Genomic DNA, 55492 nt, shown 5'->3' on the forward strand with positions numbered 1-55492 from the left:
ACTGGCGACCTGTCCCCTGTAGAGTTTGAACGGCGCTACGCGCAACGAGGGTCTTGAGTGTCTACGGAACCCTGGGCGTATCACACAACATCCACGACTTCAGCCAAAAAGGGGCTGATACGCGTAGCCCTCATTCCGATTTGGCTCCGCTCTTTGATGGTGTGAGATCGCGATACGAAACCAACCTTAGTGCGCTGCTCGGCGAGTTCGCGAGCGACCTGATCGAAGAGACCAGATTCGAGCGTGAATACAACCAAGATCCCAGACAGCTTTCGGAGCTTCTTGAGGCGGAGAGCAAGCTGACAACGCAGGTTTGGTACAACAGGAAATGGAACATCATTGATCGCGTCGAAAACGGTAAAGAAAAGTTGGTGCCTAAAGAGGTTTGGGACCAAGCTTCCCCGGAAGAACGGCGAAACCTAATGGTAGATACGATTTGGGAAGGGATGCTCGCCGCAATGAAGAGGGCCGAAGAAGAGCTCGGCACTGAAGAGCTGGGGCCTTGGACCGACTTCGAGTGGGGGATGATCAATGGCAAGCTGTCTGCAATACGCTGGGTGCTCGGCGATGAATGGGACATGCTCGACACATGAGTCCCGAGACAGTCATGCCTTTTAACCGGTAGGCGCAGCGGATGGACGATATAACAGTAAAGAATATTGCCAGCGCTCTTGGGTGTTTTGCTAACGCCATGAGGCTCTACGGCGAGGCCTTCATCAGGTATCGAGACTTGGTCGCAATCGATCAAGAGGAGGCTATCCACAATCTCGACCGAGCATTCGAGCATAACCTTGAGGGCTTCCATACCTTGTATGACGTGTCGCAGGGTTTATTCGATTTTCATGGCTGTCCTGATAGCAGTTTACTAATTGCTCTACGCAATGCCCTCCATCATCGTGATCATCCTTTGTTCCAAAGCTTGCATCAAACGATTTGGTTAGATGGCAAGCCAGAACGCCTGCATGGGGCGGAGTACCTAATAGCCAGGCATCGAACAACAGGTGGCGACCCTCCGCCGATGATGCACTTGATCAAGTTAGAAGATATTTATGAGCGCCTCGATCCGCGTCGTGAATCTGTCTATCTTAATCAGATGGGTAAAGCCAACGCCTTGCCTAGGTTCGTTACTCTTGAAAATGGTCTTGCCTTCGAGAGAGTGTGGGAAAAAGCAAGAAAAGATCGCTATCCGACTAAGCAGGTATATTTGGACTTGTTGCCGATATTTAATTCTGCTGTTTCGAGAATTTTTATTGCATTGGATATGGCTGACGTGCCGTTTCAAGGGTTTGATGCAAATGCCTACAAATCTACTTTTATTGAAGAATTAAAGACAGACCTTCAACATTTCGATTTCTTTGGTCTGCGTATGCATGCGCTACAGATCGAGTTAGGACCGAAGTTCACAATCCAAGAGGCCTCTATCAGGCGGGGCTGTACCTATGAAAGGGTGATGGAGGACGAATAGATGTCTATCATCGGGGTAATGGTGCAGACACCATGATGTTGCTAGGAGAATGGCATCAAATGAAAGACTACCCTTGCTCCCTCACGCCAGCGGAGATCCAGGTGCTACGCCAGGACATGTGCCGTTCCATCGAATGGGCACAAGGCGAGCTGGAACGCCGGCGAGTCGTGGAACTATCCCGAGACGAGTTGGCCGAGTTACGCCGGGACATGGCGGAGTCATCCGCATGCATGCGCGCCGAGCTGGTCGCGCGAAAATCGAAGAAGTAGGGGTGTGGTATTTTTCATGGCATTGGAATGCTTGGCGCATTATAAACCGCGCTACAAGGGGATGTGAATCTCCTATTGATGATAGAGTGGGGTGATTTAAACGACAAAGGCGCCGCAAGGCGCCTTTGTCGTTATGGCAATCCGGTCGGGCAATGGAATGGTCTTGTCGGTGCACCGCATCGAGGCATGGGTCAACTGCTGGCTTGATAGCCGGCGTGCGTGTCGCAAACATCACCACTGCGCGCGACCCAATCCAACTCGATCAAGTCTTCCAGTGTGCCGGCAAGTCGAACGGGAATTATCGGTACTTGCTAAAGAGAAAGCCGCGCAATGCGCGGCTTGATCCTGGATCTATTAAAAGTATCCGTCAGCGCAGCTTGGCCAGCGCCACGCGCGCGTCTGCCATGAACTTCTGCGTTTCCTGCGGCGTGGAGAGGTTGGCGCCAAGCTGATTGAGCACTTGCTCGATGTCGCTCGATGCCTCCCAGGCTTCGTCGCAGAGCATGCCGGCGATCGGGCCGAGGTAGTTCAGCGCGACTTTTTCCAATGCATCGCGGACGCGCTCGTCGGGTGCAGATCCACCGCCGACGGATGCAGGCGCTGCGCTCGGTGCCGCGATAGGCGTTGCTGCGGCCGTCACGACTGCCGGTGCAACTGTCGCACGCGGCGCAGCCGGCGCGCCACCCAGATCCTGCTCGAAACCACCCATCAACCACTGGCGCGAGTCATCGCTGAGCAGCGAGGGCTTGCCCATGCCGGCGCCGGGGTCGGTCTGAAAACGGGCCTTTGCCGCGTTGACCATGGTGAGGCGTTGCACCGCCTCGTCGTTGCGCAGCATGCGGAACACCACTTCTTCGATCTGCCCGGCATTGAGGCGGACGATGCAGGAGTGGTTTTCCTCGGTGACGATGAACAGAAAGCCGGACGCCTTCTTCAATGCCAGCGCCTTGAGCTCGCGCAGGATCTCGATCAGCTGACGGAATTCAGTGGACATGGCGTCTTCCTTGCATCATCTGGTACGGAGTGGGTGCGAGCGGCTCAGCGTTTGCTGAGGCGCTCCATGGCCAGCCGAACACTGTTGGACAGGCGCGAGATGGCGCGCGCCAGGGTACCGATTTCATCTTTGAGATTGACCTCGTCGATGGTGTGGTTCCACTTGCCCAGGCTCAGTTCTTCGGCCACGGTGGTCAAATGCTGGATGGGGCGCAACACGCGGCTCCAGATCAATGCCCATTGCAGGCCGAGCAGCAACGCGCAGACCAGCAGGCCGATGCCGGCGATCCACAGCGATTGGCGCACGATCACGCCATTGACGTCGCTCTTGGGGTAGGCCGAGACCAGGGTGAAGCCCCAATCGGGCACTTCCTGCTTGGTCACGACCCAGTCGCCGGGGCTGTCCTTGACGATGCGTTCGATGGTGGCAGTGTCGGTGGTGGCACCGGTGGTGGACTGGAAGCGCAGTTTGTTCTTGCTGTCGAACACGGCGATGAAGCCGGAGTCGAGCACGCGACGGCTGCTGACCACGTTTTCCAGTGCCTGCGTGTCGGCCTTATAGCCGACGTACCAGGCACCGATGACGCGCTTGTCGTTGCCGGCGAAGATCGGCTCGTAGCCGGTGACGTACGGGTTGCCGAGGATGTCGACCACGCCGTAGAAACTTTCGCCGTTACGCAGCTTGGCGGCGGCCTGGCCGTTGGGATCGAGCACGGTGCCGATGGCGCGGCTGCCGTCGTCCTTCTTGACGTTGGTGGAGATGCGCACGAAGTCATCGCCGGTGCGCGAGAACAGCGTGGCGGTGCCTTCGTGGATCGCGGTCACATCGTCGAGCATGCCGAACTCATTGGCCTGCGACTTCTGGCCCAGCAGCAGATCGTTAGCAGTGCGATCGGCAACGCTGACCTCCGCGCCGACGCTTGCAGCGCCATGTGCGTTGGCTTCCTTGCGCAGCTGGCGCATGGAGGAATTGACGCGATCGAGCATCATCGCGCGGGTGACCGAGAACAGGGTCTGCAAGGACACCGACTGGCGCTCAATGGCGTCGCCGGTCTCGAACTTGACCCGGTTCGCTTCGGTAATGGCCAGAATGACCGTCAGTGCCACCACCACGACCAGCACCAAGGCCAGCACCGGCAACAGCAGGCGCACCCGCAAAGAGTGACGAAGCATCGCAATTCCCCTGAACGCGTTTAGTGATTGGATCGAGTGCCGCCGCTGCGCTTTGCTGCGTCCGGACGTAGCCGTTATCGGCTGTCGCACACGATGCTGAAGCGGCCCCCTTGCCGCTCGGCGGTGCATACCATAGCGCAAGCCGGTCGATTTGACAGGGCGGCGGTCACGCTGCCTGGCGCTGCGTTCAAGAATGGGCGACCTCGTTGTAAAGTCGAGGGCAGGGTTGGGCAGACAGGCGGCGCGTATTAGCGGAGGACGACGCTATGGGTGTTGGCCGACGGCCGGTGACCGGCCTGTGCCGCGTCTGCACGCAGCGTATCGACACAAACAAAAGGCCGACTCGCACGAGCCGGCCTTTTGTTTGTTGCAGCGTGAAACCGCTCAGGCTTTGGCAAACGCCAGCAGATCCTTGTTGAACTGGTCGGCATGGGTGACCGGTAGACCATGCGGCGCACCGGCATAGATCTTCAGTTCGGCGTGCTTGATGATCTTGGCCGACAACTTGCCCGACGCATCGATCGGCACGATCTGGTCGTCGTCGCCATGTACCACCAGCGCCGGCACATCGATCTTCTTCAGGTCGGCGGTGTAGTCGACCTCCGAGAATTCCTTGATGCAGTCGTACTGGCCCTTGTGGCCGCCCAGCATGCCCTGCAGCCAGAACGAGTCGCGCATTCCCTGGGTGACGGTGTTGCCGTCACGGTTGGCGCCGAAGAACGGCGTGGTCAGATCCTGATAGAACTGCGAACGGTCCTTGGCCACGCCGTCGCGAATGCCGTCGAACACGCTGATCGGCAGGCCGCCCGGATTGGTCGGGCTCTTGACCATCTGCGGCGGGACCGCGCCGACCAGCACGACCTTGGCCACACGCTTGCTGCCATGGCGGCCCACGTAATGCGCCACTTCGCCACCGCCGGTGGAATGCCCGACCAGGATCGCGTCTTTCAGATCCAGTTTTTCGATCACCGCAGCCAGATCGTCGGCGTAGGTGTCCATGTCGTTGCCGTCCCAGGTCTGGGTCGAACGACCGTGGCTGCGACGATCGTGCGCAATCACACGGAAGCCGTGTTGGCCCATGAACAGCATCTGCGCATCCCAGGCATCGGCGCTGAGCGGCCAGCCGTGCGAGAACACGACCGGTTGGCCCTTGCCCCAATCCTTGTAGAAAATGTTAGCGCCGTCGGGGCGGGTGACGAAAGTGGACATCGGGTTGACTCCGTTGTTGGTCGGGTGGGGCAGTGTGGAGGGAGGTGAGCGCACGGCTGCGGCGGCACTGGCTAGAGCGGGCAGGGACAACGCTGCCACGGCGGCCGTGCTGGAGATGAGAAAGCTGCGGCGTCCGGCGTCGGCCGGAGTGGGCTCGAACGGATGCATAAACACTCCTGTGGGCGAGGGCATGCATCCCGGTCGTCGCTTGACAGCGTGAAGCGTCATGGCTGTCTCTGCGAAGCGCGGCGCGAATGCAGCGCAGGCCGTGGACACACCGGTGCATCCACTCAGTAGACCCGCGCAAGCAGCAAGCAGATTGCACACGTGTGCGCACTGTCGCCGTGGTGCAGGCTGACTGTGATCTGGTCGATCAAAGCAAGTGGCGGCTGCGAAACGCGTTGGTCAAGCAGACTCGGTCGTGCGGCAACAGCGTGCATCGTGCAGGCGATCGCACACGCGCTTCGAATGGATGGCGAGTCGATGAGGCTCGCTCAGCCTCAACCGACATCGCCGGTCACTGCAGCGCGGTATCCCACAACAGCTTGATGTTCAAACAGACGATCACCGCAGCGATCACCCAGGCGATGCGCACTAGCCACGCCGGTGCCACCAGCGTGCCCATCAATTGACGATCCGACACGAAGCGCACCAGCGGAATCACCGCAAACGGCAGCTGCATCGATAACACCACCTGGCTGAGCACCAGCAGCCGCGCAGTGCCGGCTTCGCCGTACAGCCAGGTCACGATCACCACCGGCACGATGGCGATGCCGCGGGTCAGCAGGCGGCGTATCCACGGGGGTAGCCGCAGTTGCAAAAATCCTTCCATCACGATCTGACCGGCCAATGTTGCAGTCACCGTAGAGTTCACGCCTGAAGCAAGCAACGCAATCGCAAACAAAGTCGAGGCCAGGCCCACGCCCAGCATCGGCGCCAGCAGCGCATGTGCCTGTTCGATTTCCTGCACATCGGTGCGGCCCTGTGCATGAAACACCGCCGCTGCCAGAATCAGGATCGAGGCATTGATGAACAACGCGAACATCAAGGCCACGGTGCTGTCGGTCACCGCCCAGCGCAACGCCGACTTGCGCCCCACATCGGTGCGCGGATACGCACGCGTCTGCACGATCGACGAATGCAGATACAGGTTATGCGGCATCACCGTCGCACCGATGATGCCGATTGCCAGATACAAGGCCTGCGGATCGGTGATCACTTGCGCACGCGGAATGAAGCCGCCCAACACCGCCGCGATCGGCGGTGCGGCCAGCGCGATCTGGATGCCGAAGCACACGAAGATGATCAGCAGCAATGCCATCACGAACGCTTCCAGCGCGCGGAAACCGCGGTTCATCAGCAGCAACACCAACACCACATCGACCGCGGTGATGATCGCGCCCATGGTCAGCGGAATGCCGAACAACAGCTTCAACGCGATGGCGGTGCCGATCACTTCGGCCAGGTCGCAGGCGATGATCGCCAGCTCGCACAATCCCCACAGCGCCAGGTTGACCCCGCGCGGGTAACGCGCCCGGCAGGCCTGGGCCAGATCCAGGCCTGTCGCGATGCCCAGCCGTGCCGACAAACTCTGCAACACGATCGCCATCACGTTGGACAGCAGGATCACCGACAGCAGCAGGTAGCCGAACTGCGAGCCGCCGGCCAGATCGGTGGCCCAGTTGCCCGGGTCCATGTAGCCCACCGACACCATGTAGCCCGGCCCCAGGAATGCCAGCAAGCGGAACCACCAGTGGCCGCCCTTGGGCACGGCGACGCTGGCGTGGTGCTCGCCCAGACCGCCGTTGGCGGAATGCGCTGCGGGGGTGGGCGGATGAGTGTGCGAGAGGGTGTCGGCTGACATGCGAGACGGCATCGGCGAGGGATCGGAGCGATGATATAGCAACTGCTATGCTGTTGAGCATTGGCAATCTCAATCGTAATGATCGGCGGCGTGCTTCACACTACGCACACCGGCACTGGCGCCGGACGCGATGATGAGGAAGAGGGTGGGCAAGAGCGAAAAGCAGGAAGCCGCCGCGCCGGTGCTGATCGATGCGCAGGTGCATATGGAAAGCTTCCGTCAGGTGCGCGAAGCGCGTCGCGCCGAGTTGGTCGAGGACTATGTGGAACTGATCTCCGATCTGCTGGTCGACGGTGGCGAAGCGCGTCAGGTCGATATCGCCGCGCGCCTGGGCGTGGCCCAGCCGACCGTGGCCAAGATGCTCAAGCGGCTGGTGCGCGATGGCTGGGTGGTGCAGCGCCCGTACCGCGGCGTGTTCCTGACCCCGGCCGGCGAGGCGCTGGCCGCGTCCAGCCGGCAGCGCCACCAGATCGTCGAGCGCTTCCTGCTGGCCCTGGGCATCGACGAGGCTACCGCGCGCCGCGATGCCGAGGGCATTGAGCACCATGTCAGCGAGGCCACTGTCGCTGCATTCGCCGCCTTCCTGGATCGCCAGGGCGGCAGCGCCGCGTGAGCACATCGGTGGAGATGCCCCTCGACGCGGCGCAGTCGCCGATCGACCAGCAATGGATGCAGCGCGCCCTGCAACTGGCCGAGCGTGCCGAGCGCGACTATGACGAGATCCCCGTGGGTGCGTTGCTGGTCGATGCCGATGGCAACGTGCTGGGCGAAGGCTGGAACTTCAATATCGCCAGCCACGACCCTACTGCGCATGCCGAAATCATGGCCATGCGCGAGGCCGGCCGCCGGCTGGCCAATCACCGGCTGATCGGCTGCACCTTGTACGTCACCCTGGAGCCCTGCGCGATGTGTGCGATGGCGATGATCCATGCGCGTATCGCGCGGGTGGTGTTCGCCGCCAGCGACCCCAAGACCGGCGCCTGCGGCAGCGTGTTCGACCTGTTGGCCGACCCGCGTCACAATCATCGCGTGCAGGTCAGCGGCGGGGTGCTTGCAGCAGAAGCGAGCCTGCGGCTGACCAATTACTTCAGGGCCAAGCGTGGCAAGCCGCCCCTCGCGCCCTGAGCGGCGCGGCCGCGGTATGATGCGCGCCCTTCAGCATCTGGCCGGCGACGGCCCTCCACAGGACGGCGATATGGCAGACAACCTTGCGAGCAACGACCGACTGATCTGGATCGATCTGGAAATGACCGGGCTGGATACCGATCGCGATTCCATCATCGAGATTGCCACCATCGTGACCGATGCGCAGTTGAACGTGCTTGCCGAGGGGCCGGAACTGGCCATTGCCCATCCGCTGGAAAAACTCGAAGCGATGGACGAATGGAACCGCAATCAGCACCGCCGTTCGGGCCTGTGGCAGCGCGTGCTCGATAGCCAGGTCACCCATGCGCAGGCCGAAGCGCAGACCGTGGCGTTCCTGAGCGAATGGATCCGCGCCGGCGCCTCGCCGATGTGCGGCAACTCGATCTGCCAGGATCGCCGCTTCCTGCACCGGCAGATGTCGCGCCTGGAGCGCTACTTTCACTACCGCAATCTCGATGTGTCCACCATCAAGGAGCTGGCACGGCGCTGGGCGCCGACGGTGGCCAATGGGTTTGCCAAGAGCTCGGCACATACCGCGCTGAGCGACGTGCGCGATTCGATCGACGAGCTACGCCACTATCGCCAGTTCATGGGCGCGTTGGGTGGTGCCAACCAGGGTGGCGCGCAGGGATAAGGGCGGCACTGGTTCGCAGCACGCCGACGGCGTGCTGCGACTGGTGTGCAGCGAACGTTGCAAGTCGGAAGTTGCGTATCTTCAGGCTCATCCGTTCGATGCAGCAGGCGCCAGAGACGCCACACAACAAAAAGGCCGCATCACTGGATGCGGCCTTTTGCATGACGGATTGCTTTAAACACCAACGCGCCATCAACGCGCCATCAACGCGCCAGCGACGGCCCCTTGCTCAAATCGCCATCGTCGGCAATGCCTTTCAGCAGCAGATCCGAGATCGGCTTGCCGTCGGCATCATGGTGATACACATGCAGGTCGCGCTGCGGGTACGGGATATTGAGCCCGTTTTCCAGCAGCTGGTTGCGGATCTGCTCCAGCGTGGTGCTCTTGGCAGCGCCGAAGTTGCCGTTGGTCGCGTACGCAAACAACATCAGATCCACCGTGCTTTCGCCCAGGTTGGTGACCTGCACGAATGGTGCGGGCGAATCCAGCAGGTTCGGATTCTCCTTGGCGATCTGCAGCAACAACTGCTGGGCTTTTTTCAGATCGTCTCCATAGCCCACGCCCACGGTCACTTCCAGGCGACGGTTGGGCAGGGTGCTGTAATTGACGATCGGCGAGGTGGTGATCGTGCTGTTGGGCAGGGTGATCATGCGTTCGTCGAACGAGCGCAGCCGGGTCTGAAAGATCCGGATCTCGTCCACGATGCCTTCCTGGCCTGCGATCACGACATGGTCGCCATCGCGCATCGGTCGCAGCACGATCAGCATCACGCCTGCGGCGATGTTGGACAGCGAGTCCTTCAACGCCAGACCGACCGCCAGACCGGCCGCACCCAGCACCGCAATCAGCGAGGTCGGCGGCACGCCGATCTTGCTCAACGCGCTGACGAAGACCAGCACCAGCAACAACGCATACAGCACGTTGCGCAGGAAGTTGGTCAGCGTGATCTCGATACGCGCGCGGGTCAGCGCACGATGCAGCCACTGGCTGAGCTGTTTGGCCAGCCACATGCCGACAACCACGATCAGCAGCGCCAACCCCCAATTGAGCGCGTACTGCGCCCACGGGATGTTGGCCCAATTGAACGCCGGCTCCGCCACCTTGGTGGCCGCCGCTGCCGGCTTTGCGGCGACTGCTCCCGCAGCCGCCGCCCACACCACACCCAACAGTCCCATCAGCTCTCGCTCTTCAACTTGGCCAGACGCAACCAGGTGTCGACCACGGTGTCAGGATTCAGCGACACCGACTCGATGCCTTCCTGCATCAACCACTCGGCCAGTTCCGGGTGATCCGACGGCCCCTGGCCGCAGATACCGACGTACTTGCCCTTGGCGCGCGCGGACTTGATCGCCATCGACAGCAGCTTCTTGACTGCCGGATTTCGCTCATCGAACAGATGCGCCACGATCGACGAGTCGCGGTCCAGGCCCAGGGTCAGCTGGGTCAGGTCGTTGGAGCCGATCGAGAAGCCATCGAAGATCTCCAGGAACTCGTCGGCCAGCAGCGCGTTGGACGGCAGCTCGCACATCATGATGATCTTCAGGCCCGGCTTTCCATCGGCACCGTCGCCCTGCTTGAGGCCGTTCTGCTCCAGCACCTCGATCACCTTGCGGCCTTCTTCCAGCGTACGCACGAACGGGATCATCACCCAGAGGTTGTCCAGGCCCATCTCGTTGCGCACCTTCAACACCGCCTTGCACTCCAGCGCAAAAGCCTTGGTGAAGGACGGATCGACGTAACGGCTGGCGCCGCGGAAGCCGATCATCGGGTTCTCTTCATGCGGCTCGTAGCGCGAACCGCCGATCAGGTTGGCGTACTCGTTGGACTTGAAGTCCGACAAACGCACGATCACCGTGTGCGGCGCCACCGAGGCGGTCAACGTGGCAATGCCTTCGGCCAGACGGTTGACGTAGAAGCTCACCGGATCGCCGTAACCGGCGGTCTTGGCGTCGATCTTCTTGCGGACGTCGGCGTCCTGCTTGTCGTATTCCAGCAGCGCATTGGGATGGATGCCGATATGCGCGGCGATGATCATTTCAAGACGCGCCAAACCAATGCCGGCATTGGGCAGCTGACCGAAGTCGAAGGCGCGCTCCGGGTTGGCCACATTCATCATGATCTTGAGCGGGGCAGGCGGCATGTTGCCCAGATCGGTGGTGGTGCGCTCGAACGGCAGCAGGCCGTCGTAGATGAAGCCGGTATCGCCTTCGGCGCAGCTGACCGTCACTTCCTGACCATCGCTGATGATGTCGGTGGCATTGCCCGAGCCGACCACGGCCGGCACGCCGAGCTCGCGCGCGATGATCGCCGCATGGCAGGTGCGGCCGCCGCGGTTGGTGACGATCGCCGAGGCGCGCTTCATCACCGGCTCCCAATCGGGATCGGTCATGTCGGCGATCAACACGTCGCCGGCCTGCACACGGTTCATGTCCTCCAGCGAGCGCACCACGCGTGCGACGCCGCTGCCGATCTTGGCGCCCACCGCGCGGCCTTCGGCCAGGATCTTGGCGTCCTTGGCATCCAGCGAAAAACGCTCGATCTGGGTGGCATGGCTGCGCGACTTCACCGTCTCAGGGCGCGCCTGCACGATAAACAGCTTGCCGCTGACACCATCCTTGGCCCACTCGATATCCATCGGGCGGCCGTAATGCTTTTCGATCACCAGCGCCTGCTTGGAGAGCTCCTGCACGTCTTCGTCGCTGATCGAGAAGGTGTTGCGCAGTTCCACCGGCGTGTCCTCGGTGCGCACACGCTCGCCGGGCACATCCGAATACACCATGCGGATCGCCTTGCTGCCGAGCGAGCGACGCAGGATCGCCGGCTTGCCTGCGTTGAGCGTGGGCTTGTAGACATAGAACTCGTCTGGGTTGACCGCGCCTTGCACGACCATCTCGCCCAGGCCGAAGCTGGAGGTGACGAACACCACATCGCGAAAGCCCGATTCGGTGTCCAGCGTGAACAGCACGCCGGCTGCACCCACGCCCGAGCGCACCATCAACTGCACGCCGGCCGAGAGGAACACGTCTTCGTGCTTGAAGCCGTGATGCACGCGATAGGCAATCGCGCGATCGTTGTAGAGGCTGGCGAACACTTCCTTGACCTTGTGCACCACATCGTCGGCGCCGGTCACGTTGAGGAAGGTTTCCTGCTGACCGGCGAACGAGGCATCCGGCAGATCTTCGGCCGTTGCCGACGAACGCACTGCCACCGCCACTTCGCCGCCGCCGTTTTCGGCGCACAGCTGTTCGTAGGCGGTGCGGATGTCGCGGTCCAGTTCGGGTTGCAGCGGCGCATCGATCACCCAGCCGCGGATTTCCTTGCCGGCGATGGTGAGCGCAGTGACATCTTCCACGTCCAGCGTGGCCAGCTTGTCGAAGATGCGCTTGGACAGATCGTTGTGGGCGATGAAGTCCTTGAAAGCTTCCGCAGTGGTCGCATATCCACCGGGAACCGAAACGCCAAGCCCGGCCAGGTTGCCAATCATCTCGCCAAGCGAGGAATTTTTACCGCCTACGCGGGCCAGATCGACCAGGCGTAGCTCATGCAACCACAGGATATTCTCGTTCAAGCGCGATGCTCCGTAAGGCCATCGCCCGAGCGGGCTGGATGGCCGCGACCGTAGGAAGAAGCCGCTATGATGCAGTGCACAGCGGAATCTGCACAAGCATGAACCCGTAAGTTTTGAACACCAGTTCAAAGAGGTGGCCTTGATGTCAACAATTCGACCGGTGTTCTACGTCTCCGATGGAACCGGTATCACCGCTGAAACGATTGGGCATAGCCTGCTCACCCAGTTCAGTGGATTCAACTTCGTCACCGACCGCATGTCGTTCATTGACGATGCAGAAAAAGCGCGCGATGCCGCGCTGCGCATTCGTGCGGCAGGCGAGCGGTACCAGGTGCGCCCGGTGGTGGTCAATTCGTGCGTCGACCCACAATTGAGCATGATCCTGGCCGAAAGCGGCGCGTTGATGCTGGATGTGTTCGCGCCCTTTATCGAGCCACTGGAGCGCGAGCTCAACGCGCCGCGGCACTCGCTGGTGGGCCGCGCACACGGCATGGTGGACTTCGAGACCTATCACCGCCGCATCAATGCGATGAACTTCGCGCTGAGCCACGACGACGGCATCGCGCTCAATTACGACGAGGCCGATGTGATCCTGGTCGCAGTGTCGCGCGCGGGCAAGACGCCCACCTGCATCTATCTGGCATTGCATTACGGCATCCGCGCCGCCAACTATCCGTTGACCGAAGAAGATCTGGAAAACGAACGTTTGCCGCCACGCTTGCGCAACTACCGCAGCAAGCTGTTCGGTCTGACCATCGACCCGGAGCGGCTGCAGCAGATCCGTCAGGAGCGGCGCGCCAATTCGCGCTATAGCGCGGCGGAGACCTGCCGGCGTGAAGTCGCCACCGCCGAGCGCATGTTCCAGATGGAGCGGATTCCCACCTTGAGCACCACCAATACCTCGATCGAGGAAATCTCCAGCAAGGTGTTGTCCACGCTGGGGCTGCAGCGCGAGATGTTTTGAGGCCGGGATTGGTGGGCGGGATTCGGGATTGGGCAAGCAGGCAGCGCGTTCACGCACAATCCGGGTGCTGCCGCGACGCGGCTGACGGCTTGCTGACAACCCAAGCGAAATCAAGCGGGCGGGACAATGCTCGAATAAAGTAGGCCTGCCGATGGGCAGTCGTAAATGCTGCCCGTGCGGCAGCGCAGCGTGTAGGATCGGTTTATGGCGCAAGCACTGAGCAAACTCGAACGCATCCCCAAGTTGAGCCGGTTCGGCTGGCTGATGGGCTTGTATGCAGAGAACTTCCAGCACCTGACCCGGCTGTTCGCGCCGGCCGACCTCGCTCCCGGCTCCTATGTATCGTCGATCGGCGATGGGCTGAATCTGCGTCTGGACGTGATCGAGTGCCACCGCTACACGGTGGAGCTGCGGCTGACCTACGACCTGTGCGACCCCGTGACCGGGGAGCCCGATCCTTCCGCGTACGTGCGGCTGTACCGCGACGCGCGCCAGGCCGAGACCACGCATTGCTATGTCGGCCGCCGCTGGCAGGACGTGATGGGTATGTTCCCGCCGCCGGCCGAGCTGATCAGCCATCGCATGCGCATGAATACGTTCCTCGGCAAATGGCTGGACTATCTGGCCGAGCGCGGTCACGGTGTCGCCACGCTGCGCCGGGATCACGATCACGTTGCACCGCCGCGCGCCAATTCGCAGATCGGCTGAGCGAGCGCGTCGCTGCCGTGCCCACTCGTTGTTGACGACGCGTCCGCTGTTGATGGCGCATCGGTCATACTGATGTGCTTCGTGTCAGATCGCGTGCCATGCCCTATACCCCTATCGTCGCCACACTTGGCTACCTGTTGTCGCCGGACGGCAGCCAGGTTTTGATGATCCACCGCAATGCCCGCCCCGGCGATCAGCACCTGGGCAAGTACAACGGGCTCGGCGGCAAGGTGGAACCGCATGAAGACGTGCTGGCCGGCATGCGCCGCGAAATTCGCGAAGAAGCGGGCGTGGAATGCGGCCAGATGCAATTGCGCGGCACCATCAGTTGGCCCGGCTTCGGCAAACACGGCGAAGACTGGCTGGGCTTCGTCTTCCTGATCCACAGCTTCGAAGGCGAGCCGCAGGCCTCGAACCCGGAGGGCACGCTGGAATGGGTAGCGCTCGATCGCATGGAGCAGCTGCCGATGTGGGAAGGCGACCGCAATTTCCTGCCGCTGGTGTTCGATGGCGACCCGCGTCCGTTCCATGGCGTGATGCCGTATCGCGACGGGCGCATGCAATCGTGGACGTACTCGCGCATCTGAGTGCGTGGTTCCGCTAGCGAGCCCAACAGTATGGCTTCAGCGTAGACCTGCGGTTACGTGACCTCATGTCGCCACACTGCGCACTTCTCCACATCTGCTGTGGATGAAACCTGCGCAAGTCTGTGGACAACTCTGCACCCGCCTTGCGGCGCAAGGCTGTCAAGTCGACTGGTGAAATTTTCGCCAGTCGCGATTACTGCGCCGTCCAGCCGCCATCGATGGCGATCGACTGCCCGGTGATGTTGCGCGCGGCATGCGACATCAGGAACGCGACCGTGCCGGCCAGTTCGTCGTACGCGATAAAGGCGCCTTTGGGCATCGGCTTGAGCATCACATCGCGGATCACGGCGTCTTCGGCAATGCCGCGCGTGCGTGCCTGGTCGGCGATCTGGCGCTCCACCAACGGCGTGCGCACATAGCTGGGGCACAACGTGTTGACGGTGATGTCGCAGTCTGCGGTTTCCAGCGCGATGACTTTCGCAAGACCGACCAGACCGTGCTTGGCCGCGACATACGCACTCTTGTACGGGCTGGCCACCAACGAATGGATGCTGCCGATATTGACGATGCGCCCGTAGCCGGCTTCACGCATACCGGGCAGGACAGCGCGGCTGAGCCGTGCGGCGCCGGTCAACATCACCTCCACCAGCAACGCCCAGCGCTGCATCGGGAAGTCTTCCAGCGCGGACACGTGCTGCAGGCCGGCGTTGTTGATCAGCACCTGCGGCGCGCGCGATGCGCTGGCCAGCGCACGCACAACGCTATCTTCATCAGTCACGTCCAGCGCCAGCGCCAGCGCTTCGGCCGAACCGCCGGCGTCGCGCAGAGTGCGCGCAGTGCGCTCGGCGGCCGCCAGGTCCATATCGCTGACGATCAGATGGTGGCCAGCGGCGGCCAGCTCGGTGGCGATGCCGGCGCCAATGCCGCTGCCTGCACCGGTGATCAGGATGCTGCGCATCGGGTGTCCTTCTCGGGAATCGTGCGCGGCCAGGGCGGCAACGCTGGCCGTCAGACTAGCCGAGTCCCGCGAAACGGTCGCCTGCATGGCGCGCGCGCGTTACCCTTTGCGCCTCGATCACCTCAGGCTGCGCATGAAACGCCATTTCTCGATGCTGCGCGATTTCCAACTCGCGGACTGGTTCACCCTGGCCAATGCCTTCTGCGGCACCGGTGCGGTGTTTGCCTCGATGCGCTTTCTGCAGGAAGGCCATCGCGGCGACCTGCTGCTGGGCATGGCGCTGATTCCGCTGGCGTTCGTCTTCGATGCGCTGGACGGGCACGTGGCGCGCTGGCGCAAGGCATCCTCGACGCTGGGGCGCGAGCTGGATTCGCTGGCCGATGTGATCTCCTTCGGCGTGGCGCCGGCGGCGCTGGGCTATGCCTGCGGCATGCGCGGCGGCTGGGACTGGTTGGTGCTGAGCTATTTCGTCTGCTGCGGCGTGAGCCGGTTGGCGCGTTACAACGTGACCGCCGAAGAGATCGCAGGCGAGGCCGACAAGGTGCCGTATTTCGAAGGCACGCCGATTCCCAGCAGCCTGCTGCTGGTGATCCTGCTCGCCATCGCCGCCAGTAGTGGGCATATCGGTCAAAGCCTGTGGTGGGGCCAGTGGCAGCTCGGGCCGTGGCAGCTGCATCCGTTGGTGCTGCTGTTTGCGGTCTCCGGCTCGCTGATGATCAGCAAGACGCTGCGTATTCCCAAACCCTGACCGGCACGCCGGGACACACGCGGTAGGATGGCTCGGTGAACAGGCACAGGAAGGGATGATGGCAAGCAGCGGTTCGGACAATGGCAACGAAGACAAGGCGCGCCAGTACTGGAACGCCTGGGGAGATGCCATGCGCCACGGCCAGTCCGGCTCCGCTGCGCCGCCGGGTGCGGTTCCAGGCATGGAGCCGGGCACGGACGCACCGCAGGACTGGCGCAAGGCGATGGACTGGTGGTCGCAGTTGTTGCCCACCCAGGCCGCACCGCAGGCGCAGGAGGCGATCGACCGTTTCCGCAATCAGGCCGGCGACTGGTTCGGCACCATGCAACAGGTGGCTGCGCAATTTGCCGGGCGCGATACCTCGGCCAACGAAGTCTCCGATGCCTGGCGACAGGCCGTGCAAGGGCAGGGCGAGCAACTGATGCAGTGGACGCTGGGCTCGTTGCGCGGCGGCAGCCCGGGCGGGTTCGACCCGTGGCTGCAGCAGGCAGCGCAAAGTCTGGAAAAGTGGCAGCAGGAAAACGCGCCCTGGCTGCAGATGCCGGCATTCGGCTTGAACCGCAATCATCAGGCGCGGCTGCAGACGCTGGCACGCGCGCAGCAGGACTATCAGGCGCAATCGCAGGCTTATGGCGAACAACTCAAGTCGGCCATCGAGCAGGCGTTCGGGCGGTTTACCTCCAAGCTGGGCGAGCATGAAAGCAGCGGCAGCCAGCTGACCAGTGCGCGCGCCTTGTTCGATCTGTGGATCGAAGCGGCTGAAGAGTCTTACGCAGATATTGCGTTGTCCGACCGGTTCCGCGAGGTGTACGGCGGCTTTGCCAACGCGCATATGCGCCTGCGCGCCGCGCTGCAGGAAGAAGTGGAGCAACTGAGCGAGCGCTTCGGCATGCCGACCCGGTCGGAGATGGATGCTGCGCATCGCCGCATTGCCGAACTGGAGCGCGCGGTGCGGCGGATGCTGCGCACTGCAGCGAGCCCGGCGAGCAAACCTACGGCAGCGCCGGCAGCAGATCCGGTGGCATCGGCCACGGCCAAGCGTGCGTCGTCGTCCAAGGCGAGCGCAGTGTCCGAAGCAGCGCATGCAGCGAGCGCCGTCAAAAAGACTGCAGCGAAAAAGACTGAAGCTAAAAAGTCTCCGGCCAAGCAAGCAACCGCTTCGAAACCGGTCTCCAGGCCAGCCACTGGCAAACCCGCCAGCAAGGCGGCCGCACGCAAGCCACGTGGAGCGCAGGCATGAAAGGCCCGTTGGGATTCAGCGCCGAAGACCTGATGCAGGAAACCCTGTCGATGCAGCGCAAGCTGCGCGAGGGGCTCAAGCTGCTGCCCGGGGTGGAAGACGTGGATTACGGCGTCACCGAGCGCGAAGAAATCTGGCGCGACGGCAAGGTGGTGCTGTATCGCTTCGTCGGCGAACAGGCGCCGGTGGCCAAGACGCCGCTGCTGATCGTCTACGCGCTGGTCAATCGCCCGTACATGGTCGACCTGCAGGCCGACCGCTCGCTGGTCAAGGGCCTGTTGAGTCATGGCCAGGATGTCTATGTGCTGGACTGGGGCTACCCGGACCGCTCCGAGCGTTACCTCACGCTCGAGGATTATCTGCTGCGCTATATCGACGGCGCGGTTAACCATTTGCGTGCGCAATCAGGTCTGGAAGCGGTCGATGTGCTCGGCATCTGCCAGGGCGGCACGTTCTCGCTGTGCTACGCCGCCTTGCAACGGCCCAAGGTACGCAACCTGATCACCATGGTCACGCCGGTGGATTTCCACACCCCCGACAACATGCTCTCAAACTGGGCGCGCATGGTCGATGTGGACCTGTTCGTCGATACGATGGGCAACGTGCCGGCGGATCTGATGAACGCCAGTTACCTGATGCTCAAGCCGTTCCGGCTGAATCTGCAGAAGTACGTCGGCTTGCTCGACATCCTCGACGACAAGCAGGCGCTGGAAGATTTCCTGCGCATGGAAAAGTGGATCTTCGATTCGCCCGACCTGGCCGGCGAAGCCTTCCGCGAGTTCGTCAAGCTGTTCTATCAGCGCAATGGGCTGGTGACGGGGCAGGTGAGCATCGGCGGGCAGGCGGTCGATCTGCAGGCCGTCGACATGCCCGTGCTGAACATCTACGCCGAACACGATCACCTGGTGCCGCCCGATGCCTCGCGCGCGCTGCGTGGCCTGGTCGGCAGCGGCGATTACAGCGAGCTGAGTTTTCGCGGCGGGCATATCGGTATCTACGTCTCCGGGCGTGCGCAGCGCGAAGTGCCGGTGGCGATCCATCGCTGGCTGCAGGAGCGTGGCGGCAACGCCTGATGCGGCGCGACGGCGTGATCCAGCCTCTGCCATCAAGCACGCCACCGTCGCCATCACCACACGCTGTCGCCGGTCTTTTTAGACTACGCGCAACGTTTGCAGGAGCCTTGCCATGTCCACCAGCACCACGCTGTCCCGTTCTCTCAACGATCGCATGATCGCCGGCGTTGTCGGCGGCATCGCGCGCCGGCTCGGCTGGAGCTCCACGTTACTGCGCGTCTTGTTCGTGATCGTGTCGATCGCTTCTGCCGCATTCCCGGGCATCCTGGTCTATCTGATCCTGTGGCTGCTGATCCCCAATCAGGCCGATTGACGCCCGCCCCGCGCGGGTGGCCCGCAGTGCAGGTGTTGGGCGCGTTGTGGACGCTGCCCAACACCGTGCTCGGCATCGTGATCGGTGCGGTGGGCAGCTGTTTCGGCGCACGCCCGCGCTGGTCCAGCCAGGAGCTGGCACTGGTCTTCCACGCCTGGCCATGGGGGCCGGGCGGGGCGATGACGCTCGGCAACGTGATCCTGTTGAAAGGTGCCTCGCTCGATCTGCAGTGCAGCACCTATGCGCATGCCGCCGGCCGCTGCCAGCATCCGCCGGTGCGTTTGGGCGATCACGAACGTGCACACGTCTATCAATACATGCTGCTCGGGCCGCTGTTCTTGCCGGTCTATGTCCTGTGCGGCGGCATCCATGTGCGCAATCCGCTGGAGCGGGCTGCCGATCACTATGCGATGCACGGCCACGGGTGGTGGCCGTGGTGGGTTCAGCCCAGTCGCGAGAACCCGAACAACTCGGACAAGGGATGAGGTCTACCTTCCAGTTGCGCGCGCAGTAGCTCGGCGCCGATCGCGCTATAGGTGATGCCGTTGCCGCCGTAGGCCATTGCGAACGACACGCGCGGCCCGTATTGAGGGTGAGTGCCGAAGAACGGCAACCCGTCCGCGGTTTCGGCGAAGGTGCCGCCCCAGGCAAACACCGGGCGCAAGCTTACATCCGGCATCGTCTGCTGGATCTTCTTCAGCAGGGTCTTCAGCTTGCGCATGACGCGCGCATCGCGACGTGCCGGGAGATCGACGTTGTCGTCTTCGCCACCGGCCACCACGCGCCCATCCGGCGTGCTGCGCAGGTACAGATACGGACGCGCGGTTTCCCACATCATGGTGTGCTTGAGCGCACCCATCTCGCTGTCATGCAAGGGATCGGTCACGAATGCGTAGCTGCTGCGATTGCGCGCCACGCGTTGCGATAGCCACTGCTGATTGCCATAACCGGCAGCCAGGATCACGTGGCGCGCGCGCAGGCTGACACCGTCCTGGGTGCGCAATGCCACGTGCTGGTCGTGAGGTTCGAGCGTGGCAATCGTGCTGCGGTCGTAGATGCGCGCACCGTACTGCTCGCACTCGGCGAACAGGCGATAGCACAGCCGGTACGGGTCGACGCTGGCGGCCAGGCGGCTGAGGATCGCGCCCTCCGAGCGTACGCCGTAGTTGTGCCACAGCGGCGCACGCTCGATCCACTCCACCGGCAAGGCATGCGCCTGGCGTGCCTCCAGCTCGCTGCGTAAATCCTTCAGGTCGCGTGCCCGGCTCGCGTAATACAGGCTGTCCTGGCGGGTGAAGTCGCAGCCGCCCAGCGTATTGCACAGGCCTTGCAAGTCGAGGATGGCCTGCGCACAGGCGCCGTAAGCGAGCGCGGCTGCTGGCATGCCGTGTTGCCTGGCCAACTCGATCATCGGTGTATCGATTTCGTATTGCAGCAAGGCGGTGCTGGCCGAGGTACTGCCCCAGCCGATCTCGCGTTGTTCGACCACCACCACGTCGTGCCCGTGCTTGAGCAGTTCGTGCGCGATCAGGGCTGCGGTGACGCCGCCACCGACGATGGCGACCTCGCAGTGGGCGTCTTGCTCCAGGCGCGGATAGGCGCGCATCAATCCGTTGCGGATCGACCAGAACGGGTAGCCACTTTTGAGGTCCATGCGGTGTCGTCAGAGAGCGGGCGGTCTGCAATTTGACGGCCAAGCGGGGTGAAGCGGTCGTGCAGATCGAGCAGACGCGGGGCCGTCACCAAACCGCAAACAGCCGGCGTTAACGTGCGTGGAAAGCTCCTCACGGCACGGTCGTTATGCTCGCGCCACTAACGTAGTCACAGTTGTTAACGAGGGTGTGGGTATGTCGATCGTTTTGTACGTCGGTGGCAGCAAAGATGGCGACAAAGGCGTTGTGCCTTATGGCTTCAGCAAGTCGCGTGCGATGACCGATGCCGGCCCGGAGGTCTATGTGGAGCGCATGGTGCCGCTGAAAGACGTCGGCAAGATCCGTGTGATGGCGCTCGAATCGCTGCACGAAAGCATTCTGGTCGAGCGCGCAGCCACCCATTACGCGCGCCGCGTCAGCTGAGCGCGTCGGCATAGGTTTACGGGTGCCCTGTCAACGGGTTCCCGCGGCGGGCCAGCACTGCGAAAATGCTTTTTTCAGTGAAGCGGTTCTTACCGCGCCGTCATGATCGATAGTCAGCTTGCCCAGCAGATCGCTCGCACCATCGCCGACGAGATCGGTGCCCAACCCGCTCAGGCGCGCGCCGCCATCGCCCTTCTCGACGAAGGCGCCAGCGTTCCGTTCATCGCCCGCTACCGCAAGGAAGTCACCGGCGGTCTGGACGACACCCAACTACGTAATCTGGAAACGCGCCTGACCTATCTGCGCGAGCTGGAAGAGCGCCGCGCAGCGATCCTGTCCAGCATCGGCGAGCAGGGCAAGCTCAGCGACGAATTGCGCGGCGAGATCGGCGCGGCCGATACCAAGTCGCGACTGGAAGATCTGTATCTGCCGTACAAGCCCAAGCGCCGTACCCGCGCGCAGATCGCGCGCGAAGCCGGCCTGGAGCCGCTGGCCGATGGGTTGCTGGCAGATCCGAGACAGGCGCCGGAAGTGGCCGCCGCGCCGTTCATCGATGCAGACAAGGGCGTTGCCGACATCAAGGCAGCGCTGGAAGGCGCGCGCGCCATCCTGATGGAGCGCTGGGGCGAAGATGCCGCCCTGGTCGGCGAGCTGCGCAGCTGGTTGAACGACAACGGCGTGATTCGCGCGCGCGTGGCCGAGGGCAAGGAAGAGGCCGGTGCCAAATACCGCGATTACTTCGATCACGTCGAATCGTTGGCAAAGATTCCTTCGCACCGCTTGCTGGCGTTGTTCCGCGCGCGTCGCGAGGAATTTCTGTATCTGGACCTGGACCCGGGCAGCGACGCCGAGGCCGGCCACCAGTATGCCGAAGGCCGGGTGGCACTCAGCGCCGGCGTGTCCAACCAGGGCCGCCCTGCCGACCGCTGGCTGCTGGACGCCTGCCGGCTGACCTGGCGCGCCAAGCTGCACATGCATCTGCTGCTGGACCTGTTCAACCAGGCGCGCGAAAAGGCCGAGGCCGAGGCGATCGCGGTGTTCGGCGACAACCTCAAGGACCTGATGCTGGCCGCGCCGGCCGGCGCACGCGTGGTGCTCGGGCTCGATCCGGGCATCCGCACTGGTTGCAAGATCGCCGTGGTCGATGCCACCGGCAAGCTGGTGGCCACCGAGACGATCTATCCGCATGAGCCCAAGCGGCAGTGGGATCAGTCGCTGCAAATCATCAAAAAGCTGTGCCTGCAGCACAACGTGGAACTGATCGCGATCGGCAACGGCACCGCCAGCCGCGAGACCGACAAGCTGGCCGGTGAAGCGATCGCGCTGTGCGGCGCGGCCAAGCTGCAGAAGGTCGTGGTCAGCGAAGCCGGTGCGTCGGTGTATTCGGCGTCCGAATTTGCGGCCAAGGAATTCCCCAACCTGGATGTCTCGCTGCGCGGCGCGGTGTCGATCGCGCGGCGTCTGCAGGATCCGTTGGCCGAGTTGGTCAAGATCGAACCCAAGGCGATCGGCGTGGGCCAGTACCAGCACGACGTGGATCAATATCGTCTGGCCAAGGCGTTGGAAGCGCGCGTGGAAGACTGCGTCAACGCGGTCGGGGTGTACGTCAACACGGCTTCGGCGGCGCTGCTGTCGCGGGTGTCGGGGCTATCGAGCACGGTGGCGGAAAACATCGTGCGCCATCGCGACGACAACGGTCCGTTCAAGCGCCGCAAGGACTTGCTCAAAGTGCCGCGCCTGGGCGACAAGACCTTCGAGCAGTGCGCCGGTTTCCTGCGCATCGCCGATGGCGACGAGCCGCTGGACGTGTCGGCGGTGCATCCGGAAGCCTATCCGGTAGTGGAGCGCATCGTCGGCAGCACCGGCAAGCCGATCAAGGCCTTGCTGGGCGATGGCAGCTTTCTGCGCGGCTTGAAGCCGGAGTTGTTCACCGACGAACAGTTCGGTGTGCCGACCGTGCGCGACATCCTCAAGGAGCTGGAAAAACCCGGCCGCGATCCGCGCCCCGAGTTCAAGGCGGCGCAGTTTGCCGAAGGCATCGAGGACATCAAGCATCTCAAGCCCGGCATGGTGCTCGAAGGGGTGGTCAGCAACGTGGCCGCGTTCGGCGCCTTCGTCGATATCGGCGTACACCAGGATGGGTTGGTACATATCTCTGCGCTGTCGGACACCTTCGTCAAGGATCCGCGCGATGTGGTCAAGGCCGGCGACATCGTCAAGGTCAAGGTGCTGGAGGTGGACGTGGCGCGCAAGCGCATCGCGCTGACCTGCCGCCTGTCCGACACGCCGCCGCCGACCGATGCAGCAGCCCAATCGCGCGATCAGCGCGGCAATGGCGGCCCAGGGCAGGGGCGGCGCGATGGTGGTGGTGGGCGAGGCCCAGGGCAGGGCAACAACAAACCGCGCACCACTGCACCGCCGGCCGACAACGCGCTGGCAGCCGCGTTTGCACGCGCCAAGCGCACTTGAGGGATGTTGGCAGGTTGCTGTCTTGGGGGCGTTGTACCTTGCGGATGGATCAACTGTGCGGATAGATCAGTTGTAGAGCCGCTGATCTGCAGCTTGGCTGCAGGGCCCTTGCCCGCCCACCATTGCGGGACACGCCGCAAGTACGTCCATGTAGGCTCTTCTGCGGCATCCATGCCGCATAAGGTCCCGCAACGGTGGGCGGGCAAGGACCAGTCGGGATGGTCGGTGTTTCCGGTTGCGAGCAAGGGCATGACGGTTTAACTCGCTAGCTTTCATCTAGTTCTGCGAACTGCACAAGCAAGCCAACGCAACCCGCGAGATGGCGCGATTTTTAAACCAGCTACCGACTAACTTTCTGGTGCGGTGTCCTTACCGCTTGCGGGACCATTTGGCGGCATGGATGCCGCTACTGAGCCTACATGGACGTACTTGCGGCGTGTCCCGCGAGCGGTAAGGGCACCGCGCACTCGACTCACTGGCTTCTGATTTACTAGCTTTTGACCTATCTCAGTAACGCACTAGCCGAGCAGCGCACGAAGCGGTTGAGCATCGTCAATGTCGGTCTAAAGTGTGCGCCCGATGGTAAACAAGGTCGTTTTAGTCAGCCGCTCCCAGTGATATCAAACCTCGTCCAGTAGCGCGCGCTTCGGCATTATCAAACGTTCGATCAGATCGACCAGACCGGGCGGCTCCACCGGCTTGCCCATATGCGCGTCGAACCCGGCGATGACGGCGCGGTCGCGATCTTCTTCGCGCACATAGGCAGTCAGCGCGATCGCGGGAATATGCTGCGGCAGGTCGGCGCAGCCGGAGCGCACCGTGCGAATGAGATCGTAGCCATCGCGTCCCGGCATCGCGATGTCGCTGACCAGTATGTCGAATTGCCCTTGTGCCAGGCACTGTTCGGCGGCGTCCACCGAGCCGGCCGCATGCACCTGCGCGCCCGCGTGCATCAGGAACTGCATCACCGCCTCGCGTGAATCCTGGTCGTCGTCGACCAGTAGCAAGCGCACGCCCTCCAATCGTCCATGACAATCGGCCGGCAACGGGCCGACCTGCTTGGTTTCTGTCGAGGCCGGACGTAGATCGCTGACGCCGTGCTGGAATGGCAGCACGATGGTGAACATCGATCCCTTGCCTTCGCCTTCGCTGGACGCGCCCAGACTGCCGCCATGCAGATCCACCAGCTGGCGCGAGATCGACAAGCCCAAGCCCAACCCACCGACACGACGCGTGGTGCCTGCATCGGCCTGCCGAAAACGGTCGAACACGTGCGGCAGGAAGTCGGCCGCAATGCCCATGACGCTGTCCTGCACGCATAGCCGCAGTCGCTCGTCTTCGATGTCCAATGCCACCCGCACCGTGCCGCCGGGGGCGGTGAACTTGAGCGCGTTGCTGAGCAGGTTGGTGAGCACCTGCTGCAGGCGTCCGGCATCGCCGAAGAACCACAATTCGCCCTGCGTGGGCGCATCCAGCTCCAAGCTGATCTCGCGTGCGAATGCGGCCGGCTGCATCAATTCCACCGTGCTGCGCGCCAGCCCGGCGATGTCGAAATGCTCCGGTTGCAGGCGGATCTTGCCGGACAGGATCGCGCTCATGTCCAGCAGGTCGTCGATGATCTGCGTTTGCGCGCGCGCGCTGCGCTCGATGATGACCATGCCCTTGCCCAGATTGGCCGGCTCGAAGATGTCCGACTGCATCAGCCGCGACCAGCCCAGGATGGCGTTGAGCGGCGTGCGCAATTCGTGGCTGAGCGTGGCCAGGAACTCGTCCTTGACCCGGCTGGCATGTTCGGCCTGGCCGCGCGCGCTGGTTTCTGCTTGCAGCGACAGCTTGAGCTTGGCATCCACGCGCGTACGTTCGATGACGATGCCGGCCAGATGCGATGCAGAGCGCGCCATCGCCTGTTCGCGCAGCGAGGGCAGGTGAGTGCGGTCGTAATAGATGTTGAGCGTGCCCAGCACCTGACCATTGCTGTCCAGGATCGGCGTCACGCAACAAGCCACGATGCCCAGTGCCGACGAGACGGCGTGATGGTCGCTGAAGCTGGGGTCTGCCTGGATGTCCTCGCAGATCACTTGCCGGCCAAGATAGGCCGAGCGCGCGCAGGGCGGCCCGCTCAGCCCGATCGGCGATGCCTCGAACGGCCCGCGGTACTCGATTGGAAAATGCGGCGCCGAACCGAAGCTCAGTGTCTTTCGTACTTCATCCAGCACCATCACCGCGCAATACAAGGGGATTTCGCCACGCGCTTCCACGCTCAAGGCGATGGCGTCCAGCACCACCTGCAGTGGCGCGCCGGTGGTGATCAGACTCAGGATGGCGCGGTCCGAGGCAGTGGCATCTTCGATGTGCTTGCGTTCGGAGATGTCGGTGAGCGAGCCGATGTGGCCCAGAAAACGTCCATCGCTGGCGAAGTGCGGCGAGGCGTTATCGATGCACCAGCGGTATTGTCCGTCATGGCGACGCACGCGGTATTCGGCCAGAAATTCACCGCGCTGCTGCAGCGATTGTTCGAACGCATCCCGCACGCGCGTGGCATCGTCCGGATGCATCACATCCCACCAGCCCTGATCCATGGCCTGGTCTTCGGCCTGCCCGGTGAAGTCGTACCAGCGCGGATTCCAGTACACGCAGTCGCCTTGCGCGTCGGACATCCAGATCATTGCCGGCACGGTCTCGCACAAGGCGCGGAAGCGCGTCTCGCTTTCGCGCAATTGCTGCTCGAACGCGCGCCGGTCGTGGATGTCGGTATAGGTACCGATCCATTCGCTGATGCTGCCATCGTCGCCGCGCACCGGCAGCGCACGCGCTAGATGCCAGCGCGTCTGGCCGTCGTGCAGCCGCAGTTCGCATTCGACCTCGTAAGCGCGCTCGCCACGCAATGCCTGCGTCCACGCCTGTGCGGACAGTTGCAGGCCGTCGGCGGTATGCGCTTGTTGCCAGGCAGCCGCGTCGCTGTCTGCGGGATTCAGCCCGGTGTACTCGTACCAACGTTGGTTGAAGTAGTGCGGATGCCCATCCGCTGCGGCAATGAAAATGATCTGCGGCAGCGTGTCTGCCAGGCGCCGCAGACGTGCTTCGCTGGCAGCCAGTTGCTGCTGCGTCTTGGCCCGTTGCATGGATTCCCAGCAGCGTGCCGCGACCAGGCGGACCAGTTCGATCTCGGTCGACAACCAGCGTCGCGGTGCGCGCTGATGCACGCCGATCGCCGCGACCAGGCGGCCGTGTTTGTGCAACGGAATGGCCAGCGATGCGCGCAGGCCGGAGCGGCGATATTGCTCTGCCACATAGTCAGGTGCACCGGGCGCGGTGGCATCGGTGGTGAACCACGGGCGATTTTCCAGCAAGGCATCGCGCAGTCCTTGCGCCACTTCCAATGGGAAATCGCCTTGCAGGCTCGGCATGTCCTGCACGTGGTCGCTGATCACGTGCATGGTCTTGCCGTCCGCACCCGCCAGACCGAACGCACAGCGATTGGCCTGCAGATGTTCGCCGAGCAAACGCACGCTGGTGTCGATGATCTGACGTGGATCTGAGACGTGCTGCAGCGCGTCCTCGAGCATCAACAGAAAGCTGTCGCGACTCTCGCCGCGGCGTTGTTGGGTGACGTCGAATCCGTGCACCAGAATCGCATCGATACAGCCTTCGCTATCGCGCATCGGATGATAGAGAAAATCCACAAAGGTTTCATCCAGCGCACTGCCGGGCGTGCGCTGCAGGTAGGCGGTCATCGATTCGCCAATGAAGGGCTGGCCACTGCGACGCACTTCATCGAGCAGACCCAGATAACCCTGGTCGACGATTTCCGGCATCGCTTCGACCAACGGACGACCAATCAGCAGCCGCTCGCCAACCAGTTCGTGGAAGCGTTGATTGACGCTTTCGATGATGTAGTCGGGTCCGCGCAGCACTGCCATGAAGGCGGGCGATTGATCGAGTGCCGTGGACACGGCAAGCGGCTCGGGGTCGCTGCCGGCAGCGCGGATGTTGGCGGCTGGTGTGCCGGCAACATATAACGTACCCACGCGTTCGCCGGCATCCAATACCGGGCTGCACGACCATGCCGCCAGATGAAATGCAGGCGTCGCTTCGACATGCGCGCCGTTGGAAGCGCGCGCGCTGGTCGGTGTTGCAAGCGTCAGTGTTGCAAGCGGTTGTCCGAATGCCGCCGGATGCCGCTCACCCAGTAACGCAATGCAGGCATCGTTGTAGATGCAGTGCGATGCGTCGCCCCAGACCAGCAGCATCGGAAGCTGCGCGTGCAGACACACCGACAAGGTGGTGCGCAATGCCGCACTGTTGCGCAACAACGTGTCGGTAGCGCACGTGGAGGCATGCAACAACACGGCAGTTTCGCTCGTCTCCGGCAGCAGGCCGGCAAACGGCAACACGGCGCTATCCATCCGGCGGCCCGCCTGTAAACCTTCAATCCACGATTCTAGTGGCAACCAGGGTGGTAGCGACTGCTTTGGACCAGTGGACAAGCGCAGCAGGTGTCCACCATTTAGATGCGGGCACGCAGAAACTGCGACATAGGTGGAAAACCTGCGAATTTCGAACGGCGGCCGCGCTCGCTTTGCGCTGTGGTGGTGCTGTTCGCTGCGTTAGCTGTTTGCGTCGCTCAGCTGCCGCGCCCTGGACAGTGCACCGACCAGTTCTTCGGACAAATAGGGCTTGGTCAAGATCACGCCGCGTTCGAAGCCGCTCGGGATGCTGCCGCTGGCAACCCCAGTGGCCAGCACGAACGGAATTCCGAGCTCCGACAACAGCCGAGCGACCGGCTCGCTGGTCTGACCATTGCCGAGACGGTAATCCAGCACCGCGATATCGGGCGCGTCGGCATTGATCAGCTGCAACGCTTCGGCGACTTCTCCAACAGGGCCCAGCACGGCGGCGCCAGCCTGGACGAGCTGCAACTCGAGCAGCATGGCATTCATGTCATCGTTTTCGACCACGAGTACCCGAACTCCACGCAACACCGACATTGACCACTCCTCCACGTAAGTCGGCCAGTATATCGACACCGGTTCGCCCACGGGTTGCAGACCCCGCTTGCAGCTGAATTCGTCAGGCACGTGCTGACACTGTTCGTTTCGCTCGCGACTCGCTATACTGCGCGGCCACGCCGAAGTGGCGGAATCGGTAGACGCAGCGGATTCAAAATCCGCCGCCCTTAAAAGCGTGTGGGTTCGAGTCCCACCTTCGGCACCAGGTTACTGCAGTACAAGCGAAAGCCCTTCCGGCGAAATCTGGAGGGGCTTTTTGCTTTGCGTGGTTCGGTGGTGATGGAGAGGGCGCGACTGGGTTGCTGATGTGCTTCATGACGCACGCTGAGGTTGTCGCGTGCGGGGGGGGGGGGGGGGGGGGNTGGCGTATGTCTGTGTTGTGGCGCAGTGCGTTCTGTTCGCACGGGCAGGCACATGATCGGTATGGCATGGCATGGCATGGCAGTGCGCGCGCATACACGCGAGATGATCTCGATGCGTGTCGAGCGATGTGCAGGCACGCAACCATCACGCCCGGTCCGTACCGTGGAAGACTCTTTACAAGCAGGTGGCCTCCATGGATTTTGACTCTTCGCAGCAACTGCGCATTCTTCGCGACATCCACGACACCACGCCGGTCGCCGACGAAGAAGCCAATTGGGCAGTGCGCGCCGGCTACGCGACACAGGCCGAAGACGGCGATATCGATCTGACTCACGAAGGTCGCAAGGCATTGGATGACGGGCAGACCTGACGCAGCTTTTTGCGTAGACGTTCGCACACGTAAACGTCAGGCAAAAAAAGCCCCGGCAGTGCCGGGGCTTCTGGATGATTGGCGTCCCCACGGGGATTCGAACCCCGGTGTCCACCGTGAAAGGGTGGTGTCCTAGGCCTCTAGACGATGGGGACGCGTATCAAAACCTGGTTGTAGATTCCAGACGGCCTATGTCTAGAATTTGGTGGAGCCAGGCGGGATCGAACCGCCGACCTCCTGCATGCCATGCAGGCGCTCTCCCAGCTGAGCTATGGCCCCGCAGTGTTGCGAGCCGGCAATCATAGCGACATCGAGAGCGCTTGGGAAGTAATTCGTAGAAAAATTTGCTGGATGCATCTGCCGCTGGGTGCATCGACTAAATGCATCTGCTCGCCCGCAGTGCTCGCAACAAAAAGCACGCAAAAAAAAGCCCCGACAGTGCCGAGGCTTTCAGATGATTGGCGTCCCCACGGGGATTCGAACCCCGGTGTCCACCGTGAAAGGGTGGTGTCCTAGGCCTCTAGACGATGGGGACGCGTATCAAAACCTGAGTTGTCATCCTGACGGCCTAATGCCAGGAGTGGTGGAGCCAGGCGGGATCGAACCGCCGACCTCCTGCATGCCATGCAGGCGCTCTCCCAGCTGAGCTATGGCCCCACGAAACTGAGAACGAAATGATAGCGGCCGGTTAAGGTTCGCGCAAGTGGTTTTTCATTCGGAATGAGACGGAGCGTGCGCCCGATACGGCACGCACGCTACGACTCAATTGACGCCATGCAGATCGCGCAACTGCGTCTGCCGTGCACCGAAATAAGCGGCCAGATCGGCGATGTCCTGGTCGCTCAACGCGGTGGCCTGCGCGGTCATCAACACGTGTTGGCGATCACCGCTGCGGTAGGCCTGCAAGGCATGCGCAAGATAGTCGCCGTACTGGCCGCCGAGCTTAGGATAGCTCGGGTCGATTGGCGCATTGCCATCGGCACCGTGACAATCCACGCAGCTCTGGCCGGTGGCCTTGCCTTTCGCGTGAGCCAGCTTGTCGCCGGCGGCAGCGCGGCCGGTCGGCAGGCCGGCCGACGAGCCGGAGCCGTGCTCGCCGCTGGCGTGGCCGGCATCGCCAGCAGAATGATCGGTGGATTCCACCTGGGATTGGGAGCAGGCCGCCAGCATCAGGGCAGCGACCAGGGCGATGGCTAGACGCGGAGCGTACAGGGCGTTCGTCATGTGGGCGCTTATTTGAGGGTGGACAGGTAGGCGGAGATATCGGCGATATCCTGCTCGGAAAAGCTTTGCGCCTGTGCCTGCATGGTCGGGTGTTTACGCTTGCCCTGGCGATATTCGGTCAGCGCCTGCGTGAGGTATTGGCTGGACTGGCCGCCGATCTTGGGCACGCGATAACTGGGGTAGGCGTTCTTGTAGCCGGTCACGCCATGGCAGCCCTGGCAGGTATAAGCCAGTAGCCGGCCATTCGACGGATTGCCGGTGGGCGCTGCAGGTGCTGCCACTGCCACTGCCGCGGCGGGCGCAGGCGTGGACGGAACTGCAGACGGGATTGACGGTGTCGCTGATGCGCCCCCAAACGGCAGGAAGACGACCAGAGCGAGACAAGCGGCGAGCGGCTGCGGGCGCATGGTTTCGTATCCGGAAGACTGATTGAGCGTCCGCACGTGGGGGCGTGACGAACCGGTCTGAGTATGCCTGCGATTTGGCGCGGCGCAAACCAGGGGTGAATAGGCAAACTTGAACAGACCATGACCTTTGGCGCATTGGCGACATGATCGTTCGGGTGGTCTACTTGCCTACAACACCTGTTCACGCATCCACTAGGACACGACGATGTCGCCACTCTCTTTCTTGCCCGGCCGCAGCGGAACCTGCGCCGCCGCGTTGTTGATCACCACTAGCCTGCTGCTGGGCGGTTGCAAGACCGGAGACGGCGAGGCCAAGGCCGCCGAGGAAAAGAAAGCCGTCGATGCGGTGCCGGTGGAAATCGCCAAGGCCGCGCGCCGTGCGGTGGCGGCCAGCTATACCGGCACCGCCGCCCTGGAGCCACGTGCCGAAGCACAGGTGGTGGCCAAGACGTCCGGCGTGGCGTTGGCGGTGATGGTGGAAGAGGGGCAAAAAGTGTCGGCTGGCCAGGCATTAGTACGGCTGGACCCGGACCGCGCGCATCTGGCGGTGGCGCAAAGCGAGGCGCAATTGCGCAAGCTGGAAAACAGCTATCGCCGTGCCACGCAACTGGTCGGCCAGCAATTAGTCAGCGCCGCCGATGTCGACCAGCTCAAGTTCGATGTCGAAAACAGCCGCGCACAGTACCGGCTTGCATCGCTGGAGTTGTCCTACACCACGGTGCAGGCGCCGATTTCCGGGGTGATCGCCTCGCGTTCGATCAAGACCGGCAACTTCGTGCAGATCAACACGCCGATCTTTCGCATCGTCGACGACTCGCAGCTGGAAGCCACGCTTAATGTGCCCGAGCGCGAACTGGCCACGCTCAAATCCGGCCAGCCGGTGACCTTGCTCGCCGACGCATTGCCGGGCCAGCAATTCATCGGCAAGGTCGATCGCATCGCGCCGGTGGTGGATTCGGGCAGTGGCACGTTTCGTGTGGTGTGTGCGTTCGGCCAGGGCGCCGAAGCGCTGCAGCCGGGCATGTTCGGGCGCATCCGCATCGATTACGACCAGCGCAAGGATGCCTTGGTGATCCCGCGCCTGGCGCTGCTGGACGATGGCGAACCGGCGGTGTTCGTGGTGCGCAATGGCAAGGCCAGCCGGGTACCGGTGAAGCTCGGTTATGCCGAAGGTCCGTGGCTGGAAGTGCGGCAAGGCCTGAAGGAAGGCGACCAGGTGGTCACCGCCGGCAAGGTGGCGCTGCGCGATGGCACCGTGGTGCAGATCATCGGCCAGCCTGAGCGCAAGCCGGTGGCGGCAGCACCGGCAGCCGGCGACAAGACCGGCAGCGATGAGACGCGCTCATGAGCGATCACGGCAAGGCGCACGGACCCGTGCACGACCCGCATGCGCCATTGCACGGAGGTGGTGGCGGTTTGGTGGCCTTCGCGACGCGGCGGCGGGTGACCATCGCGATGATCACCGTGACCATGCTGCTGTTCGGGCTGATCGCGCTGCGTAGCCTGAAGGTCAATCTGCTGCCGGATCTGAGCTATCCCACGCTGACCGTGCGCACCGAATACACCGGTGCAGCGCCGGCGGAAATCGAGACGCTGGTGACCGAGCCGGTGGAAGAAGCGGTCGGCGTGGTCAAGAACCTGCGCAAGCTCAAGTCGATCTCGCGCACCGGGCAAAGCGATGTGGTGCTGGAATTCGCCTGGGGCACCAACATGGACCAGGCCGGCCTGGAAGTGCGCGACAAGATGGAAGCCTTGTCGCTGCCGCTGGAAACCAAGCCGCCGGTGCTGTTGCGCTTCAATCCCTCGACCGAGCCGATCATGCGGCTTGCGCTGTCGCCCAAGCAGGCGCCGGCCTCCGACAGCGATGCGATTCGTCAGCTCACCGGCTTGCGTCGTTACGCCGACGAGGATCTGAAGAAGAAGCTCGAACCGGTGGCCGGCGTGGCCGCGGTCAAGGTCGGCGGCGGGCTGGAAGACGAGATCCAGGTCGATATCGACCAGCAGAAACTCGCCCAGCTCAATCTGCCGATCGACAACGTGATCACCCGGCTCAAGGAAGAGAACGTCAACATCTCCGGCGGCCGCCTGGAAGAAGGCTCGCAGCGGTATCTGGTGCGCACGGTCAACCAGTTCGTGGATCTGGACGAGATCCGCAACATGCTTGTGACCACGCAAAGCAGCAGCGGCAGCGCGGCGGAAGCAGCGATGCAGCAGATGTATGCGATTGCCGCGTCCACCGGCTCGCAGGCGGCATTGGCTGCAGCGGCTGAAGTGCAGAGCACCTCGTCGTCGGCCAGCAGCAGCATTGCCGGCGGCATGCCGGTGCGATTGAAAGATGTGGCCGAGGTGCGCCAGGGTTACAAGGAACGCGAGGCGATCATCCGCCTGGGCGGCAAGGAAACGGTGGAACTGGCGATCTACAAGGAAGGCGATGCCAACACGGTGTCCACCGCGGCTGCGTTGCGCAAGCGCCTGGAGCAGTTGAAGGCGACCGTGCCCGGCGACGTGGAAATCACCACCATCGAGGACCAGTCGCACTTCATCGAACATGCGATCAGCGACGTCAAGAAAGATGCGGTGATCGGCGGCGTGCTGGCGATCCTGATCATCTTCCTGTTCCTGCGCGATGGCTGGAGCACGTTTGTGATCAGCCTGTCGTTGCCGGTGTCGATCATCACCACGTTCTTCTTCATGGGCCAGTTGGGACTGAGCCTCAACGTGATGTCGCTAGGCGGCTTGGCGTTGGCGACCGGCCTGGTGGTGGACGATTCGATCGTGGTGCTGGAGAGCATCGCCAAGGCGCGCGAACGTGGCTTGAGCGTGCTGGATGCGGCGATTGCCGGCACCCGCGAAGTGAGCATGGCGGTGATGGCCTCCACGCTGACCACGATCGCGGTGTTTCTGCCGCTGGTGTTCGTCGAAGGGATTGCCGGGCAGCTGTTCCGCGACCAGGCGATGACGGTGGCGATTGCGATTGCGATCTCGCTGGTGGTGTCGATGACGTTGATTCCGATGTTGAGTTCGCTCAAGGGCGCGCCGCCAATGGCGTTCCCGGACGAGCCCAGCCATCCGCAGTGGCAGCCGGAGCAGCGTTGGCTCAAGCCAGTGGCGGCAGGCCGGCGTGGTGCCGGTGCGAGCGTGCGCTATGCGTTCTTCGGTGCGGCGTGGGCGGTGGTCAAGCTCTGGCGTGGTATCGCGCGGGTGGTCTCGCCGGTGATGCGCAAGGCCAGCGATCTGGCGATGGCCCCGTATGGCCGCGCCGAGCGTGGTTATCTGGCGATGTTGCCGGTGGCGTTGCGTCGACCCGGGTTGGTATTGGGATTGGCAGCGGCTGCGTTTATCGGCACGGTGTTTCTGGTGCCGATGCTGGGGGCGGATCTGATTCCGCAGTTGGCGCAGGACCGCTTCGAAATGACCGTGAAGCTACCTTCCGGCACGCCGCTGGCGCAGACCGATGCCCTGGTGCGCGAGCTGCAGCTGGCGCACGACAAAGACCCGGGCATTGCTTCGTTGTATGGCGTCAGCGGCAGTGGCACGCGGCTGGATGCCAACCCCACCGAGAGCGGCGAGAACATCGGCAAGCTCACCGTGGTGATGGCCGGCGGCGGCAGCCCGGCAGTGGAGGCGGCCGCCACCGCACGGCTGCGCAGCAGCATGGTCGGGCATCCGGGTGCGCAGGTGGATTTCGCGCGTCCGGCGTTGTTCAGTTTTTCCACGCCGCTGGAAGTCGAGCTGCGTGGGCAGGATCTGGGCGAACTGGAACGCGCCGGGCAGAAGTTGGCGGCGATGCTGCGTGCCAATGGCCACTACGCCGACGTCAAATCGACGGTGGAAGAAGGCTTTCCGGAAATCCAGATCCGTTTCGATCAGGAACGCGCCGGTGCGTTGGGGTTGACCACGCGTCAGATCGCCGATGTCATCGTCAAGAAGGTGCGCGGCGATGTGGCCACGCGCTACAGCTTTCGCGATCGCAAGATCGATGTGCTGGTGCGTGCGCAGCACAGCGACCGCGCCAGTGTGGAAGCGATCCGGCAGTTGATCGTCAACCCGGGCAGCAGCCGACCGGTGCGCCTGGCGGCGGTGGCCGAGGTGTTGGCGACGACCGGGCCGAGCGAGATCCATCGCGCCGACCAGACCCGCGTGGCAATCGTCTCGGCGAGCCTGCATGACATGGATCTGGGCGGTGCGGTGCGCGAGGTCGAGTCGATTGTGCGCAACAATCCGCTGGCCGCTGGCGTGGGCATGCATATCGGCGGGCAGGGCGAGGAGCTGGCGCAATCGGTGAAGTCGCTGTTGTTCGCGTTTGGTCTAGCGATTTTTCTGGTCTATCTGGTGATGGCCTCGCAGTTCGAATCGCTGCTGCATCCGTTCGTCATCCTGTTCACCATTCCGCTGGCGATGGTCGGCGCGGTGCTGGCCTTGCTGATGACCGGCAAGCCGGTGTCGGTGGTGGTATTCATCGGTTTGATCCTGCTGGTGGGGCTGGTGACCAAGAACGCGATCATCCTGATCGACAAGGTCAACCAGGTGCGCGAGGAAGGCGTGCCCAAGCGCGAGGCCTTGATCGAAGGCGCACGTTCGCGCTTGCGCCCGATCGTGATGACCACGCTGTGCACGCTGTTCGGCTTTCTGCCGCTGGCGGTGGCGATGGGCGAGGGCGCGGAAGTGCGCGCGCCGATGGCGATCACCGTGATCGGCGGCCTGCTGGTGTCCACGTTGCTGACGCTGCTGGTGATCCCGGTGGTGTACGACCTGCTGGATCGTCGCGCCGATGCGTATTACCTGGAGCGTGGCCGGCGCATGGCACGGCAGCAGGCGCAGGCGCGCGATAACACCGACGGACTGGAGGCGCTATGAGCGTTGCCGCCTTCAGCATCCGCCGCCCGGTCACCACCATCATGTGCTTCGTGTCGCTGGTGGTGGTGGGGCTGATCGCCGCCTTCCGGCTGCCGCTGGAAGCATTGCCGGATATCTCCGCACCGTTCCTGTTCGTGCAACTGCCGTACACCGGCTCTACGCCGGACGAGGTGGAACGCAACCTGGTGCGGCCGGCCGAGGAAGCGCTGGCGACGATGACCGGCATCAAGCGCATGCGCTCGACCGCCACCGCCGATGGCGCCAATATCTTCATCGAGTTCTCCGACTGGGACCGCGACATCGCCATCGCCGCATCGGATGCGCGCGAGCGGCTGGATGCCATTCGCGATGATTTTCCGGAGGATCTGCAGCGCTTCCATATCTTCAAATGGTCCAGCAGCGACGAGCCGGTGCTCAAGGTGCGCCTGGCCAGCCAGACCGACTTGACCGGCGCCTACGACATGCTTGACCGCGAGTTCAAGCGGCGTATCGAACGGATTCCCGGCGTGGCCAAGGTGGAGATCTCCGGCGCACCGCCGAACGAGGTCGAGATCGCCATCGCGCCGGACCGGCTGACCGCGCACGACCTCAGCCTCAACGATTTGAGCGAGCGTCTGAGCAAGCTCAATTTCTCGGTATCTGCTGGTCAGATCGATGACAACGGCCAGCGCATCCGCGTGCAGCCGATCGGCGAACTGCGCGATCTGCAGGAGTTGCGCGAGTTGGTGCTCAACGCAAAAGGACTGCGTTTGGGCGATATCGCCGAAGTGCGGCTCAACCCGACGCGGATGAATTACGGGCGTCGTCTAGATGGACGCCCTGCGATCGGGTTGGATGTCTACAAGGAGCGCAGCGCCAACCTGGTGGACGTGTCCAAGGCGGCTTTGAAGGAAGTCGAAGATATCCGCGCCGAGCCTGCGATGCGCGATGTACAGGTCAAGGTGATCGACAACCAGGGCAAGGCGGTGACTTCATCGCTGGCCGAACTGGCCGAAGCCGGCGCGGTGGGCTTGCTGTTGTCGATCACGGTGTTGTTCTTCTTCCTGCGTCATTGGCCCTCGACGCTGATGGTGACGCTGGCGATTCCGATCTGCTTTGCGATCACGCTGGGCTTCATGTACTTCGTCGGCGTCACGCTCAACATCCTCACGATGATGGGCTTGCTGCTGGCGGTCGGCATGTTGGTCGACAATGCGGTGGTGGTGGTGGAAAGCATCTACCAGGAACGCGAGCGCATGCCGGGCCAACCGCAGCTGGCTGCGTTGCTGGGCACGCGCAGCGTGGCCATCGCGCTCAGCGCCGGCACCTTGTGTCACTGCATCGTGTTCGTGCCCAATCTGTTCGGCGAAACCAACAACATCAGCATCTTCATGGCGCAGATCGCGATCACCATTTCGGTGTCGCTGCTGGCCTCGTGGCTGGTGGCGATCAGCCTGATTCCGATGTTGTCGGCGCGCATGAAGACACCGCCGATGGTGACTTCCGAACATGGCGTGATCGCGCGGCTGCAGCGGCGCTACGCCAAGGTGCTGGCATGGACGCTTGCCCATCGCGGCTGGAGCGTGGCCGGTATCGTGTTGGTGAGCGCGATCAGCCTGGTGCCGATGAAGTTGACCAAGGTCGACATGTTCGGCGGCGATGGCGGCAACGAGGCCTTCATCCAGTACCAGTGGAAAGGCTCGTACACGCATGAGCAGCTCGGCGAGGAAATCGGGCGGGTCGAAAATTTCCTGGAAGCCAATCGCAACAAGTACCACATCACCCAGGTGTATTCGTGGTTCAGCGAGGTGGAAGGCAGCAGCACCACCGTGACCTTCGACGCGAGCAAGGTCAAAGACCTGCCCGCCTTGCTTGAGCAGATCCGCAAGGCCTTGCCGCGTTCGGCGCGCGCCGATTACAGCATCGGTAACCAGGGCGATGGCGGCAGCGGCAATCAAGGCGTGCAGGTGCAGTTGGTCGGCGATTCGACCCAGGCATTGCAGGCATTGGCCGACGATGTGGTGCCGCTGCTGGCACAGCGCAAGGAATTGCGCGATGTGCACGTGGACACCGGCGACCGCACCAGCGAGTTGGCGATCCGGGTGGACCGCGAGCGCGCGGCGGCCTTCGGTTTCAGTGCCGAGCAGGTGGCGAGTTTCGTCGGGTTGGCATTGCGTGGTACGCCGCTACGCGAGTTCCGCCGCAGCGACAACGAGGTACCGGTATGGGTGCGGTTTGCCGGAGCCGAACAGAGCAAGCCTGAGGATCTGGCCAGCTTCACGGTGCGTACCAAGGATGGCCGCAGCGTGCCGTTGCTCAGTCTGGTGGACGTGCAAATTCGCCCGGCGGCGACGCAGATCGGCCGCACCAATCGCCAGACCACGCTGACCATTAAGGCCAATCTGGCCGAAAAAGTCACCGTGCCGGAGGCACGTGCGGCGATGGAAAAACCGCTCAAGGCGATGAGCTTCCCTGCCGGTTACAGCTATACCTTCGACGGCGGCGATTATCAGAACGACGGCGAAGCGATGGGCCAGATGGTGTTCAATCTGGTGATCGCGCTGGTGATGATCTACGTGGTGATGGCAGCGGTGTTCGAGTCGTTGCTATTCCCGGCGGCGATCATGAGCGGTGTGCTGTTTTCGATTTTCGGGGTGTTCTGGCTGTTCTGGATCACCGGCACCTCGTTCGGGATCATGTCCTTCATCGGCATTCTGGTGCTGATGGGGGTGGTGGTGAACAACGGCATCGTGATGATCGAGCACATCAACAACCTGCGCCGCCGCGGCATGGTCCGCACGCAGGCGTTGATCGAAGGCTCACGCGAGCGCTTGCGGCCGATCATGATGACAATGGGCACCGCGATCCTTGCGATGGTGCCGATCTCGCTGACCAGCACCACGATGTTCAGCGACGGCCCACCGTACTTCCCGATGGCCCGCGCGATCGCCGGTGGCCTAGCGTTTTCGACGGTAGTGAGCCTGCTGTTCCTGCCGACGATCTACGCGATTCTCGATGACATGAGCAACGGCGCAGCGGCGCTGGTGCGACGTGCGCGTGGTGTGCCGAAGACGACGCAGGCGAGCGCGGCCTTGGAGTCATGAGCAGTCAATCGTGTTGAGGTCTTTCATGGCGTAAGTCATCGACCAGTGTGCTGGGGTCTTTAAACAACGCCAGATACATAAAGCCCCTCTCCCGTCGGGAGAGGGGTTGGGGTGAGGGTACGGTTTCCCCCGGTACAACCCGTCTGTCAGTTACTGGCTTCGGTGAGGGGCAGCAGCGCGGCCGGGGACTGGCTCCTCGGCTCGGTCAGACATCCTGTCTGACTCGCCGCCGCGGCACATCCCTGTGCCGCTCTCCGCCAATCCCCAGCCACGCTGCCGCCTCGGCGAGTCACTGCAACGCCTTAGTCAAGGCAAGCGAATTCTCTTTCCTGTTTTCCATGACCTGCGCGATTTTCGATGACAGCAGCAGATCAGGGATCTGCTGGCGTGTCGTGGTGCGCCGAAAACGCCACCGCTACGTAGCGCTAGAGTCTTGAACGTCATGAGCCGCCTGAAGCCCCACTCCCGTCGGGAGAGGGGTTGGGGTGAGGTACGGTTTCCGGGTACTGCCGAGTGCGCGACTGTTGGTTACTGGCTTCGGTGAGGGGCGGCAGCGCGGCCGGGGATCGGCTCCTCGGCTCGGTCAGACATCCTGTCTGACTCGCCGCCGCGGCACATCCCTGTGCCGCTCTCCGCCAATCCCCGGCCACGCTGCCGCCCCGGCGAGTCGCCATCATGATCTTGATCAGGTAAAGCGATTTTTCAAAGTTTGGCGGGGGGCGTGCCCGACAGTAATCGCTGCTCGCCGTTCCGCCAACACAGGAACATTCGAAGAGCGGCCCGCGGGTGCCGGGGCAGGACCTTACACGACATGGACGTCGTGTAAGAGCCCCCATGGATGGGTTCACGGCGTGTCCTGCCCCGGCGCCCGCGGGCCGCTCCCACGCAAAAGATCAAGGCGCCAGCCAATCAGGCTCTCATCGAGCAACCAGCTTTCTTCACGCAGAAGCCCGGCCTTACAAGCCGCTGGATGCGGCGCCCAGAAATCAGCCCGCACGCACCTGTCGAACAATCGCCGCCGCCTTGGCCGAGCTTTCCTTGACCCTGTCCCACTGACCCTGGGCCAACCAGTCTTTGGGCACCATCCACGAGCCGCCGATGCACACCACGTTCGGTTGCGACAGGAATTCGGCCGCGTTGGCCTCGCTGATGCCGCCGGTGGGGCACAACTTGAGCTCGGACAGCGGACCTGCCAGGCCCTTGAGCATCTGCAAGCCACCCACTGCGGTGGCCGGGAACAGCTTGCACACGCGGAAGCCCAGGCCCATCAGGGTCAGCAGTTCAGTCGGCGTGGCCGCGCCAGGGACGGCCGGGATGGGTGCATCGGCGAGCAGGCGTGCCAGCGGCGCGGGGGTGCCCGGGGTGACCAGGAAGTCCGCACCGGCATCCACCGACTGACGCAGTTGCAGCTCGCTCAGCACGGTGCCGGCGCCGATCACGATGTTGGGCAGTTCGCGCTTGAGCATGGCCAGCGCTTCGATCGCGATCGGGGTGCGCAAGGTCAGCTCGATCGCGGGCAGGCCGCCTTCGAGCAGCGCATCGGCGACGCGGCGCGCCTGGTCCAGCGTGTCCACAGTGACCACCGGCAGGATGCCGGCATCGCGCAGCAGCTGTTCGGCGGTGTTTTGGGTCTGGGCAATCGTCATTGCAACTCCGTTAGACGGCGACCGCCAGGCGGTCGCTGAGAGGGAAGGGGATCAGGCGTCCTTGGACTCGTGTGGTGCCGCCGCAGCGGCGGCATCGGCACCGGCGGCATCGGCACCGAGTTCGTACTCGGCGTCGTAGCTCCACAGTGCGCCGTCCTGATGGGTCGGGCCGCAGGAAATCGAGATCGCGCCCTGGTCTGCCGGGCCCACGACCTGGCGGTTGATGCCGAACAGGTTGCGGCCCAGGTCATTGCCGGCCACCGTGGTGTTCGGCGCGACTTCGCGCGATGCCCATTCTTCGGCCGAGACCAGCACTTCCAGCGTGCCGGCTTCGCCATCCAGGCGCACGATGTCGCCTTCGCGCACGCGCCCGATCGGACCGCCGCGTGCGGCTTCCGGGGTCATGTGGATCGCGGCCGGGAATTTGCCCGAGGCGCCGGATAAACGGCCGTCGGTGACCAGCGCCACACGCCGGCCCTGGTTCTGCAGCAGGCCGAGCAGCGGTGCCATCGAATGCAGTTCCGGCATGCCGTTGGCACGCGGCCCCTGATAGCGCAGCACCACCACAAAATCGTGCGGCAGCACACCGGCGGCATGCAGTTTGTTGAGCACCTGCGGTGTATCGATCACTACCGCCGGCGCTTTGATGGTGCGGTGTTGCGGCTTGACCGCCGACAGCTTGATCAGCGAGCGGCCGAGATTGCCGCGCAGCAGACGCAGCCCGCCTTGCGATTCGAATGCGGCGCTGACCGGACGCGCCACGCTGTCGTCGGCGGTGGTCGCAGTGCCGGGCACGTACACGACCTTGCCGTCCTGCAGCCGCGGCTCGTTGGCGTAGGCACGCATGCCGCCTTCGACCACGGTGGGGATGTCGTCGTGCATCATCCCGGCGTCCATCAGCTCGCGGAACACGAATGCCGTGCCGCCAGCGGCCTGGAAGCGGTTCACGTCGGCCTCGCCGTTCGGGTAGACGCGGGTCAGCAGCGGCACGGTCTGCGAGATCAGATCCATGTCGTCCCAGGTCAGCACGATGCCGGCCGCGCGCGCCACCGCAATCCAGTGGATGGTGTGGTTGGTCGAACCGCCGGTGGCCATCAGCGCGACCACGGCGTTGACGATGGCGCGTTCGTCGATCAGGCGGCCGAACGGGCGGAAGTCCTGACCCAATCCGGAAATCGCCAGCGCACGCGCGGTCCCCTCACGCGTCAGCGCATCGCGCAACGGCAGTTCCGGGTTGACGAACGATGCGCCGGGCAACTGCACGCCCATCGCTTCGAGCAATACCTGGTTGGAGTTGGCGGTGCCGTAGAAGGTGCAGGTGCCGGGCGAGTGGTAAGACGACGACTCGGCCTCCAGCAGTTCGGCGCGAGTGGCTTCGCCGGCCGCATAGCGCTCGCGCACTTCGGCCTTCTGCTTGTTCGGAATGCCCGGCGTCATCGGGCCGGCCGGCATGAACAGCGCCGGCAGATGCCCGAACGCCAGCGCGCCGATCAGCAGGCCCGGCACGATCTTGTCGCACACGCCCAGATACACCACGCTGTCGAACATGTCGTGGCTGAGGCCGATCGCCGCGGCCTGAGCGATGTTGTCGCGCGAGAACAGCGACAGCTCCATGCCGGCACGGCCCTGGGTCACGCCGTCGCACATCGCCGGCACACCGCCGGCAACCTGTGCGGTGGCACCGAGCGCACGCGCGGTTTCGCGGATCAGCTGCGGGTAATGCTCGAACGGCTGATGCGCCGACAACATGTCGTTGTAGGCGGTGATGATGCCGAGGTTGGGCGTGGCGGCACCGCGCAGGCGCGACTTGTCGGTCGGCTCGGACGCGGCAAACCCATGCGCAAGGTTGCCGCAGCTCAAACGGCTACGGAACGGACCCTCACGCAGGGCGGCATCGAGACCGGCCAGATACGCCGCGCGCGAGGGCGCGCTGCGCTTGCGGATACGGTCGGTGACAGCTTGGATATTCGGATGCAGGCTCATTGGCTACCGGCTATGAGAAACGGGGGGAAGAAAATGCTGTTTTAATTCCCCGCACACTGATGTGCGGGCTGTTGCGAGGGACTCGCCGAATCGGCTCTTGCGAGGGATTCGCACCTAAGAGCACCAATGCACCCGCAAACGCGGACCCGGCTGCTGCAACGCCACCCGGATCGGATATTCGCTGACATCGTCACCCGCCAATGCGGCCTGCAGCACGTCGAGCTTTTGCTTGCCGCGCAGCAACAGCAGGCGGGTCGGGATGGCAGCGAGCCCGGCCGGCGTCAGCGTGATGCGCAGCGGCCACTGATTGGAGCCCGGGCAGCCGGTGGCATCCAGTGAAGCGTACGGCTGCGGGCTGGCCAGCGCCTTGGGCAGATCGGTGGCGCCGGGAAACAGCGAGGCAGTATGCCCGTCGCCGCCCATGCCCAGCACCGCCAGGCAGGCCGGTTCGGCATGCCTGGCCTGCAGGTTCGCGGTGTGCACGCACTCGGGCAACTGCTTGCCCGGGCGCACCAACGGGATGAAGGTCGCTGCCGGCGCATGGCTCAGGAAGCTGTGATTCACCAGCCAGGCATTGCTGTCCTGATCCTGCGGCGACAGCCAGCGCTCATCGACCAGGCCCACTTCCACCCGCGACCAGTCCAGCGAACGGTGGGCGAGCGATTCGTACACCGGCGCCGGCGTCGTGCCGCCGGACAGCAGCATGCGCGCCTGACCGCGGCGCGAAATCTCCTGCTCCAGCAGATCGGCTATCTCGCTGGCCACCGCCTCGGTCCATTCGGCCGGGTCTTCGTAGCGCACCAAGGTGATGCGCGGATTGTCCTGCAGGCTCATCGCTGCTCTCCTGGATGCTGACGCTGCGCATCCACCGCATACGCGGCGGCGCCGAGCAGGCCGGCATGCGGATGCATGACAGCCAGCGACGGCACCCGCGACATGATCGCGGAGAAGCGTCCCTTGTGTTCGAAGCGCTGGCGGAAGCCGGAATGCTGCAGCGAATCCAGCACCTTGGGCACCAGCCCGCCAGTGAGGAACACGCCGTCCCAGGCGCCCTGCATCAACACCATGTCGCCGGCGATCGCACCGAAGATGGCGCAGAACAGGTCGATGGTGCGCGACGAGCGCGGGTCGCCCGCAGCCGCACGCGCGGTGATGTCCTTGGGCTGCAGCGGGCCGGGGTCGACCCCGGCAATCTCGCTGAGCGCACGATGGATGTTGACCAGCCCCGGGCCACAGATCAGGCGCTCGTTGGAGACCCGGCCGAACTGCTCGGACAGGATCTCCAGGATGCGGATTTCTTCCGGCGTACCCGGCGGGAAGCTGACATGGCCGCCTTCGGTTTCCAGCGGAAAACAGCGCCCGTTGCGCACGATCAGACCACCGACGCCCAGGCCGGTGCCGGGGCCGATCACCCCGTAATTGCGCGGTTGATCGATCGAAGCCGGCCGCCAGCTGGCGCCGCCCACCTGCACCACGTCCTGCGGACGCAGCAGGCTGATCGCCATGGCCTGCGCGGCGAAGTCGTTGATCAGGTGCAGGGTGCTAAAGCCCAGCATGGCCGCAGTGCGCGAGCGCGAGATCACCCACGGGTGGTTGGTGATGCGCGCCTCGTCGCCATCCACGCGGCCAGCCACGGCGAACACGCCCTGGGTAGCCTGCACCCCAATCTGGTCGAGGTAGTACCGTGCGGCTTCGCCGAGCGAACCGAAATCGACCACCGCAAATTCGCGCGAGGTGTCATCCAGCAGCGGCACCGAGGCGTCGACGTCGGCCAGCGCGAAGCGCGCATTGGTTCCGCCGATATCGGCAACCAGCACCGGCTTGGAAGGAGCGGTCATGCGGTGTGTCCCTGTGCGTCGGTGGCCGGGGGCAGGAAGGGCGCCGCGCTATCGGGTCCCCAACTGCCGGCCGGGTAGGTCTGCAGCGGCAACTGCGCGTCTTTCCAGGCATCGCTGACGCTGTCGATCCACGACCAGGCGGCCTTGACCTCGTCGTCGCGCACGAACAGCGCCGGGTTGCCGTTGAAGGCGTCCACGAACAGGCGCTCGTACGCGATGCGGCGGTGCAGGCCGGTGGGGACCGACAATTCCAGTTCCAGCGGCTGCAGTTCGATCGCGCCCCATTCCGGGCCGGCCAGGCTGCTCATCAGGCCGAGTTCGATGTTTTCCTGCGGCTGCAGTTGGAAGGTCAGGCGGTTGGGCACCGCGTTCTGACGGTCCGGGCGCTCGAACAACCAATGCGTCACCGGCTTGAGCGTGACCACGATGCGGGTGGCGCGCTCGGCCAGGCGCTTGCCGGTGCACAGGTGGAACGGCACGCCGGCCCAACGCCAGTTGTCGATATGCGCGGTCACCGCGACGAAGGTCTCCACATCGCTGCCTTCCGGCGGGTGATAGGCCTGCGCCGGCTGGCCGTTGATCGTCCCTGCGGTGTAGCGGCCGCGTACGCTGTCATGGGCGGCGTGTTCGGCGGTCATCGGGCGCAGGGCGCGCAGTACCTTGACCTTCTCGTCGCGGATGCGGTCGGCCTCTAGCGAGGCCGGCGGCTCCATCGCCACCAGACACAGCAGTTGCAGGATATGGCTCTGCACCATGTCGCGCAGCGCACCGGAGCGGGCGTAATAGGCATCGCGCCCGTCCACACCTTCGCTTTCGGCCACCAGGATCTGCACCGACTCGATGTAGGTGCGGTTCCACACCGCCTCCAGCAGCGTATTGCCGAAGCGCAGCGCGATCAGGTTCTGTACCGCCGCCTTGCCCAGGTAATGGTCGAGGCGGAACACGCGGTCTTCGTCGATCAGCGCGCCGATCGACTGCAGGATCTCTCGTGCGCTGTCCGAGTCGTGGCCGATCGGCTTTTCCAGCATCAATCGATGCGGGGCGGCCAGCGCACCACCCAGGGCCAGCCCCTGACAGGTGCTGATGTACAGGCCCGGCGGAATCGCCAGATAGCTCACGCACTGGCGGCTGGACAGCTCGCGCACGGCATTGGCCACCGATTCGGCATCGCGCAGATCCACCGAGCGGTAATCGACCCGCTGCAGCAGCGTCTCGATCTGTTCGGGGGTGGCGATCGGCAAGGCCTGGGTCAGACGCGGCCGCAGTACCTCTCGGAAGGCCTCGGTGTCGTGCGGCGACAACGCCAGCGCACGGATACGGAAATCCTCCGGCAGCAGGCCGTCGACGAACAACCGCAACAGGGAAGGAAACAGGTAGCGCTGGGCAAGATCGCCGGTGGCGCCGAACAGGATCAGGGTGTTGTGCATGGACCGAATTTCAGATTCTGGAGACATCGTTATCAGCAGCTTGTCGGAAAGGCGCCGGACAGCCGGCGGTCGGTACGTCTGTTCCTGAGCGACACTGACGTGCGCGCAGCGGAGGATGGACGCGCACGCCCAATCCCCGATTGTGGCAGCAAGTGGCCGTCAGCGGTTAGCGCTGCGGCGGTAGACCTGCACATGCGTGGCGAAATGCCTGGCCTGGCACGGTAGGCTGCACCGCTTGAAACAGCGGCGTGGGTAACTGGCGTCATGGTCCCTCCCGAGATCGATGTTGCCATGTGAAAACGATTACATGTCAGAATAAACCAATGCATCCGCTTGCAGGAGATTTCCTTGCAGGCGCATGTGGCGTCACCGCCGTCGGGAGGGCCGAGGGCAGGGCGCACAACTTACGTTGAGGCCGAAGATGGCGAAAGTGCAGTTGGAAGGTGTCCGCAAGGTCTACGAGAATGGCCAGGTCGCAGTGCAGGGTGCGAGCTTCGAAGTCGCCGATGGCGAGCTGATGGTGCTGGTCGGGCCGTCCGGCTGCGGCAAGTCGACCTTGCTGCGCATGATCGCCGGGCTTGAGGACATCAGCGCCGGCACGCTGAAGATCGGCGAGCGCGTGGTCAACGATGTGGCACCGAAAGACCGCGACATCGCCATGGTGTTCCAGAGCTATGCGCTGTATCCGCATATGACCGTGGCCGAGAATCTGTCCTTCGGACTCAAGCTGCGCGGCCATCCCAAGCAGGTCATCGCCGAACGCGTCAACAACGCCGCCGAACTGCTCGGCCTGACCCCGATGCTCGACAAGCTGCCCAAGGCGATGTCCGGCGGCCAGCGTCAGCGTGTGGCGCTGGGCCGGGCGATGGTGCGCGAATCGTCGGTGTTCCTGCTCGACGAGCCGCTCTCCAATCTGGATGCCAAGCTGCGCCACAGCGTGCGTACCGAGATTGCGCAGCTGCACCGCAAGCTCGGCACCACCATGATCTACGTCACCCACGATCAGGTTGAGGCGATGACGCTCGGCCAGCGCATCGTGGTGCTCAAGGATGGCGTGATCCAGCAGATCGACAGCCCGATGGCGCTGTACGACCGCCCGGCCAATCTGTTCGTGGCCGGCTTTCTCGGTAGCCCGGCAATGAACATGCTGCAGGGACGGCTAGACGAGCAGGACGGGCTGCATCTGGTCATGGCCGACGGCTGGCGTGTGCCGCTGGGTGCGGCGCAGGTGGATCGCAGCTGGTTCGGTCGCGAGGTGATCGTCGGCGTGCGCCCGGAGCATCTGCAGCCGTCGAGCGATGCGCTGCTGGGCTTTGAGGCGAAGGTGGAAGTCATCGAGCCGGTCGGCAACGAGATCTTCCTCAACCTGGATCGTGGCGGTCAGCCGCTGGTCATCCGCGTCGCGCCGCAGGCCTTGCCGGCGGTCGGTCAGCCACTGCGCCTGGCGTTGCGTAGCGAGGCGCTGCACTTCTTCGACCCGGCCACCGGCGAGCGGCTGGATCCGGCTTAACGCTCCAATCCGGGTGTCAAGGCAAGTGGGCGTGCGCTGTGTGCGCCTGCTTGCAGTGCGGTGGTGGCGTCCAATGTCAGCTCCAGCGGCAGCACCGCCAGCGCAAGAGTGCCGGCAACACTCACCAGCGTGCCGATGGCTGTGCCATCCAGCGTGACCGCATCGCCCGCCTCGATGGCGCCATCGACTTCCAGTAGCTGCAGGGCGCGTTTGGCCTTGCCCAGGAAGTGCGTGCGCGCGACGATTTCCTGGCCCGGATAACAGCCTTTTTTCACGCTGAAGGCGTGCAGGCGATCCAGTGCCAACTGTTGCGGTGTCCATTGCTCGCGTTGTGCATCGGGCAGGCGGACCAATCCCAGTTGCAGATCGGCGCGGCGCCACTGCGCATCCACGCCTGGCACTTCGATAGGCGCTGCCAATGCCTGGTCGGTGTGCAACAGCAAGGTGCGGGGCAGGGCGGCCGTGCCCATATCCAATTCGATACGCTGCGTTCCGATATCGGCCTGTGCGCCCTGCGCGCGTTGCGCTGGTTCGAATCCGCCGTAGGCAGATAGCGCTGCACCAACGATCTTGAGCTTGCGCCGGAACACGAAACGGCCCAGTTGCAAGGCGATCTCGGCCGCGTTGCCGTCGGGCAACAGCATCAATACGTGTGTGTCGTCCTCACGCAACAGTGCGAAGATGGCAATCACGCGCCCCTTCGCAGTCAACCACGTATTCCACTGCCACTGCCCAACCGCCAGCGCCTGTACGTCGTTGGCAAATTGCGCATGCGCGAACGCCACTGCATCCATCCCGATCAAGCGGACGTATTGCATGCCGTGCAGGGAGCCAAAACCCTGCGGAATAAGATTCAGGTTGTCAGCCACGGGAGGGGAGGACTAAAATCGCACTGTTGTGAGACCACTATGATAGGCCATCCAACCCCCACCCCAGCGCAGGATTCCGAAACGCAGCCTTCTTCTCAGGAGCACATTCCCGAGAAGCAGCCACTGCCCAAGGAGATTGGTGGGCGCGACGGCCCTGAGCCAACGCGCTACGGCGACTGGGGAAAAAATGGACGCTGCATCGATTTCTGATCAGCTTTTAGCCACAGCGGCCTAGTGCCGCCCAGCCGAGATAATGAGCCCAGCGAATGGCGATCCGAGAACGTCCTCTTTCCCCGCATCTCCAGGTGTACCGCTGGCAGATACAAATGGTCACCTCGATCCTGCATCGAGCGACCGGCATCATTCTGTCAGGAGGAGCGCTGGTGATTGCCGCCGCTTTGCTGGTGTTGATGCTCGGCCAGGACCACTGGACCTGCCTCACGCAACAGCTTGGCGCCTGGTATGGCCAGCTGTTCCTGTTCGGCTGGACATGGGCATTTGCCTACCATCTGTCCAACGGCATCCGCCACATCGTGCAGGATTTCGGGTATGGCTACAGCATTCCCGCCTTCGTGCGTAGCGGCTGGGCCTCGGTTGTGGTCAGCCTGCTGATCACCGCTGCGATCTGGGCCTATGTATTGATTGGAGCTGGCGCATGAACCGTTACCGCACCCCGCTGAAAAATGTGCGTGGTCTGGGCGCGGCCAAGACCGGCACCGAGCATTTCGTTCTGCAGCGATTGACCGCCACCGCGCTGGTGGTGTTGTCGATCTGGTTCCTGGTCTTCGTGCTGAGCCTGCTCGGTTCGGACTATCCGACCGCCGTTGCGGCCGTGTCCAGACCCTGGAACGCGATCTTGCTGGTCGGCTTCCTGGTGGCGATGTTCTGGCATGCGCAGATCGGTCTGCAGGTCGTGCTCGAGGACTACATCCACAACTCGTTGCTGGCGCTGGCGTTGCAGACCACGGTCAAGTTCGTCGCCGCGCTCGGTGCGATCGTCAGCATTTTCGCAGTGGCGCGCATCGCGCTGGGCGGTGCCTGAGTCATCGGGCACCCAGAACAGGAATCCAGATTAGATGTCCGCTTATAAGATTACGGAACACAAGTACGACATGGTCGTGGTGGGCGCCGGTGGCGCAGGACTGCGCGCCACGTTCGGCCTGGCCCAGAAGGGCCTGCAGACGGTCTGTCTGACCAAGGTCTTCCCGACCCGCTCGCACACCGTGGCAGCGCAGGGCGGTATTTCCGCCGCGCTCGGCAACATGGGCGAAGACGATTGGCGCTACCACTTCTACGACACCATCAAGGGCTCCGATTGGCTGGGCGACCAGGACGCGATCGAGTACATGTGTCGCGAGGCGATCCCGGCCATCATCGAGCTTGAGCACTACGGCGTGCCGTTCTCGCGCACCGAAGAGGGCAAGATCTATCAGCGCCCGTTCGGTGGCATGACCACCAAGTACGGCGAAGGCCCGTCTGCACAGCGCACCTGCGCGGCGGCCGATCGTACCGGTCACGCCATGTTGCACACGCTGTATCAGCAGTCGCTGGCGCATAACGCGCGTTTCATGATCGAGTACTTTGCGCTCGACCTGATCTTCGACGAAGAAGGCGTCTGCCGCGGCGTGCTTGCGCTGGACATGGCCGACGGCACCTTGCATCTGTTCCGCGCCCACGGCGTGGTGCTGGCGACCGGCGGTTATGGCCGTGCCTACTTCAGCGCCACCTCTGCCCACACCTGTACCGGTGACGGCGGCGGCTTGGTGATGCGTGCCGGCCTGCCGGTGCAGGACATGGAGTTCGTGCAGTTCCATCCCACCGGCATCTACGGTGCGGGCTGCCTGATCACCGAGGGCGTGCGCGGCGAAGGCGGCATTCTGCGCAACAGCAACGGCGAGCGCTTCATGGAGCGCTACGCCCCGCATTACAAGGATCTGGCATCGCGCGACGTGGTCTCGCGTTCGATGACGGTGGAGATCCGCGAAGGCCGCGGCGTGGGCGAGCACAAGGATCACATCCTGCTCGACCTGACCCATCTCGGCCCGGAAGTCATCAACGAAAAGCTGCCCGGCATTGCCGAAAGCGCGCACATCTTTGCCGGTGTGGACGTGACCAAGCAGCCGATTCCGGTGCTGCCGACCGTGCACTACAACATGGGTGGCATTCCGACCAATTTCTACGGCGAAGTCGTGCGCAAGCAGGGCGACGACCCGGATGCGGTGGTGCCTGGCCTGTACGCGATCGGCGAAGCCGCCTGCGTGTCGGTGCACGGTGCCAACCGGTTGGGTTCCAACTCGTTGCTGGATCTGGTGGTGTTCGGCCGTGCGGTGGCAAACCGCTGCGCCGAGACGGTCAAGCCCAACCAGCCGCACAAGACGTTGCCTTCAGATGCCTGCGACAAGGCGCTCGGCCTGCTGGACAAGTTGCGCTACGCCAACGGCTCTACGCCGACCTCGGTGATCCGCGACAACATGCAGCGCACCATGCAGTCCGATGCTGCGGTGTTCCGCACCAGCAAGACGCTGAAGGAAGGCGTGGACAAGATGGCAGAGATCTTCGCCAGCTTCGAAGACGTCAAGGTGTCCGACCGCTCGCTGGTCTGGAACTCGGATCTGATCGAGACCTACGAGTTGAACAACCTGCTGCTCAATGCGGTGGCGACGATCAATTCGGCCGAGCAGCGCAAGGAAAGCCGTGGCGCGCATTCGCACGAAGACTTCCCGGACCGCGACGACGTCAACTGGCAGAAGCACACGCTGGTCACCGTCGACGACAAGGGCAAGTGCGAGTTCGAATATCGCCCGGTGCACATGTACACGCTGAGTCAGGACGTGGATGTCGTCCCGCCGAAGCCGCGCGTCTACTGATCGATGCGCATGCAACGCTCCCTCGCTGCATTGAAGCCAGTCGCCGGGTTGTCCTGGCGCAGCGGCAATCGCTTGCAGCGGTCGGGGCGTTTCATCACGCAGGGGCAGCGCCGGCAATATGCCGGTCGCTGCACCGCCGCTTCGGTGGCGGGATCCATCGTCTTTACCTTCATGCGCACGGTGCGGCTGTCGTTCGCACCGCGCATCGCCTGAGCCAACGAGAGCAGCTATGGCAGAGTTCACCCTCCCCAAGAATTCAAAGATCGGCAAGGGCAAGCATTACCCTGCACAGGGCGCCAAGAATACGCGCACCTTCAAGGTCTACCGCTGGGATCCGGATGGCGACGCCAACCCGCGGACCGACAGCTATGAGATCGATCTCGACAAGTGCGGCCCGATGGTGTTGGACGCGCTGATCAAGATCAAGAACGAGATCGACCCGACGCTGGCGTTCCGCCGTTCGTGCCGCGAAGGCATCTGCGGTTCGTGCGCGATGAACATCGACGGCACCAACACGCTGGCCTGCACCAAGGCGATCGATGCCTGCGGCAAGGCCGAAGTGCCGATCTATCCGCTGCCGCACATGAGCGTGATCAAGGATCTGGTACCGGATCTGACGCATTTCTACGCGCAGTATGCGTCGATCAAGCCGTGGATCCGTACCCAGACGCCGCCGCCGCCGGATCGCGAGCGCCTGCAGTCGCCGGAAGATCGCCGCAAGCTCGATGGGTTGTACGAATGCATCCTGTGCGCCTGCTGCTCGACCAGCTGCCCAAGCTACTGGTGGAATGGCGAGCGTTATCTGGGCCCGGCGATCCTGCTGCAGGCGTACCGCTGGATCATCGATTCGCGCGATGAAGATACCGGCGCGCGTCTGGACGATCTGGAAGATCCGTTCAAGCTGTATCGCTGCCACACCATCATGAACTGCGCGCGGACCTGTCCGAAGGGGCTGAACCCGGCGCTGGCGATTGCCGAAATCAAGAAGTTGATGATGGCGCGCCGCGCCTGATCGCAAGGCAATGCCGCCCCGCCTTGGCGGGGAGGTGGTTCACAGCGGCACCGGCCCTTGGTCTGGTGCCGCTGTCGTTTTCGGCGCCGCGTCAGGCGAGGAGAGTGAGATGGACGAAGAAACCCTGCTGAAAAAACTGCGCTGGCGCTGCCGGCGCGGTATGCGCGAGCTCGATCAGTTGTTCGGGCGCTATCTGGATCAACGCTGGGCGCAGGCGTCCGAGTCCGAGCGCGCGGTTTTCCTACAGCTGCTGGATTGCGAAGACGATAAGTTGTGGCGCTGGTTCATGGGATACGAGGCCTGCCCCGATGCCGACAACGCCGCACTCATTGCAGATATCCGCGCCTTGCCAGCTTGAATGGCGGCCTTCGCGCGGGTTGGTTTGCGCATTGAGCGTGTTGAACGCGCTGGCGCTGTGGGCGGTCTGGCGTAGCGGGGTGCCCGTGTGGCTGGCAGCGGTGTTGTCTACCTACGCGCTGTTGGCCGGTGGGCGATCGTTGCGCATGCTGTTGCGTTCGCCAGTGCGGCACTTGGTTGTGCCGTGGAGCGAAACGCCCGCCAGCGTTGACGGCGCGCAGGTGCAAAGCCTGCAGGTCGCATGGCGCGGGCCGATCGCCGTGGTGTCGTGGACGCGTCTGGATGCACGCCGCGAGCGCCTGCATTTCTGGCCGGATACGTTGCCGGCAGCGCAACGACGTGAACTGCGTCTGGCCGCTCAGGCACACGCCATTTCGTCCGGGCCGCCGCAAGTGGCACCATGGCGTCCCTTTCCTGGTTGAACCGCATGTTCAAACCTATCCCGGTTGCCATCGGCTTGCGCTATCTGCGTGCCAAACGGCGCAATGGCTTCATCTCGTTTATCTCGATGGCATCGATCCTGGGCATTGCCCTGGGGGTGACGGTGCTGATCACCACGCTGGCCGTGATGAGCGGTTTCCAGAAGGAAATCCGTGATCGCCTGTTGCAGATGGCCGCGCATGCGACGGTCAGTGCGGACGGCGCGCCGATGCGCGACTGGCAGCATGCGGTCGAGGTCGCCACCGCTGACCCGCGTATCGCCGGTGCCGCACCCTACATCGAGACCGAATCGTTGCTGCAGGGCCCACGCAAGCAGCCGGCGATCGTGCGCGGCATCATTCCTGCCGAAGAAGGCAAGGTCTCGGTATTGGCCAAGAAGATGCAGCAGGGCTCGGTGGATAGCCTGACCCCGGGCTCCTACAACATCGTCATCGGCAAGGAGCTGGCGATCTGGCTGGGCGTGGATGTCGGCGACAGCATCGTGGTGTTGCTCAGCGATACCCAGGCCACGCCGCTGGGTGCGATGCCGCGGCTCAAGCGCTTCACCGTCAGCGGTATTTTCGAGGCGGGCTACAACGGGATCGACCGCGGTCTGGCGGTGGTCAACATGCAGGACCTGGCCCGCGTGCTGCGCATGGATGGCGTCACCGGCGTGCGGCTGCGGCTGCACGATATGGATCAGGCCTGGACGGTGGCGCGCGATCTTGCGATCAAGTTGCATGGTCCGTACCGGGTCAGCGACTGGACCCAGGAAAACGCCAATCTCTATCACTCGTTGAAGATGGAAAAGACCGTGATGGGCATCCTGCTGTCGCTGATCGTGGCGATGGGCGCGTTCAACCTGGTGTCTTCGCAGGTGATGCTGGTGACCGACAAACAGGCCGATATCGCGATCCTGCGCACCTTGGGTCTGTCGCCTGTGGGCGTGATGCAGGTGTTCATGGTGCAGGGCTCGCTGATCGGCTTTATGGGCACGATCATGGGGGTGATCGGCGGCATCGTGCTGACGCTCAATCTCGAGCGCATTCTCGGTGTGATCGAGACGATCTTCAGCGTCAAGCTGTTGCCGGAGGACGTGTATTACATCACCGGCCTGCCGACCGATATGCAGACCCAGGACGTGGTGGTGATCACCGTGGTCGCATTGGTGATGAGTTTCCTGGCGACCTTGTATCCGGCATGGCGCGCCTCGCGTACGCAGCCGGCGGAGGCGCTGCGTTATGAATGAGAACCGGGAATCGGCCGTGCAAACGTCAGGTCAAGCAGAGGCGGTGATCCGCGCCGAGGGTCTGGCAAAGACCTACGCCGAAGGCAAGATGCGCACGCCGGTGTTCGATGGATTGGACCTGTCGGTGGCGACCGGCGAAACGGTGGCGATCGTCGGTGCGTCCGGCGCTGGCAAGAGCACGCTGTTGCATCTGCTCGGCGGGCTGGATATTCCGACCTCGGGCGAGGTGTATGTGGCCGGGCGTCGCATGTCGGCGCTGTCCGATGGCGAGCGCGGCAAGCTGCGCAATCAGGCGTTGGGCTTCGTGTACCAGTTCCACCATCTGCTGCCGGAATTCACCGCGTTGGAAAACGTGATGATGCCGGTGCTGTTGTCCGGCAAAGAGGTGTCGGTGGCCCGGGCGCAGGCATTGCAGTTGCTGGAGTCGGTCGGGCTGGGGCATCGCATCGAGCACAAGCCCAGCGAGTTGTCCGGCGGCGAGCGCCAGCGTGCTGCCGTGGCACGTGCGCTGGTGAACAAGCCGGGCTGCGTGCTCGGCGACGAGCCCACCGGCAATCTGGATGACAAGACTGCGGAGACCGTGTTCGAGCTGATGCTGGAACTCAATCGTGCCCAGCGCACCAGTCTGGTCCTGGTGACGCATGACCGCAGCCTGGCGCGGCGTCTGGATCGCGTGCTGGAGCTGCATCAGGGCAAGCTGCGCGAGTTGGCGCCGTCTGCGGTGTAAGCATTGCCGAGCCGCCCGAATCTCTGGCGGCTCGGTAGCGTTGAAAATCTAGATTTCAGGTTGAAAATCCTGATTCCGGTTGCTGATGCATCTGCGTGATGCATCGGCCGGATGGTGCAGCAACACGCTTGCTCACGATGTGGTGCCCGCAAGCGCTATCGAGTCAACCATCGCTTCGACAACACGCGGTCGCCGCCACGCATGTGACGGCGACCTTGCGCATCAGGGAATGATGCGCTGCGCACGCAATCGCGTGAACAGTTCCAGGAACGAGGCGCGGCTGTCGTAGAAGTCCAGAAAGCCCAGCTCGCGGCTCTTGGTCATATCGTTGACGCACTCGATCTCGCGGCCCAGGTCGGCGTCGGTATGCCACCACGATGCCAGTCGGTTGACGTCGGCTTCCACCAAACCATGCTGCTTGGCGATCTCTGCCCACACGGCCGGCGCGGTCTCGCCCAAGCGTGCTTCCAGCGGCGCTGGCGTTTCGGGGCAGGGCAGAACTTCGAGTTCGAAGAAGTCGGCAATCTGGCCCCACATCCAGCGCCAGCGGAACACATCGCCGTTGACGGTATTGAAGGCCTGATTGCGTGCGGCCGGACTCAAGCCGGCCCAGGCCAGCTGCCGGCCGAGCAGGCCAGCGTCGGTGAGGTCGGTGAGGCTGTTCCACTGCGCTTGCGAGCCGGGGAACACGAACGGCTGACCGGTGTGCTTGCACAGCGACGCATACACCGCCAGCGTCACGCCCATGTTCATCGCATTGCTGCCATTGGCCATGCCGATCATGGTGTGCGAGCGATGCACACTCCAACCGAAGCCGT

The 55492-nt window shown here is 63.5% G+C and carries 48 protein-coding genes, 5 tRNA genes and 1 pseudogene (1 of these 54 cut by a window edge); 31 read left to right on the top strand and 23 right to left on the bottom strand.

Translation table 11 applies throughout. The features are described 5' to 3' along the window. The first annotated feature begins 53 nt into the window (after positions 1-53). Positions 54-593 carry a hypothetical protein gene (locus XcyCFBP4188_RS14200; RefSeq protein WP_218972686.1) on the top strand — a complete coding sequence of 180 codons (540 nt, stop codon included), beginning with the start codon at positions 54-56 and terminating at the stop codon, positions 591-593. A 41-nt stretch (positions 594-634) separates the two neighbouring features. Beyond that, positions 635-1465 (top strand): hypothetical protein, encoded by an 831-nt coding sequence (locus tag XcyCFBP4188_RS23210; protein WP_104592340.1) that lies wholly within the window; start codon positions 635-637, stop codon positions 1463-1465. A 636-nt stretch (positions 1466-2101) separates the two neighbouring features. On the opposite strand, the gene XcyCFBP4188_RS14215 is transcribed toward XcyCFBP4188_RS23210, so the two are convergent. The 4 genes from XcyCFBP4188_RS14215 to XcyCFBP4188_RS14230 all read right to left on the bottom strand — a co-directional run bounded on the left by XcyCFBP4188_RS14215 (position 2102) and on the right by XcyCFBP4188_RS14230 (position 6973). Continuing rightward, entirely contained in the window at positions 2102-2728 is a 627-nt protein-coding gene (locus XcyCFBP4188_RS14215) for a DUF8082 domain-containing protein (RefSeq protein ID WP_006451167.1), read from the bottom strand. A 44-nt stretch (positions 2729-2772) separates the two neighbouring features. Next, entirely contained in the window at positions 2773-3900 is a 1128-nt protein-coding gene (locus XcyCFBP4188_RS14220; RefSeq protein WP_104592342.1) for a Cache 3/Cache 2 fusion domain-containing protein, read from the bottom strand. Between the two features lie 384 nt (positions 3901-4284). Beyond that, entirely contained in the window at positions 4285-5109 is an 825-nt protein-coding gene (locus XcyCFBP4188_RS14225; RefSeq protein ID WP_043909326.1) for an alpha/beta fold hydrolase, read from the bottom strand. A 517-nt stretch (positions 5110-5626) separates the two neighbouring features. Beyond that, entirely contained in the window at positions 5627-6973 is a 1347-nt protein-coding gene (locus XcyCFBP4188_RS14230; protein WP_104592343.1) for an Nramp family divalent metal transporter, read from the bottom strand. A 145-nt stretch (positions 6974-7118) separates the two neighbouring features. Here XcyCFBP4188_RS14230 and mntR point away from each other — a divergent pair, with 145 nt between their 5' ends. The 3 genes from mntR to orn all read left to right on the top strand — a co-directional run bounded on the left by mntR (position 7119) and on the right by orn (position 8753). Further along, on the top strand, positions 7119-7586 hold the full coding sequence (gene mntR, locus XcyCFBP4188_RS14235; RefSeq protein WP_043909134.1) for a manganese-binding transcriptional regulator MntR: 468 nt from the start codon (positions 7119-7121) through the stop codon (positions 7584-7586). Positions 7587-7600: 14 nt separating this feature from the next. After that, complete coding sequence (gene tadA / locus XcyCFBP4188_RS14240) at positions 7601-8098, top strand: tRNA adenosine(34) deaminase TadA (RefSeq protein ID WP_006450916.1); 498 nt, start codon at positions 7601-7603, stop codon at positions 8096-8098. Positions 8099-8168: 70 nt separating this feature from the next. Further along, complete coding sequence (gene orn / locus XcyCFBP4188_RS14245) at positions 8169-8753, top strand: oligoribonuclease (RefSeq protein WP_104592371.1); 585 nt, start codon at positions 8169-8171, stop codon at positions 8751-8753. Between the two features lie 203 nt (positions 8754-8956). On the opposite strand, the gene XcyCFBP4188_RS14250 is transcribed toward orn, so the two are convergent. Together XcyCFBP4188_RS14250 and ppsA are read right to left on the bottom strand one after the other, a co-directional pair. After that, a complete protein-coding gene (locus XcyCFBP4188_RS14250; RefSeq protein ID WP_006450923.1) occupies positions 8957-9928 on the bottom strand; it encodes a mechanosensitive ion channel family protein in 972 nt (323 codons plus the stop codon). Next, positions 9928-12321, bottom strand: a complete 2394-nt coding sequence (ppsA, locus tag XcyCFBP4188_RS14255) for a phosphoenolpyruvate synthase (RefSeq protein ID WP_104592344.1) — start codon at positions 12319-12321, stop codon at positions 9928-9930. Before ppsA ends, XcyCFBP4188_RS14250 begins: the two co-directional genes overlap by 1 nt. A gap of 142 nt (positions 12322-12463) precedes the next feature. Here ppsA and ppsR point away from each other — a divergent pair, with 142 nt between their 5' ends. The 3 genes from ppsR to XcyCFBP4188_RS14270 all read left to right on the top strand — a co-directional run bounded on the left by ppsR (position 12464) and on the right by XcyCFBP4188_RS14270 (position 14580). After that, positions 12464-13285 (top strand): posphoenolpyruvate synthetase regulatory kinase/phosphorylase PpsR, encoded by an 822-nt coding sequence (gene ppsR / locus XcyCFBP4188_RS14260; protein WP_043889794.1) that lies wholly within the window; start codon positions 12464-12466, stop codon positions 13283-13285. Positions 13286-13489: 204 nt separating this feature from the next. Continuing rightward, positions 13490-13993: a DUF1249 domain-containing protein gene (locus XcyCFBP4188_RS14265; RefSeq protein ID WP_006450926.1), complete on the top strand. Its 504-nt coding sequence runs from the start codon at positions 13490-13492 to the stop codon at positions 13991-13993. A gap of 98 nt (positions 13994-14091) precedes the next feature. Beyond that, positions 14092-14580, top strand: a complete 489-nt coding sequence (locus tag XcyCFBP4188_RS14270; RefSeq protein WP_006450927.1) for an NUDIX hydrolase — start codon at positions 14092-14094, stop codon at positions 14578-14580. A 193-nt stretch (positions 14581-14773) separates the two neighbouring features. Here the strand turns inward: XcyCFBP4188_RS14270 and XcyCFBP4188_RS14275 are convergent, their stop codons facing one another. Continuing rightward, positions 14774-15538, bottom strand: a complete 765-nt coding sequence (locus XcyCFBP4188_RS14275) for a 3-hydroxybutyrate dehydrogenase (RefSeq protein WP_043909136.1) — start codon at positions 15536-15538, stop codon at positions 14774-14776. 85 nt (positions 15539-15623) lie between these two features. Between XcyCFBP4188_RS14275 and XcyCFBP4188_RS14280 the strand changes: the two genes are divergently transcribed. From XcyCFBP4188_RS14280 to XcyCFBP4188_RS14300, 5 genes are all read left to right on the top strand, one after another. Next, complete coding sequence (locus tag XcyCFBP4188_RS14280) at positions 15624-16286, top strand: CDP-alcohol phosphatidyltransferase family protein (protein WP_006450929.1); 663 nt, start codon at positions 15624-15626, stop codon at positions 16284-16286. 55 nt (positions 16287-16341) lie between these two features. Beyond that, a complete protein-coding gene (gene phaE / locus XcyCFBP4188_RS14285) occupies positions 16342-17526 on the top strand; it encodes a class III poly(R)-hydroxyalkanoic acid synthase subunit PhaE (protein ID WP_006450930.1) in 1185 nt (394 codons plus the stop codon). Further along, on the top strand, positions 17523-18599 hold the full coding sequence (locus XcyCFBP4188_RS14290) for a class III poly(R)-hydroxyalkanoic acid synthase subunit PhaC (RefSeq protein WP_006450931.1): 1077 nt from the start codon (positions 17523-17525) through the stop codon (positions 18597-18599). The genes phaE and XcyCFBP4188_RS14290 overlap by 4 nt, the downstream gene beginning before the upstream one ends. A 112-nt stretch (positions 18600-18711) precedes the next feature. Then, a complete protein-coding gene (locus tag XcyCFBP4188_RS14295; protein ID WP_006450932.1) occupies positions 18712-18912 on the top strand; it encodes a PspC domain-containing protein in 201 nt (66 codons plus the stop codon). Further along, on the top strand, positions 18909-19397 hold the full coding sequence (locus XcyCFBP4188_RS14300) for a hypothetical protein (protein WP_043909142.1): 489 nt from the start codon (positions 18909-18911) through the stop codon (positions 19395-19397). The genes XcyCFBP4188_RS14295 and XcyCFBP4188_RS14300 overlap by 4 nt, the downstream gene beginning before the upstream one ends. On the opposite strand, the gene XcyCFBP4188_RS14305 is transcribed toward XcyCFBP4188_RS14300, so the two are convergent. Next, on the bottom strand, positions 19355-20566 hold the full coding sequence (locus XcyCFBP4188_RS14305) for an NAD(P)/FAD-dependent oxidoreductase (protein ID WP_006450934.1): 1212 nt from the start codon (positions 20564-20566) through the stop codon (positions 19355-19357). The genes XcyCFBP4188_RS14300 and XcyCFBP4188_RS14305 overlap by 43 nt on opposite strands. A 193-nt stretch (positions 20567-20759) precedes the next feature. On the opposite strand from XcyCFBP4188_RS14305, the gene XcyCFBP4188_RS14310 reads away from it, so the two are divergent. Continuing rightward, complete coding sequence (locus XcyCFBP4188_RS14310; protein ID WP_006450935.1) at positions 20760-20987, top strand: hypothetical protein; 228 nt, start codon at positions 20760-20762, stop codon at positions 20985-20987. A gap of 102 nt (positions 20988-21089) precedes the next feature. Next, the gene (locus XcyCFBP4188_RS14315) at positions 21090-23456 is read left to right on the top strand and encodes a Tex family protein (protein ID WP_104592346.1); all 2367 of its coding nucleotides are present in this window, start codon (positions 21090-21092) and stop codon (positions 23454-23456) included. Between the two features lie 620 nt (positions 23457-24076). Here XcyCFBP4188_RS14315 and XcyCFBP4188_RS14325 read toward each other — a convergent pair. Both XcyCFBP4188_RS14325 and XcyCFBP4188_RS14330 read right to left on the bottom strand, forming a co-directional pair. Beyond that, a pseudogene (locus XcyCFBP4188_RS14325) lies at positions 24077-27532 on the bottom strand (PAS domain S-box protein); the annotation flags it as partial. 531 nt (positions 27533-28063) lie between these two features. After that, a complete protein-coding gene (locus XcyCFBP4188_RS14330) occupies positions 28064-28444 on the bottom strand; it encodes a response regulator (RefSeq protein ID WP_043909073.1) in 381 nt (126 codons plus the stop codon). 139 nt (positions 28445-28583) lie between these two features. On the opposite strand from XcyCFBP4188_RS14330, the gene XcyCFBP4188_RS14335 reads away from it, so the two are divergent. After that, positions 28584-28670, top strand: a tRNA-Leu gene (locus tag XcyCFBP4188_RS14335). Positions 28671-29021: 351 nt separating this feature from the next. Next, entirely contained in the window at positions 29022-29198 is a 177-nt protein-coding gene (locus XcyCFBP4188_RS14340) for a hypothetical protein (protein ID WP_043909075.1), read from the top strand. A 79-nt stretch (positions 29199-29277) separates the two neighbouring features. On the opposite strand, the gene XcyCFBP4188_RS14345 is transcribed toward XcyCFBP4188_RS14340, so the two are convergent. The 6 genes from XcyCFBP4188_RS14345 to XcyCFBP4188_RS14370 all read right to left on the bottom strand — a co-directional run bounded on the left by XcyCFBP4188_RS14345 (position 29278) and on the right by XcyCFBP4188_RS14370 (position 30829). After that, positions 29278-29353: transfer RNA gene (locus tag XcyCFBP4188_RS14345), tRNA-Glu, on the bottom strand. A gap of 48 nt (positions 29354-29401) precedes the next feature. Next, positions 29402-29477 (bottom strand) — tRNA-Ala (locus XcyCFBP4188_RS14350). Positions 29478-29657: 180 nt separating this feature from the next. Then, positions 29658-29733: transfer RNA gene (locus XcyCFBP4188_RS14355), tRNA-Glu, on the bottom strand. 46 nt (positions 29734-29779) lie between these two features. Next, positions 29780-29855, bottom strand: a tRNA-Ala gene (locus XcyCFBP4188_RS14360). 105 nt (positions 29856-29960) lie between these two features. Then, positions 29961-30422, bottom strand: coding sequence for a c-type cytochrome (locus XcyCFBP4188_RS14365; protein ID WP_006452401.1), 462 nt, complete (start codon positions 30420-30422; stop codon positions 29961-29963). Positions 30423-30430: 8 nt separating this feature from the next. Beyond that, positions 30431-30829 carry a c-type cytochrome gene (locus XcyCFBP4188_RS14370; protein WP_043910500.1) on the bottom strand — a complete coding sequence of 133 codons (399 nt, stop codon included), beginning with the start codon at positions 30827-30829 and terminating at the stop codon, positions 30431-30433. Between the two features lie 205 nt (positions 30830-31034). Here XcyCFBP4188_RS14370 and XcyCFBP4188_RS14375 point away from each other — a divergent pair, with 205 nt between their 5' ends. Genes XcyCFBP4188_RS14375 through XcyCFBP4188_RS14385 form a run of 3 tightly spaced genes read left to right on the top strand, consistent with a single transcriptional unit; the run spans position 31035 to position 38769 of the window. Beyond that, complete coding sequence (locus XcyCFBP4188_RS14375) at positions 31035-32177, top strand: efflux RND transporter periplasmic adaptor subunit (RefSeq protein WP_006452399.1); 1143 nt, start codon at positions 31035-31037, stop codon at positions 32175-32177. Then, the gene (locus XcyCFBP4188_RS14380; protein WP_006452397.1) at positions 32174-35686 is read left to right on the top strand and encodes an efflux RND transporter permease subunit; all 3513 of its coding nucleotides are present in this window, start codon (positions 32174-32176) and stop codon (positions 35684-35686) included. Before XcyCFBP4188_RS14375 ends, XcyCFBP4188_RS14380 begins: the two co-directional genes overlap by 4 nt. Continuing rightward, entirely contained in the window at positions 35683-38769 is a 3087-nt protein-coding gene (locus tag XcyCFBP4188_RS14385) for an efflux RND transporter permease subunit (protein WP_104592349.1), read from the top strand. Before XcyCFBP4188_RS14380 ends, XcyCFBP4188_RS14385 begins: the two co-directional genes overlap by 4 nt. A gap of 986 nt (positions 38770-39755) precedes the next feature. On the opposite strand, the gene XcyCFBP4188_RS14395 is transcribed toward XcyCFBP4188_RS14385, so the two are convergent. The 5 genes from XcyCFBP4188_RS14395 to zwf all read right to left on the bottom strand — a co-directional run bounded on the left by XcyCFBP4188_RS14395 (position 39756) and on the right by zwf (position 45663). Beyond that, positions 39756-40415 carry a bifunctional 4-hydroxy-2-oxoglutarate aldolase/2-dehydro-3-deoxy-phosphogluconate aldolase gene (locus tag XcyCFBP4188_RS14395; RefSeq protein ID WP_006449615.1) on the bottom strand — a complete coding sequence of 220 codons (660 nt, stop codon included), beginning with the start codon at positions 40413-40415 and terminating at the stop codon, positions 39756-39758. A gap of 51 nt (positions 40416-40466) precedes the next feature. Beyond that, positions 40467-42398 carry a phosphogluconate dehydratase gene (gene edd, locus XcyCFBP4188_RS14400; RefSeq protein ID WP_104592350.1) on the bottom strand — a complete coding sequence of 644 codons (1932 nt, stop codon included), beginning with the start codon at positions 42396-42398 and terminating at the stop codon, positions 40467-40469. Between the two features lie 114 nt (positions 42399-42512). After that, positions 42513-43232 carry a 6-phosphogluconolactonase gene (gene pgl / locus XcyCFBP4188_RS14405; protein WP_104592351.1) on the bottom strand — a complete coding sequence of 240 codons (720 nt, stop codon included), beginning with the start codon at positions 43230-43232 and terminating at the stop codon, positions 42513-42515. Continuing rightward, the gene (gene glk, locus XcyCFBP4188_RS14410) at positions 43229-44236 is read right to left on the bottom strand and encodes a glucokinase (protein ID WP_006449612.1); all 1008 of its coding nucleotides are present in this window, start codon (positions 44234-44236) and stop codon (positions 43229-43231) included. Before glk ends, pgl begins: the two co-directional genes overlap by 4 nt. Continuing rightward, a complete protein-coding gene (zwf, locus tag XcyCFBP4188_RS14415; protein ID WP_006449609.1) occupies positions 44233-45663 on the bottom strand; it encodes a glucose-6-phosphate dehydrogenase in 1431 nt (476 codons plus the stop codon). Before zwf ends, glk begins: the two co-directional genes overlap by 4 nt. A gap of 421 nt (positions 45664-46084) precedes the next feature. Between zwf and XcyCFBP4188_RS14420 the strand changes: the two genes are divergently transcribed. Next, entirely contained in the window at positions 46085-47173 is a 1089-nt protein-coding gene (locus XcyCFBP4188_RS14420; protein ID WP_104592352.1) for an ABC transporter ATP-binding protein, read from the top strand. Here the strand turns inward: XcyCFBP4188_RS14420 and ygfZ are convergent. Continuing rightward, positions 47170-48042: a CAF17-like 4Fe-4S cluster assembly/insertion protein YgfZ gene (gene ygfZ, locus XcyCFBP4188_RS14425; RefSeq protein WP_043907914.1), complete on the bottom strand. Its 873-nt coding sequence runs from the start codon at positions 48040-48042 to the stop codon at positions 47170-47172. The two genes, XcyCFBP4188_RS14420 and ygfZ, sit on opposite strands and share 4 nt — an antisense overlap. 39 nt (positions 48043-48081) lie before the next feature. Between ygfZ and XcyCFBP4188_RS23425 the strand changes: the two genes are divergently transcribed. The 10 genes from XcyCFBP4188_RS23425 (at position 48082) to lolD (ending at position 54674) form a co-directional block, all read left to right on the top strand. Continuing rightward, positions 48082-48252: a DUF1674 domain-containing protein gene (locus XcyCFBP4188_RS23425; RefSeq protein ID WP_167393553.1), complete on the top strand. Its 171-nt coding sequence runs from the start codon at positions 48082-48084 to the stop codon at positions 48250-48252. Positions 48253-48308: 56 nt separating this feature from the next. Further along, complete coding sequence (gene sdhC / locus XcyCFBP4188_RS14435) at positions 48309-48701, top strand: succinate dehydrogenase, cytochrome b556 subunit (protein WP_006449605.1); 393 nt, start codon at positions 48309-48311, stop codon at positions 48699-48701. After that, positions 48698-49084, top strand: coding sequence for a succinate dehydrogenase, hydrophobic membrane anchor protein (sdhD, locus tag XcyCFBP4188_RS14440; protein ID WP_006449604.1), 387 nt, complete (start codon positions 48698-48700; stop codon positions 49082-49084). Before sdhC ends, sdhD begins: the two co-directional genes overlap by 4 nt. Positions 49085-49118: 34 nt before the next feature. Further along, positions 49119-50909, top strand: coding sequence for a succinate dehydrogenase flavoprotein subunit (sdhA, locus tag XcyCFBP4188_RS14445; protein WP_006449603.1), 1791 nt, complete (start codon positions 49119-49121; stop codon positions 50907-50909). Between the two features lie 9 nt (positions 50910-50918). Beyond that, the gene (locus XcyCFBP4188_RS14450) at positions 50919-51122 is read left to right on the top strand and encodes a hypothetical protein (RefSeq protein WP_425510755.1); all 204 of its coding nucleotides are present in this window, start codon (positions 50919-50921) and stop codon (positions 51120-51122) included. Between the two features lie 16 nt (positions 51123-51138). Next, positions 51139-51921 carry a succinate dehydrogenase iron-sulfur subunit gene (locus tag XcyCFBP4188_RS14455; RefSeq protein WP_006449601.1) on the top strand — a complete coding sequence of 261 codons (783 nt, stop codon included), beginning with the start codon at positions 51139-51141 and terminating at the stop codon, positions 51919-51921. A gap of 109 nt (positions 51922-52030) precedes the next feature. Continuing rightward, positions 52031-52279: an FAD assembly factor SdhE gene (locus XcyCFBP4188_RS14460; protein ID WP_104592354.1), complete on the top strand. Its 249-nt coding sequence runs from the start codon at positions 52031-52033 to the stop codon at positions 52277-52279. After that, on the top strand, positions 52230-52700 hold the full coding sequence (locus tag XcyCFBP4188_RS14465) for a YgfX family protein (RefSeq protein ID WP_104592355.1): 471 nt from the start codon (positions 52230-52232) through the stop codon (positions 52698-52700). The genes XcyCFBP4188_RS14460 and XcyCFBP4188_RS14465 overlap by 50 nt, the downstream gene beginning before the upstream one ends. A gap of 5 nt (positions 52701-52705) precedes the next feature. Continuing rightward, positions 52706-53947, top strand: coding sequence for a lipoprotein-releasing ABC transporter permease subunit (locus XcyCFBP4188_RS14470; protein ID WP_104592356.1), 1242 nt, complete (start codon positions 52706-52708; stop codon positions 53945-53947). After that, on the top strand, positions 53940-54674 hold the full coding sequence (gene lolD, locus XcyCFBP4188_RS14475) for a lipoprotein-releasing ABC transporter ATP-binding protein LolD (RefSeq protein ID WP_074057442.1): 735 nt from the start codon (positions 53940-53942) through the stop codon (positions 54672-54674). The genes XcyCFBP4188_RS14470 and lolD overlap by 8 nt, the downstream gene beginning before the upstream one ends. Positions 54675-54896: 222 nt before the next feature. Here lolD and XcyCFBP4188_RS14480 read toward each other — a convergent pair whose 3' ends face one another. Then, a protein-coding gene (locus XcyCFBP4188_RS14480) for an SDR family oxidoreductase (protein WP_074057443.1) crosses the window boundary here: on the bottom strand, positions 54897-55492 show its 3' portion. It continues 469 nt past the right edge of the window; the window shows 596 of its 1065 coding nt (coding positions 470-1065); its start codon lies beyond the right edge, outside the window; the stop codon is at positions 54897-54899.

Source organism: Xanthomonas hortorum pv. cynarae, from assembly GCF_002939985.1.
Taxonomy (GTDB): Bacteria; Pseudomonadota; Gammaproteobacteria; order Xanthomonadales; family Xanthomonadaceae; genus Xanthomonas; species Xanthomonas hortorum_D.

What these genes read in the sequence shown, in the direction of transcription:
- XcyCFBP4188_RS14385 (WP_104592349.1), top strand. Translation starts at nt 35,683, where the DNA reads ATGAGCGTTGCCGCCTTCAGCATCCGCCGCCCGGTCACCACCATCATG.
- XcyCFBP4188_RS14220 (WP_104592342.1), bottom strand. Translation starts at nt 3,900, where the DNA reads ATGCTTCGTCACTCTTTGCGGGTGCGCCTGCTGTTGCCGGTGCTGGCC.
- sdhA (WP_006449603.1), top strand. Translation starts at nt 49,119, where the DNA reads ATGTCCGCTTATAAGATTACGGAACACAAGTACGACATGGTCGTGGTG.
- XcyCFBP4188_RS14310 (WP_006450935.1), top strand. Translation starts at nt 20,760, where the DNA reads ATGTCGATCGTTTTGTACGTCGGTGGCAGCAAAGATGGCGACAAAGGC.
- tadA (WP_006450916.1), top strand. Translation starts at nt 7,601, where the DNA reads ATGCCCCTCGACGCGGCGCAGTCGCCGATCGACCAGCAATGGATGCAG.
- XcyCFBP4188_RS23210 (WP_104592340.1), top strand. Translation starts at nt 635, where the DNA reads ATGGACGATATAACAGTAAAGAATATTGCCAGCGCTCTTGGGTGTTTT.
- edd (WP_104592350.1), bottom strand. Translation starts at nt 42,398, where the DNA reads ATGAGCCTGCATCCGAATATCCAAGCTGTCACCGACCGTATCCGCAAG.
- XcyCFBP4188_RS14460 (WP_104592354.1), top strand. Translation starts at nt 52,031, where the DNA reads ATGGACGAAGAAACCCTGCTGAAAAAACTGCGCTGGCGCTGCCGGCGC.
- XcyCFBP4188_RS14280 (WP_006450929.1), top strand. Translation starts at nt 15,624, where the DNA reads ATGGCGCGCGCGCGTTACCCTTTGCGCCTCGATCACCTCAGGCTGCGC.
- XcyCFBP4188_RS14340 (WP_043909075.1), top strand. Translation starts at nt 29,022, where the DNA reads ATGGATTTTGACTCTTCGCAGCAACTGCGCATTCTTCGCGACATCCAC.
- XcyCFBP4188_RS14455 (WP_006449601.1), top strand. Translation starts at nt 51,139, where the DNA reads ATGGCAGAGTTCACCCTCCCCAAGAATTCAAAGATCGGCAAGGGCAAG.
- XcyCFBP4188_RS14380 (WP_006452397.1), top strand. Translation starts at nt 32,174, where the DNA reads ATGAGCGATCACGGCAAGGCGCACGGACCCGTGCACGACCCGCATGCG.
- pgl (WP_104592351.1), bottom strand. Translation starts at nt 43,232, where the DNA reads ATGAGCCTGCAGGACAATCCGCGCATCACCTTGGTGCGCTACGAAGAC.
- XcyCFBP4188_RS14275 (WP_043909136.1), bottom strand. Translation starts at nt 15,538, where the DNA reads ATGCGCAGCATCCTGATCACCGGTGCAGGCAGCGGCATTGGCGCCGGC.
- XcyCFBP4188_RS14265 (WP_006450926.1), top strand. Translation starts at nt 13,490, where the DNA reads ATGGCGCAAGCACTGAGCAAACTCGAACGCATCCCCAAGTTGAGCCGG.
- XcyCFBP4188_RS14290 (WP_006450931.1), top strand. Translation starts at nt 17,523, where the DNA reads ATGAAAGGCCCGTTGGGATTCAGCGCCGAAGACCTGATGCAGGAAACC.
- XcyCFBP4188_RS14315 (WP_104592346.1), top strand. Translation starts at nt 21,090, where the DNA reads ATGATCGATAGTCAGCTTGCCCAGCAGATCGCTCGCACCATCGCCGAC.
- XcyCFBP4188_RS14375 (WP_006452399.1), top strand. Translation starts at nt 31,035, where the DNA reads ATGTCGCCACTCTCTTTCTTGCCCGGCCGCAGCGGAACCTGCGCCGCC.
- lolD (WP_074057442.1), top strand. Translation starts at nt 53,940, where the DNA reads ATGAATGAGAACCGGGAATCGGCCGTGCAAACGTCAGGTCAAGCAGAG.
- XcyCFBP4188_RS14305 (WP_006450934.1), bottom strand. Translation starts at nt 20,566, where the DNA reads ATGGACCTCAAAAGTGGCTACCCGTTCTGGTCGATCCGCAACGGATTG.
- XcyCFBP4188_RS14395 (WP_006449615.1), bottom strand. Translation starts at nt 40,415, where the DNA reads ATGACGATTGCCCAGACCCAAAACACCGCCGAACAGCTGCTGCGCGAT.
- XcyCFBP4188_RS14215 (WP_006451167.1), bottom strand. Translation starts at nt 2,728, where the DNA reads ATGTCCACTGAATTCCGTCAGCTGATCGAGATCCTGCGCGAGCTCAAG.
- sdhC (WP_006449605.1), top strand. Translation starts at nt 48,309, where the DNA reads ATGGCGATCCGAGAACGTCCTCTTTCCCCGCATCTCCAGGTGTACCGC.
- zwf (WP_006449609.1), bottom strand. Translation starts at nt 45,663, where the DNA reads ATGCACAACACCCTGATCCTGTTCGGCGCCACCGGCGATCTTGCCCAG.
- phaE (WP_006450930.1), top strand. Translation starts at nt 16,342, where the DNA reads ATGATGGCAAGCAGCGGTTCGGACAATGGCAACGAAGACAAGGCGCGC.
- XcyCFBP4188_RS14330 (WP_043909073.1), bottom strand. Translation starts at nt 28,444, where the DNA reads ATGTCGGTGTTGCGTGGAGTTCGGGTACTCGTGGTCGAAAACGATGAC.
- XcyCFBP4188_RS14270 (WP_006450927.1), top strand. Translation starts at nt 14,092, where the DNA reads ATGCCCTATACCCCTATCGTCGCCACACTTGGCTACCTGTTGTCGCCG.
- XcyCFBP4188_RS23425 (WP_167393553.1), top strand. Translation starts at nt 48,082, where the DNA reads ATGATAGGCCATCCAACCCCCACCCCAGCGCAGGATTCCGAAACGCAG.
- ppsR (WP_043889794.1), top strand. Translation starts at nt 12,464, where the DNA reads ATGTCAACAATTCGACCGGTGTTCTACGTCTCCGATGGAACCGGTATC.
- XcyCFBP4188_RS14420 (WP_104592352.1), top strand. Translation starts at nt 46,085, where the DNA reads ATGGCGAAAGTGCAGTTGGAAGGTGTCCGCAAGGTCTACGAGAATGGC.
- XcyCFBP4188_RS14465 (WP_104592355.1), top strand. Translation starts at nt 52,230, where the DNA reads ATGCCGACAACGCCGCACTCATTGCAGATATCCGCGCCTTGCCAGCTT.
- XcyCFBP4188_RS14450 (WP_425510755.1), top strand. Translation starts at nt 50,919, where the DNA reads ATGCAACGCTCCCTCGCTGCATTGAAGCCAGTCGCCGGGTTGTCCTGG.
- XcyCFBP4188_RS14470 (WP_104592356.1), top strand. Translation starts at nt 52,706, where the DNA reads ATGTTCAAACCTATCCCGGTTGCCATCGGCTTGCGCTATCTGCGTGCC.
- XcyCFBP4188_RS14370 (WP_043910500.1), bottom strand. Translation starts at nt 30,829, where the DNA reads ATGCGCCCGCAGCCGCTCGCCGCTTGTCTCGCTCTGGTCGTCTTCCTG.
- XcyCFBP4188_RS14250 (WP_006450923.1), bottom strand. Translation starts at nt 9,928, where the DNA reads ATGGGACTGTTGGGTGTGGTGTGGGCGGCGGCTGCGGGAGCAGTCGCC.
- XcyCFBP4188_RS14295 (WP_006450932.1), top strand. Translation starts at nt 18,712, where the DNA reads ATGTCCACCAGCACCACGCTGTCCCGTTCTCTCAACGATCGCATGATC.
- orn (WP_104592371.1), top strand. Translation starts at nt 8,169, where the DNA reads ATGGCAGACAACCTTGCGAGCAACGACCGACTGATCTGGATCGATCTG.
- glk (WP_006449612.1), bottom strand. Translation starts at nt 44,236, where the DNA reads ATGACCGCTCCTTCCAAGCCGGTGCTGGTTGCCGATATCGGCGGAACC.
- sdhD (WP_006449604.1), top strand. Translation starts at nt 48,698, where the DNA reads ATGAACCGTTACCGCACCCCGCTGAAAAATGTGCGTGGTCTGGGCGCG.
- XcyCFBP4188_RS14230 (WP_104592343.1), bottom strand. Translation starts at nt 6,973, where the DNA reads ATGTCAGCCGACACCCTCTCGCACACTCATCCGCCCACCCCCGCAGCG.
- XcyCFBP4188_RS14365 (WP_006452401.1), bottom strand. Translation starts at nt 30,422, where the DNA reads ATGACGAACGCCCTGTACGCTCCGCGTCTAGCCATCGCCCTGGTCGCT.
- XcyCFBP4188_RS14225 (WP_043909326.1), bottom strand. Translation starts at nt 5,109, where the DNA reads ATGTCCACTTTCGTCACCCGCCCCGACGGCGCTAACATTTTCTACAAG.